This window comes from Streptococcus suis (genome assembly GCF_902702775.1).
Lineage (GTDB): Bacteria > Bacillota > Bacilli > Lactobacillales > Streptococcaceae > Streptococcus > Streptococcus hashimotonensis.
In genome coordinates this window covers 1,038,085-1,095,755 of record NZ_LR738724.1, presented here as the reverse complement: position 1 = coordinate 1,095,755, position 57,671 = coordinate 1,038,085, and the positions used below count along the sequence as shown (strand labels likewise).

Annotated in this window: 56 protein-coding genes (1 of these 56 running past the window's edge); 46 read left to right on the top strand and 10 right to left on the bottom strand. The window is 40.6% G+C overall.

All coding sequences use genetic code 11. The features are described from left to right. Window positions 1-164: 164 nt before the first annotated feature. From guaC to lepA, 23 genes are all read left to right on the top strand, one after another. A complete protein-coding gene (gene guaC / locus GPW69_RS05450; RefSeq protein ID WP_074391150.1) occupies window positions 165-1,148 on the top strand; it encodes a GMP reductase in 984 nt (327 codons plus the stop codon). Between the two features lie 69 nt (window positions 1,149-1,217). Then, window positions 1,218-2,567 (top strand): MATE family efflux transporter, encoded by a 1,350-nt coding sequence (locus GPW69_RS05445; RefSeq protein WP_074391149.1) that lies wholly within the window; start codon window positions 1,218-1,220, stop codon window positions 2,565-2,567. A gap of 97 nt (window positions 2,568-2,664) precedes the next feature. Beyond that, entirely contained in the window at window positions 2,665-3,183 is a 519-nt protein-coding gene (gene rimM, locus GPW69_RS05440; RefSeq protein ID WP_015646874.1) for a ribosome maturation factor RimM, read from the top strand. Further along, on the top strand, window positions 3,173-3,898 hold the full coding sequence (trmD, locus tag GPW69_RS05435) for a tRNA (guanosine(37)-N1)-methyltransferase TrmD (protein ID WP_074391148.1): 726 nt from the start codon (window positions 3,173-3,175) through the stop codon (window positions 3,896-3,898). The genes rimM and trmD overlap by 11 nt, the downstream gene beginning before the upstream one ends. Before the next feature lie 30 nt (window positions 3,899-3,928). Further along, window positions 3,929-4,984 (top strand): pyridoxal phosphate-dependent aminotransferase, encoded by a 1,056-nt coding sequence (locus GPW69_RS05430; RefSeq protein WP_171841455.1) that lies wholly within the window; start codon window positions 3,929-3,931, stop codon window positions 4,982-4,984. Window positions 4,985-5,086: 102 nt separating this feature from the next. Then, on the top strand, window positions 5,087-5,836 hold the full coding sequence (locus GPW69_RS05425) for a DeoR/GlpR family DNA-binding transcription regulator (protein WP_014637965.1): 750 nt from the start codon (window positions 5,087-5,089) through the stop codon (window positions 5,834-5,836). Continuing rightward, window positions 5,833-6,744, top strand: a complete 912-nt coding sequence (gene pfkB, locus GPW69_RS05420) for a 1-phosphofructokinase (RefSeq protein ID WP_074391146.1) — start codon at window positions 5,833-5,835, stop codon at window positions 6,742-6,744. Before GPW69_RS05425 ends, pfkB begins: the two co-directional genes overlap by 4 nt. Then, entirely contained in the window at window positions 6,741-8,696 is a 1,956-nt protein-coding gene (locus GPW69_RS05415) for a PTS fructose transporter subunit IIABC (protein WP_074391145.1), read from the top strand. Before pfkB ends, GPW69_RS05415 begins: the two co-directional genes overlap by 4 nt. Before the next feature lie 95 nt (window positions 8,697-8,791). Continuing rightward, entirely contained in the window at window positions 8,792-9,166 is a 375-nt protein-coding gene (locus tag GPW69_RS05410; RefSeq protein ID WP_074391144.1) for a DUF1149 family protein, read from the top strand. Window position 9,167: 1 nt separating this feature from the next. Further along, window positions 9,168-10,019, top strand: a complete 852-nt coding sequence (locus GPW69_RS05405; RefSeq protein ID WP_014637961.1) for a DegV family protein — start codon at window positions 9,168-9,170, stop codon at window positions 10,017-10,019. A gap of 8 nt (window positions 10,020-10,027) precedes the next feature. Next, entirely contained in the window at window positions 10,028-10,795 is a 768-nt protein-coding gene (gene dapB / locus GPW69_RS05400) for a 4-hydroxy-tetrahydrodipicolinate reductase (RefSeq protein WP_015646867.1), read from the top strand. Continuing rightward, window positions 10,792-12,003 (top strand): CCA tRNA nucleotidyltransferase, encoded by a 1,212-nt coding sequence (locus GPW69_RS05395; protein ID WP_074391143.1) that lies wholly within the window; start codon window positions 10,792-10,794, stop codon window positions 12,001-12,003. The genes dapB and GPW69_RS05395 overlap by 4 nt, the downstream gene beginning before the upstream one ends. Further along, window positions 11,996-13,864, top strand: coding sequence for an ABC-F family ATP-binding cassette domain-containing protein (locus GPW69_RS05390; protein ID WP_074391142.1), 1,869 nt, complete (start codon window positions 11,996-11,998; stop codon window positions 13,862-13,864). The genes GPW69_RS05395 and GPW69_RS05390 overlap by 8 nt, the downstream gene beginning before the upstream one ends. Next, a complete protein-coding gene (locus GPW69_RS05385; RefSeq protein WP_044674984.1) occupies window positions 13,865-14,200 on the top strand; it encodes a hypothetical protein in 336 nt (111 codons plus the stop codon). It abuts the gene before it with no gap. Between the two features lie 95 nt (window positions 14,201-14,295). Next, entirely contained in the window at window positions 14,296-15,255 is a 960-nt protein-coding gene (locus GPW69_RS05380) for an ROK family glucokinase (protein ID WP_044674985.1), read from the top strand. 125 nt (window positions 15,256-15,380) lie between these two features. Continuing rightward, the gene (locus GPW69_RS05375) at window positions 15,381-15,659 is read left to right on the top strand and encodes a hypothetical protein (protein WP_002934968.1); all 279 of its coding nucleotides are present in this window, start codon (window positions 15,381-15,383) and stop codon (window positions 15,657-15,659) included. Window positions 15,660-15,670: 11 nt separating this feature from the next. Next, window positions 15,671-15,973, top strand: coding sequence for a hypothetical protein (locus GPW69_RS05370; protein ID WP_029752306.1), 303 nt, complete (start codon window positions 15,671-15,673; stop codon window positions 15,971-15,973). 51 nt (window positions 15,974-16,024) lie between these two features. Continuing rightward, window positions 16,025-16,864, top strand: coding sequence for a thymidylate synthase (locus GPW69_RS05365; protein ID WP_029177460.1), 840 nt, complete (start codon window positions 16,025-16,027; stop codon window positions 16,862-16,864). Between the two features lie 336 nt (window positions 16,865-17,200). Next, window positions 17,201-17,713, top strand: coding sequence for a dihydrofolate reductase (locus GPW69_RS05360; RefSeq protein WP_024405715.1), 513 nt, complete (start codon window positions 17,201-17,203; stop codon window positions 17,711-17,713). Window positions 17,714-17,910: 197 nt separating this feature from the next. Next, the gene (gene clpX, locus GPW69_RS05350) at window positions 17,911-19,137 is read left to right on the top strand and encodes an ATP-dependent Clp protease ATP-binding subunit ClpX (RefSeq protein ID WP_002934974.1); all 1,227 of its coding nucleotides are present in this window, start codon (window positions 17,911-17,913) and stop codon (window positions 19,135-19,137) included. Between the two features lie 53 nt (window positions 19,138-19,190). Then, entirely contained in the window at window positions 19,191-19,778 is a 588-nt protein-coding gene (gene yihA / locus GPW69_RS05345) for a ribosome biogenesis GTP-binding protein YihA/YsxC (RefSeq protein ID WP_014638915.1), read from the top strand. Between the two features lie 22 nt (window positions 19,779-19,800). Then, the gene (gene ndk / locus GPW69_RS05340; RefSeq protein WP_074391141.1) at window positions 19,801-20,214 is read left to right on the top strand and encodes a nucleoside-diphosphate kinase; all 414 of its coding nucleotides are present in this window, start codon (window positions 19,801-19,803) and stop codon (window positions 20,212-20,214) included. A 95-nt stretch (window positions 20,215-20,309) separates the two neighbouring features. After that, window positions 20,310-22,142 carry a translation elongation factor 4 gene (gene lepA / locus GPW69_RS05335; RefSeq protein WP_029187235.1) on the top strand — a complete coding sequence of 611 codons (1,833 nt, stop codon included), beginning with the start codon at window positions 20,310-20,312 and terminating at the stop codon, window positions 22,140-22,142. 49 nt (window positions 22,143-22,191) lie between these two features. Here the strand turns inward: lepA and GPW69_RS05330 are convergent, their stop codons facing one another. Next, window positions 22,192-22,374 (bottom strand): 4-oxalocrotonate tautomerase, encoded by a 183-nt coding sequence (locus GPW69_RS05330; RefSeq protein WP_002934978.1) that lies wholly within the window; start codon window positions 22,372-22,374, stop codon window positions 22,192-22,194. A 134-nt stretch (window positions 22,375-22,508) separates the two neighbouring features. On the opposite strand from GPW69_RS05330, the gene GPW69_RS05325 reads away from it, so the two are divergent. The 13 genes from GPW69_RS05325 (at window position 22,509) to GPW69_RS05255 (ending at window position 38,212) form a co-directional block, all read left to right on the top strand. After that, a complete protein-coding gene (locus GPW69_RS05325; protein ID WP_074391140.1) occupies window positions 22,509-23,822 on the top strand; it encodes an excalibur calcium-binding domain-containing protein in 1,314 nt (437 codons plus the stop codon). 382 nt (window positions 23,823-24,204) lie between these two features. Further along, window positions 24,205-24,786, top strand: coding sequence for a thymidine kinase (locus tag GPW69_RS05315; protein ID WP_012028098.1), 582 nt, complete (start codon window positions 24,205-24,207; stop codon window positions 24,784-24,786). Window positions 24,787-25,065: 279 nt separating this feature from the next. Beyond that, entirely contained in the window at window positions 25,066-26,145 is a 1,080-nt protein-coding gene (prfA, locus tag GPW69_RS05310) for a peptide chain release factor 1 (RefSeq protein WP_015646857.1), read from the top strand. Then, complete coding sequence (gene prmC / locus GPW69_RS05305; protein WP_024385204.1) at window positions 26,145-26,978, top strand: peptide chain release factor N(5)-glutamine methyltransferase; 834 nt, start codon at window positions 26,145-26,147, stop codon at window positions 26,976-26,978. The genes prfA and prmC overlap by 1 nt, the downstream gene beginning before the upstream one ends. Next, window positions 26,971-27,573, top strand: coding sequence for an L-threonylcarbamoyladenylate synthase (locus GPW69_RS05300; protein WP_012775091.1), 603 nt, complete (start codon window positions 26,971-26,973; stop codon window positions 27,571-27,573). Before prmC ends, GPW69_RS05300 begins: the two co-directional genes overlap by 8 nt. Then, on the top strand, window positions 27,570-28,001 hold the full coding sequence (locus GPW69_RS05295; protein WP_024385205.1) for a GNAT family N-acetyltransferase: 432 nt from the start codon (window positions 27,570-27,572) through the stop codon (window positions 27,999-28,001). Before GPW69_RS05300 ends, GPW69_RS05295 begins: the two co-directional genes overlap by 4 nt. 23 nt (window positions 28,002-28,024) lie before the next feature. Further along, window positions 28,025-29,284, top strand: coding sequence for a serine hydroxymethyltransferase (gene glyA / locus GPW69_RS05290; RefSeq protein WP_074391138.1), 1,260 nt, complete (start codon window positions 28,025-28,027; stop codon window positions 29,282-29,284). Further along, window positions 29,284-30,258, top strand: a complete 975-nt coding sequence (locus tag GPW69_RS05285; protein ID WP_024385206.1) for a nucleoid-associated protein — start codon at window positions 29,284-29,286, stop codon at window positions 30,256-30,258. Before glyA ends, GPW69_RS05285 begins: the two co-directional genes overlap by 1 nt. Further along, window positions 30,259-30,858: a lysozyme family protein gene (locus tag GPW69_RS05280; RefSeq protein WP_024411310.1), complete on the top strand. Its 600-nt coding sequence runs from the start codon at window positions 30,259-30,261 to the stop codon at window positions 30,856-30,858. It abuts the gene before it with no gap. 336 nt (window positions 30,859-31,194) lie between these two features. Next, the gene (locus GPW69_RS10725; protein ID WP_232051787.1) at window positions 31,195-36,189 is read left to right on the top strand and encodes a starch-binding protein; all 4,995 of its coding nucleotides are present in this window, start codon (window positions 31,195-31,197) and stop codon (window positions 36,187-36,189) included. A gap of 117 nt (window positions 36,190-36,306) precedes the next feature. Next, window positions 36,307-37,065, top strand: coding sequence for an SDR family NAD(P)-dependent oxidoreductase (locus GPW69_RS05265; protein ID WP_074391136.1), 759 nt, complete (start codon window positions 36,307-36,309; stop codon window positions 37,063-37,065). A gap of 16 nt (window positions 37,066-37,081) precedes the next feature. Further along, window positions 37,082-37,837 carry a DUF6287 domain-containing protein gene (locus tag GPW69_RS05260; RefSeq protein ID WP_074391135.1) on the top strand — a complete coding sequence of 252 codons (756 nt, stop codon included), beginning with the start codon at window positions 37,082-37,084 and terminating at the stop codon, window positions 37,835-37,837. A 21-nt stretch (window positions 37,838-37,858) separates the two neighbouring features. Beyond that, window positions 37,859-38,212, top strand: coding sequence for an HIRAN domain-containing protein (locus tag GPW69_RS05255; RefSeq protein WP_024408909.1), 354 nt, complete (start codon window positions 37,859-37,861; stop codon window positions 38,210-38,212). 20 nt (window positions 38,213-38,232) lie between these two features. Here the strand turns inward: GPW69_RS05255 and GPW69_RS05250 are convergent, their stop codons facing one another. Both GPW69_RS05250 and GPW69_RS05245 read right to left on the bottom strand, forming a co-directional pair. Next, window positions 38,233-39,180 (bottom strand): hypothetical protein, encoded by a 948-nt coding sequence (locus tag GPW69_RS05250; protein WP_171841454.1) that lies wholly within the window; start codon window positions 39,178-39,180, stop codon window positions 38,233-38,235. 27 nt (window positions 39,181-39,207) lie between these two features. Then, window positions 39,208-39,996 carry a hypothetical protein gene (locus tag GPW69_RS05245; RefSeq protein ID WP_074391134.1) on the bottom strand — a complete coding sequence of 263 codons (789 nt, stop codon included), beginning with the start codon at window positions 39,994-39,996 and terminating at the stop codon, window positions 39,208-39,210. Between the two features lie 195 nt (window positions 39,997-40,191). Here GPW69_RS05245 and GPW69_RS05240 point away from each other — a divergent pair, with 195 nt between their 5' ends. Next, window positions 40,192-41,889, top strand: a complete 1,698-nt coding sequence (locus tag GPW69_RS05240) for an AAA family ATPase (protein WP_074391133.1) — start codon at window positions 40,192-40,194, stop codon at window positions 41,887-41,889. Continuing rightward, window positions 41,886-42,935: a 5-methylcytosine-specific restriction endonuclease system specificity protein McrC gene (gene mcrC, locus GPW69_RS05235; RefSeq protein WP_024400572.1), complete on the top strand. Its 1,050-nt coding sequence runs from the start codon at window positions 41,886-41,888 to the stop codon at window positions 42,933-42,935. The genes GPW69_RS05240 and mcrC overlap by 4 nt, the downstream gene beginning before the upstream one ends. A gap of 225 nt (window positions 42,936-43,160) precedes the next feature. On the opposite strand, the gene guaA is transcribed toward mcrC, so the two are convergent. Further along, window positions 43,161-44,711, bottom strand: a complete 1,551-nt coding sequence (gene guaA / locus GPW69_RS05230) for a glutamine-hydrolyzing GMP synthase (protein ID WP_024395857.1) — start codon at window positions 44,709-44,711, stop codon at window positions 43,161-43,163. Window positions 44,712-44,986: 275 nt separating this feature from the next. Between guaA and GPW69_RS05225 the strand changes: the two genes are divergently transcribed. The 8 genes from GPW69_RS05225 to xerS all read left to right on the top strand — a co-directional run bounded on the left by GPW69_RS05225 (window position 44,987) and on the right by xerS (window position 53,268). Further along, a complete protein-coding gene (locus tag GPW69_RS05225; protein ID WP_024410069.1) occupies window positions 44,987-45,685 on the top strand; it encodes a GntR family transcriptional regulator in 699 nt (232 codons plus the stop codon). Between the two features lie 101 nt (window positions 45,686-45,786). Next, a complete protein-coding gene (locus GPW69_RS05220) occupies window positions 45,787-46,119 on the top strand; it encodes a putative DNA-binding protein (protein ID WP_002935001.1) in 333 nt (110 codons plus the stop codon). Window positions 46,120-46,131: 12 nt separating this feature from the next. Then, the gene (gene ffh, locus GPW69_RS05215; RefSeq protein ID WP_024388685.1) at window positions 46,132-47,706 is read left to right on the top strand and encodes a signal recognition particle protein; all 1,575 of its coding nucleotides are present in this window, start codon (window positions 46,132-46,134) and stop codon (window positions 47,704-47,706) included. A gap of 192 nt (window positions 47,707-47,898) precedes the next feature. Next, a complete protein-coding gene (locus tag GPW69_RS05210) occupies window positions 47,899-48,567 on the top strand; it encodes a SatD family protein (protein WP_074391132.1) in 669 nt (222 codons plus the stop codon). A 4-nt stretch (window positions 48,568-48,571) separates the two neighbouring features. Further along, window positions 48,572-49,312, top strand: coding sequence for a DUF3307 domain-containing protein (locus tag GPW69_RS05205; RefSeq protein WP_074391131.1), 741 nt, complete (start codon window positions 48,572-48,574; stop codon window positions 49,310-49,312). A gap of 537 nt (window positions 49,313-49,849) precedes the next feature. Continuing rightward, entirely contained in the window at window positions 49,850-50,635 is a 786-nt protein-coding gene (locus tag GPW69_RS05200; protein WP_074391130.1) for a trypsin-like peptidase domain-containing protein, read from the top strand. A gap of 445 nt (window positions 50,636-51,080) precedes the next feature. Further along, window positions 51,081-51,512: a hypothetical protein gene (locus tag GPW69_RS05195; protein WP_141668691.1), complete on the top strand. Its 432-nt coding sequence runs from the start codon at window positions 51,081-51,083 to the stop codon at window positions 51,510-51,512. 685 nt (window positions 51,513-52,197) lie between these two features. Then, the gene (gene xerS / locus GPW69_RS05190) at window positions 52,198-53,268 is read left to right on the top strand and encodes a tyrosine recombinase XerS (RefSeq protein WP_074391129.1); all 1,071 of its coding nucleotides are present in this window, start codon (window positions 52,198-52,200) and stop codon (window positions 53,266-53,268) included. A 63-nt stretch (window positions 53,269-53,331) separates the two neighbouring features. On the opposite strand, the gene GPW69_RS05185 is transcribed toward xerS, so the two are convergent. The 6 genes from GPW69_RS05185 to GPW69_RS05160 form a co-directional block, all read right to left on the bottom strand. After that, window positions 53,332-54,840, bottom strand: a complete 1,509-nt coding sequence (locus GPW69_RS05185) for a phosphohexomutase domain-containing protein (protein ID WP_074391128.1) — start codon at window positions 54,838-54,840, stop codon at window positions 53,332-53,334. A 74-nt stretch (window positions 54,841-54,914) separates the two neighbouring features. Further along, on the bottom strand, window positions 54,915-55,856 hold the full coding sequence (locus tag GPW69_RS05180) for a sensor histidine kinase (protein WP_074391127.1): 942 nt from the start codon (window positions 55,854-55,856) through the stop codon (window positions 54,915-54,917). Then, window positions 55,853-56,518 carry a DNA-binding response regulator gene (locus GPW69_RS05175; protein WP_074391126.1) on the bottom strand — a complete coding sequence of 222 codons (666 nt, stop codon included), beginning with the start codon at window positions 56,516-56,518 and terminating at the stop codon, window positions 55,853-55,855. The genes GPW69_RS05180 and GPW69_RS05175 overlap by 4 nt, the downstream gene beginning before the upstream one ends. Window positions 56,519-56,559: 41 nt before the next feature. Next, the gene (locus tag GPW69_RS05170; protein WP_074391125.1) at window positions 56,560-56,826 is read right to left on the bottom strand and encodes a type II toxin-antitoxin system RelE family toxin; all 267 of its coding nucleotides are present in this window, start codon (window positions 56,824-56,826) and stop codon (window positions 56,560-56,562) included. Further along, entirely contained in the window at window positions 56,816-57,055 is a 240-nt protein-coding gene (relB, locus tag GPW69_RS05165; protein WP_015646833.1) for a type II toxin-antitoxin system RelB family antitoxin, read from the bottom strand. Before relB ends, GPW69_RS05170 begins: the two co-directional genes overlap by 11 nt. 90 nt (window positions 57,056-57,145) lie before the next feature. Next, window positions 57,146-57,671, bottom strand: the end of a protein-coding gene (locus tag GPW69_RS05160) for an FtsX-like permease family protein (protein WP_074391124.1). It continues 1,445 nt past the right edge of the window; the window shows 526 of its 1,971 coding nt (coding positions 1,446-1,971); the start codon falls outside the window, past its right edge — the gene reads right to left on this strand; its stop codon occupies window positions 57,146-57,148.

The following is a 57,671-nucleotide window of genomic DNA, read 5'->3' as shown; positions in this document are numbered from 1 at the left end:
TTTATAAACGAGTTCCAAAAGTGATATATCCGAATATTGTCTAGATAGGTTTCTTTTTTATTGACAAAACACAAACAATAAGCTATACTATATCTTGTAATAAGGAAAAAATACGAAAAACAAACTGTTTTTCTGTTCCAATGTTAAGAAAAAGAGGTAGAAGCATGTTCAACGAAACTCCAGTTTTTGACTACGAAGATATTCAGCTCATTCCAAATAAATGTATCATCAATAGCCGTTCCGAGGCAGATACAACAGTGACTCTTGGGAAATATAGCTTTAAATTACCAGTTGTTCCAGCTAATATGCAGACTATTATTGATGAAGATGTGGCAGAAATGCTTGCCAAAGAAGGGTATTTCTATATCATGCATCGTTTCGATGAAGCTGGTCGTATTCCATTTATCAAACGCATGCACGAGCAAGGTTTGATTGCTTCCATCTCTGTTGGCGTAAAAGAATATGAATATGAGTTTGTGACTAGCTTAAAAGCTGATGCCCCTGAGTTTATCACCATTGATATTGCTCATGGTCATGCAGAAAGTGTTATCAAGATGATCCAACATATCAAGAAAGAATTACCTGAGACTTTTGTCATTGCCGGTAATGTCGGTACTCCAGAAGCAGTTCGTGAACTAGAAAATGCTGGTGCGGATGCGACAAAAGTTGGTATTGGTCCTGGTAAGGTCTGCATCACCAAGGTTAAGACTGGTTTTGGTACAGGCGGTTGGCAGTTGGCAGCCCTTCGTTGGTGCGCAAAAGCTGCTCGTAAGCCAATTATTGCGGATGGCGGTATTCGTACCCACGGAGATATTGCCAAATCAATCCGTTTCGGTGCTAGCATGGTTATGATTGGCTCGCTCTTTGCAGGTCATATCGAGAGTCCAGGTAAAACGGTGGAAGTTGATGGTAAACAGTTCAAGGAATACTACGGTTCCGCATCTGAATACCAAAAAGGTGCATACAAAAACGTTGAAGGAAAGAAAATTCTCTTGCCAGCCAAGGGACATTTGAAAGATACTCTGATTGAAATGGAGCAAGATTTGCAGTCATCTATTTCTTATGCAGGTGGACGTGACATTACCAGCTTGAAGCATGTGGACTATGTTATCGTGAAAAACTCTATCTGGAATGGTGACTCTATCTAGTCAAAGAGGACTTGCAATGCAGGTCCTTTTCTTGTTACAATATTTATATAAAATTGAAAGAGAATAAGCATGTACCAAACAAGAAATAACAAAGAGAAGCTCTGGCTCTTTATCAAAATATTTTTGCCCATTTTAATTTATCAATTTGCTAATTACTCCGCATCCTTTATCGATACCATGATGACAGGCCAGTACAGCACTATGGATTTGGCAGGTGTTTCCATGGCAACCAGTCTTTGGAATCCGCTTTTTTCATTTCTAACAGGGATTGTATCTGCATTGGTCCCAATCATCGCTCAACATTTAGGAAAAGGTGAAAGAGATAAGATTCGTGAGGAGTTTCATCAGTTTGTCTATCTAGCTATCGGATTAACCATTTTACTCTTGTGCTCGGTCCTATTTATTGCTGTTCCCACCTTGGCTCAGTTTGGACTTGATGAATCTGTTTTTCAAGTTGGCAAGCAGTACCTCTATTTTATTTCCATTGGCATCCTGCCTCTCTTACTCTTTAGCGTCTGTCGCTCTTTTTTCGACGCCCTCGGCTTGACTCAGCTATCCATGTATCTCATGTTGCTCCTTGTCCCATTTAACAGTCTATTTAACTATCTCTTAATTTATGGGAAAATGGGCCTACCGGCCCTAGGCGGAGCAGGAGCTGGATTGGGTACTGCTTTAGCTTACTGGGCGGTATTGCTAGTAATCGTCATTGTCATGTGCAAAAATAAGACCATTGCATCTTATCAGCTTTGGCGGTGGAGTCCGATTGATGGGGCTTTACTGAAAGAAGGATTGAAAATCGGACTTCCCATCGGTTTACAAGTCTTTGCAGAAGTAGCAATTTTTGCAGTAGTAGGGCTCTACATGGCAAAATTTTCAGCCCAGATTATAGCAGCCCACCAGTCAGCTATGAACTTTGCGACATTATTATATGCCTTTCCTGCCTCAGTTTCTTCAGCCCTAGCTATTGTCATTGCTTATGAAGTAGGGGCCAAACGACCACAAGATGTGAAAGCCTACAGCCGTTTAGGACGCCTGGTGGCACTTGGTTTTGCAGGCTTAACACTCACTTTCCTATATTTTTTCCGCTCTAAAGTTGCCTACCTTTATGGTAATGATGCAGAATTTATCCGTCTGACTTCGCATTTTCTTAGCTTTGCCCTCATGTTCCAGTTAGCAGATGCCTTTACAGCACCTATTCAGGGGATTTTACGTGGTTACAAGGATACCACCATTCCCTTTGTACTTGGTTTGGTTGCCTATTGGTCCATGACCTTCCCCGTCGCATTCTTGCTTGAAAGATTTTTCCAAATGGGTCCAGAAGCCTATTGGATTGGTCTTATTTCAGGGATTTTTGTCTGCGGAATAGCTCTTAATTTGCGCTTGATCAAAATAGCTCAATCTCATTTGTCCGTGAAATAAATTAACTATGAAAGTCGGAGGCATCCGGCTTTTTCTCTCTTGTGAAAATATCTTGCTCATGTTAAAATAAAAGGATAGAAAATCAAATGGAGAAATTATGAATTATTTTAACGTAGGAAAGATTGTTAACACGCAAGGCCTACAAGGGGAAATGCGTGTTTTGTCTGTGACCGATTTTGCTGAAGAACGTTTTAAAAAAGGGGCAAAGCTTGCACTTTTTGATGACAAGGATCAGTTTGTCATGGAAGTGGAAATTGCTAGTCACCGTAAGGCTAAGAACTTTGATATTATCAAGTTTAAGGGTATGTATCATATCAACGATATTGAAAAGTACAAGGGCTTTAGCTTGAAAATTGCCGAGGAAAACTTGACCGACCTTGAAGACGGTGAGTTTTATTACCATGAAATTATCGGCTTGGATGTCTATGAGAATGATATTCTGATCGGACAAATCAAGGAAATCTTGCAGCCAGGTGCCAATGATGTCTGGGTGGTAAAACGAAAAGGTAAGAAAGACTTGCTCTTGCCATATATTCCACCTGTTGTCTTGAACATTGATATTCCAAATAACCGTGTCGATGTGGAATTGCTCGAGGGCCTAGACGATGAGAATTGATATTTTGACCCTCTTCCCTGAGATGTTTGCACCTCTAGAACACTCTATCGTGGGCAAGGCGCGTGAAAAAGGGCTCTTGGAAATCAACTGCCACAATTTCCGAGAGAAAGCTGAAAAGGCACGCCATGTGGACGATGAACCCTATGGCGGAGGACAAGGTATGTTGCTCCGTGCCCAGCCAATTTTTGATACTATGGATAGCATTGAACAAACCAAGCCACGTGTTATCTTGTTGGATCCCGCTGGGCGTACTTTCAATCAGGCCTATGCTGAAGAATTGGCACAGGAAGAGCAGTTGATTTTCATCTGTGGTCACTATGAAGGATATGATGAGCGGATTAAGACTTTGGTAACGGATGAAATTTCTCTCGGGGACTATGTTCTGACAGGCGGAGAGTTGGCAGCTATGACCATGATTGATGCTACCGTTCGCCTGATTCCAGAGGTTATTGGTAAGGAAGTCAGTCATACGGATGATAGTTTTTCATCAGGGCTATTGGAATATCCTCAATACACCCGACCATACGAGTATCGTGGAATGGTAGTTCCAGATGTATTAATGAGCGGTCACCATGAAAATATTCGTAAATGGCGTTTGGAAGAAAGTCTACGCAAAACCTATCAACGTCGTCCAGACTTGTTAGAAAACTACAATTTTACAGCTGAAGAGTTAGCTATTTTTGAAAAAATCAAAGCAGAAGACACAGTTGATTAGACTGTGTTTTTCTTGCTAGAAGGAGAAATGATGAAACGCAAGGTATTTGAACATTACCAACCTTATAAAATCAAACAAAAGGCAAGATTTGATTTAGGAAATAACGAAAATCGTATCATTGATTGGTCCTTTTTGCCACAAGAGACCTTGGAAAATTTGGATGTCAGTCAATTAAGTTTTTATGGTGATAACACTTACTCCGAACTGATTGAGAAATATGCGGCCTATCTTGGAGTGAATCCCAAACAAGTAACAGTAGGTGTGGGCTCTGATCACCTTATTCACATGATTGTTTCCACCTTTATGGAAAAGGATGATACTTTTTTGACTGTCAATCTAGACTTCTTCATGTATGAAACCTATAATCACATGCATGCTAGCCGTTTTGAAACCATTGATTTGGAAGCAAAAAACGATACACTTGTCCTGCCAGTAGAGAAATTGTTGGCGCATGCAGAGGAGTTGAAGGCGAAGATAATCATGCTTTCCAACCCTAACAATCCTTCTTCAGTAGCTTATTCGCTAGAAGATTTGGAGAAATTGGCTATTTCTTTTAAAGGGCTGCTCGTTGTAGATGAGGCTTATATTGAATTTGCAAATGTCGAAAGCTTCATCAGTCGTCTGCAACAATTTGATAATGTTTTAGTTTTACGGACCTTATCAAAGGCTTTTGGACTTGCAGGTTTACGAGTTGGCTTTGCGGTAGGAAGCGAAGAGTTAATTTATGAATTGGACAAGGTCATTCCCCCATTCAGCTTGTCAAACTTGACTGCAAAAATGGCAGCCCTTGCATTGAATTATACAGACAAAGTTTTAGAAACAGTGGGAGTAATTCAGAATTTGCGAGAAGAAATGATTTTATTCTTGCAAGGATTAGATAACTGTCAAGTTCTACCTAGTCAGGCTAGTTTTGTAACGTTTAAAGCACCGTGGGCAGAAGAACTTTATCAGCAAGCCTTGGCACAGGATTGGAATTTCAAATATTATCCAACAGGTAAATTAGAAGGGCATATTCGCCTATCTATTGGCCGTCCAGAAGAAATGGACATGATGAAAAAAATGATTGAGAAACTAGTGGAAGCGTAGATTCTGCTAGTTTTTTTGTTTTTTTGAAAGAAAATGATAGAAAATGATTGACAATGGCAGAAAATCGTGTATAATGATTTTTGTAAACGATTGCAGGAGGTGTTGAACATACTCAAATCAGAACGAAAACAGATTATATTGGAGCGAATACACTCTCAACAGTTTGTTCGGCTAGAGGAATTAATCGAAGTTCTTGATACATCTGAGTCTACTGTACGTAGGGATTTGGACGAGTTGGAAAACGAAGGTAAGCTTCGTCGTGTACACGGCGGTGCTGAAGCGCCAGGAAATTTGCAGCTCGAAGAGTCTATTCTAGAAAAATCTGTCAAAAACGTTCAAGAAAAACGAGAGATTGCGGAAAGAGCAGCTCGACAGATTGTTAACGGAGACGTAATTTTTTTAGATGCAGGTACAACAACCGGTGTACTGATTGATTATCTTCAGCAGGAAAATCTGACAGTCGTTACCAATTCTATTCACCACGCAGTGAGGCTAGTTGAACGCAAGATAAAAACAATCATTATAGGTGGTTTTGTTAAGCAATCAACAGATGCTTCCGTTGGAGCAGTAGCATTGGAACAAATTCGACAGCTCAATTTTGATAAGGCATTTCTGGGGATGAATGGTATTGATAAAAACTATTTTACAACGCCAGATATTGAAGAAGCGACCATCAAACGCACTATCATAGACAATGCCAAAGAAAGCTATGTTTTGGCAGATGCTTCTAAAATTGGTCAATTCTCCTTTGTTAAAGTTGCGGCAATCGAAAAATCCAACATTATCTGCCAATCTTCAGAAAGCAGTTTGTTGGACATCATAAAAGAGAAAACGAGGGTAATCGAGGTATGATTTATACAGTTACGCTCAATCCAGCGATTGACTATATCGTTCGTTTAGAACATGTCGAGACGGGCAGTGTCAATCGTATGGAGAGCGACGATAAGTATGCCGGCGGTAAGGGAATTAACGTTAGCCGTGTTTTGAAGCGCTTGGGCTATCCGAATACAGCAACGGGTTTCCTTGGGGGATTCACAGGTCAGTTCATCAAAGATGGATTGATTGCCGAAGGAATTGATACTGATTTTGTTCAGGTTGACCAAGATACACGGATTAACGTGAAAATCAAGGCCAATCAAGAGACAGAAATCAACGGATTGGGACCGATTGTGACAGATACACAATTGGCTGAATTAGAAATGGTTTTAGCAGGTTTGACCAAGGAAGACACAGTTGTTTTTGCAGGGTCTGCACCAGCTAGTCTTGGTAATGAAGTCTATAACAGACTGATTCCGGTGGCGAAAAAAGCAGGAGCGCAAGTTGTCTGTGATTTTGAAGGCCAAACACTTCTAGACTCATTAGCACACCAGCCACTCTTGGTTAAGCCAAACAATCATGAACTTGAAGCAATCTTCAACGTCGAGTTGAATGGCATTGCAGACATCGAGACCTATGCTAAGAAAATCTTAGATATGGGAGCTCAGAATGTTATCATTTCTATGGCAGGGGATGGGGCTTTGTTGGTCACTCCAGCAGCTACTTACTTTGCCAAACCAATCAAGGGAACAGTGAAAAATTCTGTCGGAGCTGGAGATTCCATGGTGGCAGGATTTACTGGCGAATACGTTCGCTCACAAGACCCAATCGAAGCCCTAAAATGGGGAGTTGCTTGCGGTACGGCAACAGCCTTTTCAGACGATTTGGCAAGTATCGAATTTATTAAGGAAACTTATGAAAAAGTTGAGGTAGAAACACTATGAAAATTCAAGATGTTTTGAGAAAAGATGTCATGTTGCTTGATTTGCAAGCGACAAGCAAGGAAGCAGTTATCGATGAAATGATTGCTAGTTTGGTTGATAAAGGTTATGTAACGGATTTTGAGGTATTCAAAACAGGTATCATGAACCGTGAAGCACAAACGACAACAGGTCTTGGGGATGGTATCGCAATGCCACATGCTAAGAATGCTGCTGTAAAAGAAGCGACTGTTCTCTTTGCAAAATCAAACAAGGGCGTTGACTACGCAAGTCTTGATGGTCAACCAACCGACTTGTTCTTCATGATTGCAGCTCCAGAAGGTGCTAACGATACCCACTTGTCAGCCCTTGCTGAATTGTCCAAATACTTGATGAAAGCTGGTTTTGCTGATAGACTTCGTGCGGCAACAAATCCTGAAGAAGTCATTGCAGTCTTCGATACCGCTGAAGCCGCAGATAAGGCAGTTGAAGAAGTGGTTGCATCACCAAGTGGTGACCGTCCATTTATCGTTGCTGTTACAGCATGTACAACAGGTATTGCTCACACTTACATGGCAGAAGAAGCACTTAAGAAACAAGCTGCTGAGATGGGGGTTGACATCAAGGTAGAAACCAACGGTGCTTCAGGTGTCGGAAACAAACTGACTGCTGAAGACATCAAGAATGCAGCAGGTGTTATCATCGCAGCAGATAAGGCTGTCGATATGCCTCGTTTCAATGGTAAACCATTGGTATCTCGTCCAGTTGCAGCTGGAATCAAACAACCAGAAGAATTAATTAACCTTATCTTGGAGGGTAAAGCATCAGCCTACACAGCGTCAGAAGGAGTAGCTACTGTGGAATCTTCAGAAAAACTCAGTCTTGGTAAAGCGTTCTATAAACACTTGATGAGCGGTGTTTCTCAAATGTTGCCATTCGTTATCGGTGGCGGTATCTTGATTGCTCTTGCCTTCCTATTCGATGGAGCTCTAGGTGTGCCACAAGACAGTCTTGGTAGTCTGGGTTCATACCATGAAATCGCAGCTATGTTCATGAAGATAGGTGGAGCAGCCTTTGGCTTCATGTTGCCACTTCTTGCAGGTTACATTGCTTACTCAATTGCTGAAAAACCAGGTTTGGTTGCAGGTTTCGTAGCTGGTGCAATCGCTAGTAGCGGTCTTGCGTTCGGTAAAATTCCTTACGCAGCTGGTGGTGAAGAAACGCTTGCTCTTGCAGGTGTATCATCTGGTTTCTTGGGTGCCCTTGTTGGTGGTTTCCTTGCTGGTGGTGTAGTGCTCGTTCTTCGCAACGCTTTGCGCAACCTTCCAAAATCACTTCAAGGTTTGAATGCTATCTTGCTCTTGCCACTTTTGGGAACAGCAATCACTGGTTTCTTGATGTTCTTCGTTAACATCCCAATGGCAGCTATCAACACAGGTATGAACAACTTCCTTGCAGGTCTTGAAGGTAGCTCTGCTATTCTCCTCGGCCTTGTCCTCGGTGGTATGATGGCAGTCGATATGGGTGGTCCAGTCAACAAGGCAGCTTATGTCTTCGGTACAGGTACACTTGCAGCAACTGTTGCAGATGGTGGTTCTGTTGCCATGGCAGCGGTAATGGCAGGTGGTATGGTTCCACCGTTGGCAGTATTCGTTGCAACCCTTCTTTTCAAAGACAAATTCACACAAGAAGAGCGTAACTCAGGTTTGACAAACATCGTTATGGGTCTTTCATTCATCACTGAAGGTGCGATTCCGTTTGGTGCTGCTGACCCAGCTCGTGCAATCCCAAGCTTTATCGCTGGTTCTGCCCTTGCAGGTGCCTTGGTTGGTTTGTCAGGCATTCAATTGATGGCTCCTCACGGTGGTATCTTCGTTATCGCTTTGACATCTAATCCATTGCTTTACATCGCCTATGTTTTGATCGGTGCGGTTGTATCAGGTATCCTTTACGGAGCACTTCGTAAAGCTAAATAATTTTGATTGAAACCTTGCTTCTGGCAAGGTTTTTTAGCTATTTCACGAGGATTATGGTATAATGTGAGTATTATTGTTATTAGAGGAGTCTTGAAATGGAAATCATTCGCGATAAAGAATTTGTCAATCAGTATCATTTTGATGCCCGCAATCACGCGTGGGAGAAAGAGAACGGAATTCCGGAAACAAAATTGAAAGTTGACTTTCAATTGATTGAGCAAAATCGTGCGGAAAATCGAACATCCATGATTACCATTTTGCGCTTTATGATTGTACTAGATCATTTTGTAATTTCAGGTGCCATGAGTCAGGCCGTTCACTTACCAAATCGATTGGTAGAAGAGCCAACTGAATTTACTGATGAAGAAAAACGTGTTTTGGTAGAGCCTCTTTTGGACATTTTAAAACGAATGACTTATGAGGTTACTGAAATCGCCTTTGATACACCGGGAGTGAATTTGGAGTTTTAATATGAAATTAGCAGTTATAACTGACTCATCGGCCGTTTTGAATGTTCAAAGTATTGAGCGGGATGACCTGTTTGTCCTAAGCATTCCAGTCAGCATCGATGGGGAAAATTATATCGAAGGGCAAAATTTGACGGTTGAAGAGTTTTATCAAAAAATGGCTTCATCGAAAGAATTACCTAAAACAAGTCAACCGAGTTTGATGGAACTAGAAGAAATTCTGGCTAAATTAACAGAAAAAGGTTATACACACGCACTTGGCTTATTCTTGTCATCAGGTATTTCAGGTTTTTATCAAAATATTCAATATTTGGCTGATGAATTTGAAGGATTAACCGTTGCCTTTCCAGATACCAAAATCACATCGGCTCCTTTGGGCATGATGGTGGAGAATGTCCTTAAATGGGCTGATGCAGGACTTAGTTTTGAAGAGATTACTGGGAAATTGGACCAAGAGATTGGCAAAACAACTGCCTTTATTATGGTTGATGACCTCAATCATTTGGTAAAAGGTGGTCGCTTGTCCAATGGTGCAGCCTTGCTTGGCAATCTTTTGAGCATCAAACCGATTCTGTATTTTACAGGTGAGGGTAAGATTGAAGTGTATGAAAAAGTTCGGACTGAGAAGAAAGCCATTAAGCGACTCTTGGAAATCCTCCAAGAACAAACCAAAGAAGGACAATATCAGATTGCTATTATTCACGCCAATGCACCTCAGAAGGCTGAAAACTTTAAACAGCAGTTGGAAGAAGCAGGTGTCGGTAGCGATTTACCAATCGTGTCATTTGGTTCAGTCATCGGTACGCACTTGGGAGAAGGAGCTGTAGCCTTTGGTATTTCTCCCATTATTGAATAGGAGTTTGCATGACAATTAAGGTAATTATCGCAGGATTTAAAGGAAAAATGGGTTCAACGGCTGTTGAGATGGTCAAAGGTGATGCAGAACTCAGTCTGGCTGCCTTGGTGGATCCATTTGCGACAGAAACAGAAGTGGACGGAGTTCCTGTTTTCAAGACCAAAGAAGAAGTTGCCAGCCTAGAAGCTGATGTCTGGGTGGATTTTACAACGCCAAAATTTGCCTATGAAAACACCCGCTTTGCCTTGGAAAATGGATTCGCACCTGTGGTTGGAACGACTGGATTTACTCCAGAAGAAATTGAAGAATTAACTGCCTTGTCTGCTGAGAAGGGTTTGGGTGGCTTGATTGCTCCTAACTTTGCTATTGGCGCCATCTTGCTCATGCAGTTCGCAGCACAGGCAGCCAAGTATTTCCCAAATCTTGAAATCATCGAACTACACCATGATAAGAAGAAGGATGCGCCGAGCGGAACAGCTGTCAAAACGGCCGAACTCATTTCCCAAGTCCGTCAGTCACAGACTCAAGGTGCAGCAGATGAAGAAGAACTGATTGCTGGTGCTCGTGGGGCAGAATTTGACGGCTTCCGTATCCATTCAGTACGCTTGCCAGGCCTTGTTGCCCATCAGGAAGTGATTTTTGGGGCACAGGGAGAAGGCTTGACCATCCGTCATGACTCTTACGATCGCATTTCCTTTATGGGCGGTGTCAACCTCGGCATTAAAGAGGTAGTCAAACGCTCACAACTCGTTTATGGTTTGGAACACTTATTATGAAATTAAACAATCTGCCTTCTGAGTTTCAGGAGGCTTTGCCGATTTTAGAGAAAATTAAAGCAGCTGGTTACGAGGCTTATTTCGTTGGCGGTTCCGTTCGTGATGCCATTCTCGGTAGGCCTATTCATGATGTCGATATTGCGACATCAAGCTACCCTCAGGAAACGAAACAAATCTTTTCACGGACTATTGATGTCGGAATTGAACACGGTACGGTGTTAGTGTTAGAGGGGAAAAAGGAATATGAAATTACCACCTTTCGGACAGAGGAGGAGTATGTCGACTTCCGTAGACCGAGCCAGGTTTCTTTTGTGCGTTCCTTAGAAGAAGATCTCAAACGTCGCGACTTCACGGTCAATGCCTTTGCCCTTGATGAAGAGGCTCAAATCGTTGACCTCTTTGATGGGATGACCGACTTAGAAAACCGCACCCTACGGGCTGTAGGCATCCCGGCTGAGCGTTTCAACGAAGACGCCCTCCGTATCATGCGTGGATTTCGCTTTGCGGCGACCTTGGACTTTGAGATTGAGCCGACGACCTTTACAGCTATGGTTGAAACCGCACCGCTCTTGGAAAAAATCTCTGTAGAACGCAGTTTTATCGAGTTTGATAAACTTTTGATGGCGGATTTTTGGCGAAAAGGCTTGCGCGCTATGATTAATTCCAAGGCTTATGATTTCTTGCCTGATTTAGCTGGAAAAAGTGATGAATTAGAGACCATGCTAACAAGCCTAACAGCAGAATTTCGCTTTTCGACTTCTGAACAAGCTTGGGCCATGCTCTTTGTCTGCCTAGGTATTGATAACATCAAGTCCTTCCTGAAAAAATGGAAAACCAGCAATGATTTCCAACGCAGCGTGGTCAAGTTGGTAGAGATTTATCAGCTTCTCCAAGCAGGACCTGTTACCAAGCAAATCTGTTTCAAGTATGGCAAAGAATTCTTGTACTTGGTAGAGGAACTCCGTCAAGCACAAGGTCTTGTTACAGATTTTGCAGCAATTGACAAGATTGACCAAGCCTTGACTATCCATGACAAGCATGAAATTGTTGTCAATGGTGGTCATCTGATGAAGGCATTTGACCTCAAACCTGGTCCAGTACTAGGAGAACTACTCAAAGAGGTGGAATTCCAGATTGTGGAAGGACAGCTGGAAAACGAAGAGCAAGCGATTATGACATTTGTGAAAGGAATTTTAGAGAATGAGTGATTTTATCGTTGAACACCTGACTAAATCTGTCGGAGATAAAACGGTCTTTGCTGATCTGTCTTTCATCATTCATCAGGGCGACCGAATCGGGATTATCGGGGTCAATGGTACAGGAAAGACGACTTTGTTGGATGTTCTGTCAGGTCGCATCGGTTTTGACGGAGACGTGTCGCCTTTTCGCACTAAAAATGCCTATAAAATTGCCTATCTGACCCAGGAACCTGATTTTGATGAAAGTAAGACGGTTTTAGACACCGTTCTTTCTTCTGACCTTCGTGAAACCCAGCTGATTCGTGAATACGAGCTGCTCTTATCTCATTACGATGAAGCCAGTCAAGCAAGACTGGAGAAAGTCATGGCAGAGATGGATTCTATCAATGCTTGGGAGATTGAAAGCCAGGTTAAAACAGTTCTTTCAAAACTAGGTCTAACAGACCTCAACAAAACTGTTGCTGAGTTATCAGGTGGTCTACGTAGACGAGTGCAATTGGCCCAAGTCCTCCTTGGCAATGCTGACTTGCTCTTGCTGGATGAACCGACCAACCACCTGGACATTGATACCATTGAGTGGTTGACGACTTTTTTGAAAAATACTAAAAAGTCTGTTCTCTTTATTACCCACGATCGCTATTTCTTGGACAATGTAGCCACACGGATTTTTGAATTGGACCGCGCCAGCTTGACCGAATATCAGGGAAATTACCAGGATTATGTTCGCTTAAAAGCGGAGCAGGACGAGCGAGATGCCGCCCTTCGCCATAAGAAAGAGCAGCTCTACAAACAAGAGCTGGCTTGGATGCGCAGACAACCTCAAGCTCGTGCTACCAAGCAGCAGGCCCGTATCAATCGTTTCCATGACCTCAAAGGCGATTTAGCCAACAAGATAGACGATAGCGAACTGGAAATCAATTTTGAAACCTCTCGTATCGGTAAAAAAGTCATTAACTTTGAAAATGTCAGTTTTTCCTATCCTGACAAGCCAATTTTAACGGACTTTAACCTGCTCATTCAAAACAAGGACCGCATCGGTATTGTTGGTGATAATGGTAAGGGAAAATCTACCTTACTCAATCTAATCGCAGGTGATTTGCAGGCAGACAGCGGTAAGGTAGATATTGGTGAAACCATCCGTATCGGTTATTTTTCTCAAACCATCAAGGGCTTGGATGAAAGCAAGCGGGTCATCAATTTCTTGCAGGAAGTGGCAGAAGAAGCTCAGACGACATCTGGTATGGTTTCTATCGCAGAACTCTTGGAGCAATTCCTCTTCCCACGTAATACCCACGGTACCCTGATTGAGAAATTATCAGGTGGGGAGAAGAAGCGGCTTTATTTGCTTAAGATTCTTTTGCAACGGCCCAATGTTCTCTTACTAGATGAGCCGACCAACGACTTGGACATAGCGACTCTGACAGTCTTGGAACATTTCTTGCAGGGCTTTACTGGTCCAGTCATTACCGTTAGTCACGACCGTTATTTCCTAGACAAGGTAGCCAATAAAATCTTGGCTTTCGAAGATAGCGGTATTGAAACCTTCTTTGGCAACTACACAGACTATCTGGATGAGAAGGCCTTTCTGGCTTCCAGCTCTGCCATTTCCTTGGAAAAACCAAAGGAGAAAACCGAGAAGGTCAAAGAGAACAAGAAGCGGATGTCCTATTTTGAGAAGCAGGAATGGGCAACCATCGAAGAGGATATTGCTGGCTTGGAGGAGCGGATTGCGGAAATCGAGGCGGAAATGCTAACCTGTGGCAGTGATTTTACAAAATTGTCCGATTTGCAGAAGGAATTGGATGAGAAAAACGACCTGCTCTTGGAAAAATATGAGCGGTATGAGTATCTGAGCGAACTGGAGGGCTAGATGAAAGTTCTTGTCATGTCATATATGGTCATCTATCTCGTGGTGACCTTGGGAGCGGCGTTGTTTAGCTATTTAAAGACCAAAAAAATGAATACATTGCGCTTGGTGTTAACGGTCTTATCCATGCTCTTGCTGGCTGTCACGCTTTATTTTTATAGTCAGTCTTATCACGACTTGCAGATGGTGGGGTTTGCTCTAGGATTTACCTTTATTTCTACTCTTTTTCTCTATAATGGAACGAAAGAAGGTAGTAATTTTACAACAGTTATGCTCTTTTCCGTTGGAAGGTTTATCTTACATATTCAATTTTTAATTTTGCTCTATCTCTTTCGATAGAGCAGTTTATTTTTATCCGTACAAATTTTTGAAAAGGCTTTACGCAAACCTTTGCATTGTGTTATAATAAAGAAAATACATTTGAGGTGATGATTATGTCTAAAAAAATTATCGGTATTGACTTGGGTGGTACATCTGTTAAATTGGCCATTTTGACGACTGATGGTGAGATTCAAGAAAAATGGTCTATCAAGACAAATATTTTGGATGAAGGAAGTCACATTGTTCCTGATATTATTGACAGTATTCAACATCGATTTGAAACTCATGGTTTGACAAAGGATGATTTCTTGGGTGTTGGTATGGGGTCTCCAGGTGTCGTTGATAGCGAAGCTGGTACTGTTATCGGTGCCTATAACCTCAACTGGAAAACCTTGCAATTGGTTAAAGAGCAGTTTGAATCTGCCCTTGGTTTGCCATTCTTTATCGACAATGATGCAAACGTAGCGGCCCTTGGTGAGCAATGGGTTGGTGCTGGAAACAACAATCCAAACGTTGTCTTTATGACGCTTGGTACAGGTGTCGGCGGTGGTGTCATCGCTGCTGGAAACTTGATTCGTGGGGTCAAAGGTGCTGGTGGTGAATTGGGCCATATCACAGTTGACTTTGATGAGCCATTTGCATGTACTTGTGGTAAGAAAGGTTGTCTAGAAACAGTTGCTTCAGCAACAGGTATTGTCAATCTCAGCCGTCGCTATGCTGATCAATACGCTGGCGATGCAAAACTGAAACAAATGATTGACGATGGGCAAGATGTAACGGCTAAGGATGTCTTTGATTTGGCAAAAGAAGGCGATGATTTGGCTTTGATTGTCTACCGTCACTTCTCAGAATACCTAGGTGTTGCTTGTGCAAACATTGCTGCAGTCCTCAATCCTGCCTACATCGTTCTGGGTGGCGGTGTATCAGCTGCAGGAGAGTTTTTATTGGATGGTGTTCGCAAGGTCTTTGCTGAAAATAGCTTCCCACAAATCAAGGAAAGCACACAAATTGTCTTGGCAACACGTGGTAATGATGCAGGTGTATTGGGCGCAGCATCACTCGTCTTGAAATAATCGTTAAAAGCAGAGTTCCCTCTGCTTTTTTAAAATACGCCGTCACAATTTCTTTATATACATATATTGAAAAATGTAGTGTTTAAGCGTACAATGAAAGTGTAAAGAGAAAGGAGTGTCACCTTATGAAACAGGTAAACATGTCTAAAATAATCAACTATCTGACCATTCTTGGTTTATTGATTTTGTTATCTGCCTTTTTCCTTGATAACTGGATTCGTGACTGGTTTTTCCCGTCTAGCTGGGGAAACGTAGCAACCATGTTGATTCTCCCTCTACTGGGGACTCTAATTCTTATACTATCTATCTATTATAAAAAATTGTGGACTGGTTTGATTAGTATCTTCTTAATGATCTCATTTCCTCTGATATTCGGTATTGGCTACTTTATATTTGGCCCCTAGAAGGAGCAGTTATGAACCTGGCTTTACTAAAAAGATTAAATCTAGTTTTGTATGGTATCGAAATTTTTCTCATCGTCATGCTATTTTTACCAATAGGCCAATGGTTTGATATTGTAAATGTGAATTTTAAACTAACATTTTTCATCATTCCCTTTTTCGGTCTCGCTAGTTTACCAACGGCTATTTACACTAAAAATGTTCGTCAGATATTGTTAAGTGTTCTCTTGGTTGCCTTGTATTTTATATTGTTCAGCCTAGTAACTGCCCTTTCTGGTCTGTTTCAGCTCAACCTCTACCCCTTGCTATATAAATGAGAACTCCAGTGCAAACTGGAGTTTTTTATCAGAACATGCTATACTAAACTCATGACTAAAGCAGATATTATTTTTAAAGAAAACATTCGTAAGATTATGGAAGAGGGCGTTTTTTCAGAAAATGCTCGTCCACGTTACAAGGATGGAAATGTAGCTAATTCCAAGTACGTTACAGGCGCCTTTGCTGAATATGATTTGTCTAAGGGCGCGTTTCCTATTACAACACTTAGACCTATTCCAATTAAGTCGGCCATCAAGGAAATTCTCTGGATTTACCAAGACCAGACCAATGATTTGTCGGTTTTACAGGAAAAATACGGTGTCCAGTATTGGAATGATTGGGAAGTTGAGGGAACTGGCACAATCGGTGAACGTTACGGTGCTATTGTGAAAAAACATGACATCATTTCCAAGATTCTCAAACAATTGGAGGAAAATCCATGGAATCGCCGCAATGTGATTTCTTTGTGGGATTATGAAGCGTTTGACCAATCTGCAGGTCTCTTACCGTGTGCCTTTCAGACTATGTTTGACGTTCGACGAGTGGATGGGGAGATTTACCTGGATGCAACTCTAACTCAGCGGTCAAATGATATGCTAGTAGCCCATCATATCAACGCTATGCAGTATGTAGCCCTTCAGATGATGATTGCTAAACATTTTGGCTGGAAGGTTGGGAAGTTTTTCTATTTCATCAACAATCTTCACATCTATGACAATCAGTTTGAACAAGCTGAAGAATTGCTCCGTCGTACACCATCTGAAGTAGAGCCTCGTTTGGTCTTGAACGTCCCAGACGGAACAAACTTTTTTGATATTAAAGCAGAAGATTTTGAGTTGGTGGACTATGAGCCGGTTAAGCCGCAGTTAAAATTCGATCTAGCAATTTAACTGGATTAGCAGTGAAGAACTTCGTTCTTTTACCTCGCTTCTTTATTTTTAGGCTCGGGCTGAAACAGTTCCCCGACCTGTTTCACTTCCAACCTTCAACAGTCTATACTCAGACTTTCGAAGCCAGTTAAACCGCAACTCAAATTTGACTTGGCGATTTAAGATGAGGGGGCTTTCCAGCATCAGCGAGATTCACATTCTACGAATCTCGGAATCTTCCCTATCTCTGAGGAGTCGGTGATAGTTTCAGCATGATAAAAATTTGCACTAGACCTACTTGGTAAGTGCATTTTTCATGTTTTTTTGATAGAATGATAGGACGGAAAGTGAGAGAAAATGACTAAAAAGATTGTTGCCATTTGGGCTCAAGATGAAAATGGATTGATTGGAAAAGGCGATAGACTTCCTTGGTCATTGCCAGCTGACTTAGCTCATTTCAAAGAAACGACAACAGGTCACACGATGGTGATGGGACGTATAACCTTCGACGGCATGGGTAAACGTGCTCTTCCCAATCGTCACACCATCGTTTTGACAACGGATAAAACCTATCAACTAGAGAGTGAACGTGTTACCATTTTACACAGTGTGGAAGATGTCCTAGATTGGTATAACAAACAGGAGCAGACACTATTTGTGATTGGTGGGGGACAAATTTTTACTGCCTTTGCACCTTACATTGAAACATTAATAGTGACAGATATTCACGGTCAATTTAATGGCGATGTGTATTTTCCGAAAGCATTTCCTATGGAGAAATTTCAGCTACAAAGCGCCAATTTACGTCCAAAAGACGAGAAAAACCCGTATGATTTTACAATAAAAACCTATGAAAGAAGAGATGGTTAGGCATGGAGAGAAGTTTATTCGGTTTATTTACAGCATTTCTCTGTGGGATTTGTGTTCTTTGTGCGATTCAAGCCTTTCGGAAGAAACGTTTTGGTTTAGCAATTTTATTTTTACTGAATGCTTTTACCAATCTGGTCAATAGTATTCATGCTATTTATGGATTTTTATTTAGATAAGAGATATGAAAGAGGAAACACATGGCTGTTAAGCATACACATGAGCTAATCTATTGCTCATTTTGCGGAAAAAATCAAGAAGAAGTTAAAAAAATTATCGCTGGAAACAATGTCTTCATTTGTAATGAATGCGTGGAACTAGCACAGGAAATCATTCGTGAGGAACTGGCAGAAGAAGTTTTGACAGACTTAGCCGATACGCCAAAGCCACAAGAATTACTCAATATCCTGAACAACTATGTCATCGGACAGGATCGTGCAAAACGTGCTTTAGCAGTAGCCGTTTACAACCACTACAAACGTATCAATTTCCAGGATAGCCGTGATGAGAACGATGTTGATTTGCAAAAGTCAAATATCCTTATGATTGGTCCGACTGGTTCAGGAAAAACCTTCCTAGCACAGACCTTGGCTAAAAGTTTGAATGTCCCGTTTGCTATTGCTGATGCGACCGCTCTTACTGAGGCGGGTTATGTTGGTGAAGACGTAGAAAATATCCTCCTCAAACTTTTGCAGGCTGCAGACTTTAACATCGACCGTGCAGAAAGAGGAATTATCTATGTGGATGAAATTGATAAAATTGCCAAAAAAGGTGAAAATGTGTCCATTACCCGCGATGTATCTGGTGAAGGTGTCCAGCAAGCTCTCCTAAAAATTATCGAGGGAACTGTGGCCAGCGTACCACCACAAGGCGGACGCAAACATCCAAACCAAGAAATGATTCACGTGGACACCAAAAATATCCTGTTTATCGTTGGCGGTGCATTTGATGGTATCGAAGAAATCGTCAAACAGCGTCTCGGTGAAAAAATCATCGGTTTTGGTCATAATAATCGTGCTATTGATGAAAAAGAATCATACATGCAACATATCATTGCAGACGATATTCAAAAATTCGGTATCATTCCAGAGTTGATTGGTCGCTTGCCTGTATTCGCAGCTTTGGACCAATTGACAACAGAGGATTTGGTACGTATTTTGACGGAACCGAAGAATGCTCTTGTAAAACAATATCAGACACTCTTGTCTTATGATGACGTGGAGCTTGACTTTGATGAGGACGCCTTGTTAGCAATTGCAGAAAAAGCAATTGAACGTAAGACTGGCGCTCGTGGACTTCGTTCCATCATTGAAGAAACGATGTTGGATGTCATGTTTGAGGTGCCAGGCCAAGATAACGTTAAACGTGTTCGTGTAACAAAAGCAGCAGTAGACGGTAAGGAAAAACCTTTACTAGAAACTGCTTAAAAATAAAGGGTAGAAACTGATTGATTTCTACCCTTATTTATGAAAGGTATAAAATGGAAATCAACACACATAATGCTGAGATTTTGCTCAGTGCTGTTTCAAAAGCCCAGTATCCTGGCGATGACATTCCAGAAATTGCCCTTGCCGGGCGATCTAACGTTGGAAAGTCCTCATTTATTAATACTCTTCTAGGAAGAAAAAATCTTGCACGTACGTCAGGAAAACCAGGAAAGACTCAACAACTCAATTTTTATAATATAGATGATAAAATTCGATTTGTAGATGTTCCAGGTTATGGCTATGCTAAAGTATCCAAAACTGAGCGTGCTAAGTGGGGCAAAATGATTGAAGAGTATTTGACAACACGAGAGAATCTACGTGTTGTTGTAAGTTTAGTAGACATGCGTCATGAGCCATCAGCAGATGATGTTCAAATGTATGATTTCTTGAAATATTATGAAATTCCTGTTATTATTGTGGCAACGAAGGCTGATAAAATCCCACGAGGAAAGTGGAATAAGCACGAATCGATGATTAAAAAGAAATTGGATTTTGATAAAAATGATCAATTCGTTATCTTTTCTTCTGAGACTCGTCACGGATACGATCAGGCATGGGATGCTATCTTAAGTAACATCTAATAAACAGTTCAGGAGAAAAATCATGGAACGTACTTTCATCATCATCAAACCAGATGCTCTTAAGCGTGGACTTGCGGGACAAATTCTTTCACGTATCGAACGCAGGGGATTTCAAATCCAAGATTTAAAAATGGTTACAGCGACAGAAGAGCTAATCAGTCAACATTATGATCATTTGACAGATAAACCTTTCTTCCCGCAATTAGTACAATATATGACGAGCGGGCCGATGATAGCTGGCATTATAGAAGGGCCAGAAGTTATCAAATCTTGGCGAGATATGATGGGAGCTACCAATCCAGTAAACGCCCGACCTGGGACTATTCGTGGAGAATTTGCGACAGCGCCCGTTGAGGGAATTGTGGCAAATGTCGTTCATGGCTCAGATAGTGCAGAAGCAGCCGAACGCGAGATCGGTCTTTGGCTGGGAAAATAGCAGAGCAGACACCTAGTTTTCTAGGTGTTTTTCTTATGGAAAATTATCACTAAATCTGATATAATGAGGAGTAATACCCTTGTAGAGGAAGAAACATGAATTTAGAAGATTTGAAAAAACGACAGGAGAAAATTCGTAATTTCTCCATTATTGCCCACATCGACCATGGTAAATCAACCTTGGCTGACCGTATTCTTGAGAAGACAGAAACAGTTTCCAGCCGTGAAATGCAGGCCCAGTTGCTTGATAGTATGGATTTGGAGCGTGAGCGTGGTATCACTATTAAACTGAATGCTATCGAACTCAACTATACAGCTAAAGATGGAGAGACTTATATTTTCCACTTGATTGACACACCAGGACACGTGGACTTTACCTATGAAGTATCACGTTCTCTTGCGGCCTGTGAGGGTGCGATTCTGGTGGTGGATGCTGCTCAAGGGATTGAAGCACAGACCTTGGCTAACGTTTATCTAGCCTTGGACAATGATTTGGAAATCTTGCCAATCATTAACAAGATTGACCTGCCAGCAGCAGACCCAGAGCGTGTTCGTCAGGAAATCGAAGATGTGATTGGTTTGGATGCTTCAGAAGCAGTACCGACATCAGCCAAGGCTGGTATTGGTATCGAGGAAATCTTGGAACAGATCGTGGAGAAGGTTCCAGCACCGACTGGTGATGTCGAAGCTCCTTTGCAAGCATTGATTTTTGACTCTGTCTATGACCCTTATCGTGGGGTTATCCTCCAAGTTCGTATCGTCAATGGTGTCGTGAAGCCAGGTGATACCATCCAGATGATGAGCAACGGCAAGACTTTTGATGTAACAGAAGTCGGAATTTTCACACCAAAAGCCATTGGTCGTGATTTCCTAGCAGTTGGAGATGTTGGCTATATCGCAGCCTCTATCAAGACGGTTGCCGACACCCGTGTCGGTGATACGGTAACTTTGGCAGAAAATCCTGCTAGCGAGCCACTAGCGGGCTACAAGCAGATGAACCCAATGGTCTTTGCAGGTATCTATCCAATCGATTCCAACAAGTACAATGACCTCCGTGAAGCCTTGGAAAAGCTCCAGCTCAACGATGCCAGCTTGCAGTTCGAACCTGAAACATCACAGGCCCTCGGCTTTGGTTTCCGTTGTGGCTTCTTGGGCCTCTTGCACATGGATGTTATTCAAGAACGGATTGAGCGTGAGTTTAACATTGACCTCATCATGACAGCACCATCGGTGGTTTACCATGTCAACATGACGGACGGTGAAATGATTGATGTAGCCAACCCATCCGAATTCCCAGACCCAACAAAGATTGCCACTATCGAAGAGCCTTACGTTAAGGCACAAATCATGGTACCACAGGAATACGTCGGTGCAGTCATGGAATTGGCCCAACGCAAACGCGGTGACTTTGTGACTATGGATTACATCGATGATAATCGTGTCAATGTCATCTACCAAATTCCACTGGCGGAGATTGTTTTTGACTTCTTTGATAAGCTTAAGTCATCCACTCGTGGTTATGCCAGCTTCGACTATGAGATTTCTGAATACCGTTCATCCAAGTTGGTGAAAATGGATATTCTCCTCAATGGTGACAAGGTCGATGCCCTCAGCTTTATCGTCCACAAGGAATTTGCCTACGAACGTGGGAAAATTATCGTGGACAAACTCAAGAAAATCATTCCGCGTCAACAGTTTGAAGTACCAATACAAGCAGCTATCGGTCAGAAAATTGTTGCCCGTAGCGACATCAAGGCTCTTCGGAAGAACGTTTTGGCCAAGTGTTATGGTGGTGACGTTTCCCGTAAACGCAAACTCCTAGAAAAACAAAAAGCTGGTAAAAAACGGATGAAGGCCATCGGATCTGTCGAAGTTCCACAAGAAGCCTTCCTCAGCGTTCTCAGCATGGATGAAGACGATAAGAAATAAACTTGATACAAAGAAACACTCCTGCATTTTCTTGCAAGAGTGTTTTCTCTTATTTTCGTTTCATTTCACCTTGTGGGTAGTAAGTCCCTTCAGGCATATCATTGATGAAGACATGAATGGCTTCTTTGGGCGCATTAGTATTACGAGATACAACTTCGGTAACTTCACGTGCTAAGGCAATCTTTTGTTCTTCTGTGCGTCCTTCAAACAAATCAATACGTACAAATGGCATATATTTCCTCCTCTATTTTTCGTTTATTGTACCATAGTTTTTATGATTCTCCAAGGATATTTTCATAAGATATTGCAAAATATATTTATATTTTGTTATAATAATATCGCAATAAACAATAAGGAGAATGATTTATGTTTAAGAAAAAAGTAACTCAGATAGTTAGCGAAACGTCAATTAAAAAATCTAGAAAGTTTCTTAATCGGAAAACAGCAGGAATAACTGGCGGCGTCCTACTTACAACATTTATCGGTTCACAATTAATGACTGCTGAACTTCCAAAAAAAGATGACCTTTATGGACAACAGTATGTAACAGTCGTAAAACATCTTCAGGAAGCAGGTTTTAAAAATATTCAGGGGGTGGAAATCACTGATTTAGAATTTGGAAAAATAGGTGAAAGCAATCTTGTCGAACTCGTCTCTGTTGACGGAGAAGATTGGAAGGAAGGACGTGCTTTAAAAAACATCCCAATTACAATCTCCTACCATGTTCCCAAAAAAGATGCCGTTGAATTCAACCTACCAGCTTCTAAAAATTTAGCAGATGTCGAGAAAGAGCTGAAAGATTCAGGTTTTATGCAAATCGAACTAACTCCTGTTCTGCTAGTAGAAGAAGGCAATGCGGACAAAAAAGATAAAATTGATCGCCTTCAAATCGGAAATCACACCTATCAATCCAATCATTTTTACTCTACTAGTCTCCCTGTTACATTAACCTATTTTGACGTTAGCAAAGATAACATCAAACTACCAGAAAATCTAGCAGAGGATAAAACAAAACCAGAGCTCGAAAAACAGCTAAAAACAGCAGGATTTACAGACATCAAGTGGACTGCTGTTGCGGACAAGGATAAAGCAAAGCACGAAAAAATTCAAAAAATTAGTCTAGGTGGCGCAGAGCTTCAGTTGCCCACCAAACAGGAGATTATCAGCAAAAAATCAACCCCCATTGTAATCACCTACTACGATTTCTCTAGCTTCGCTGAACTGCCATCATCCATTTCAACAAAAACAGCTGCAGATACTAAAAAATTGTTTACTGACGGTGGTTTTTCTCAAGTATCTGAAGTAGCAACAGAGACCAATGAAATTGCTAAAAATGGACAAATCATTGCGGTCGAGATTGATGGAAAATCTTTTAACGAGATGAATGATAAGGTCATCAAAAAAGATAGCAAAGTCATTATCAAATATTGGAATGCTGAAAAAGCTATTGCTGAGAAAGCACGTAAAGAGGAGGAGGAACGTCTCGCCGCCGAAGCGCAAAAAGTTGCAGAAGCAGAAGCACAAAGCCAAGTTCAGCAATTTGCTGCTACACCATCTCAAAACACATATTATCCAAATTGTAAGGCAGTTAGACAAGCAGGAGCTGCACCAATCTATCGTGGTGAACCAGGTTACGGTAGTCATTTAGACCGTGATGGAGATGGAGTTGGGTGTGAGTAAGAAAAACATTGACAGCGTTTACATCGTTTGCTATACTATCCTTAAAGGAGGGATTACTCATGGCCTATAAATACCGTATGATTTTATCGTTCCTACTCGCTGGATTATGTTTGTATCTAGTAGCAACTGTTTTTGCCAAGAGTATCTGGGAAGGACCTTTGTTTCTTGCATTTTCTTTTTACAGCCTAATATATGGTTGCGTTATGCTCTACAAGTGGAAACCAACGGCAGCTAAAATCATTTTTGAGTGTGTCGGAAATTTCTTATCATTCCCCTGGTCTTAATATCAAACAAGCTCAAAACGGGCTTGTTTTTCTATTTCCATAAGGACTATTTTATGATAAAATGGAAGGAGTGAAAATTTAAGATTGGAAAGAGAAAAGTGGCTCAATTATATTATAAATATGGGACAATGAACTCAGGAAAAACCATTGAGATTTTGAAGGTTGCCCACAACTATGAAGAACAAGGAAAACCTGTTGTTATCATGACATCTGCACTTGATACTCGTGATGCCTTTGGTGTTGTATCCAGTCGTATAGGCATGAGAAGAGATGCAGTGGCGATTGACGATGATATGGATATCTTTGGTTTTATTGAAAAAATGGAACCGCGTCCTTACTGTGTTCTCATTGATGAAGCACAATTTCTTCGACGTCATCATGTCTACGCACTTGCTCGCGTAGTCGATGAATTAGATGTACCCGTTATGGCTTTCGGTCTTAAAAATGATTTCCGAAATGAACTGTTTGAAGGTTCCCAACATTTGCTCTTATTGGCTGATAAATTAGATGAAATCAAAACAATCTGTCAATATTGTTCTAAAAAAGCGACAATGGTTTTGAGAACGCAGGATGGAAAACCTACTTATGAAGGAGAACAAATCCAAATTGGTGGCAATGAAACCTACATTCCTGTCTGTCGCAAACATTATTTTTCACCAGAAATTAAAGATTTACCCTAATTTTTGAAAATGAAATGAGAAGCGGCTGTAAACTGAGCATCTGTATAGAACTGAATTTGCCTATGACTCTGTGCCAATTTTCATGACCTACATATTACAGAAAGGAAATGAACACGCCCTACAAGCTAACTGGAAGTGTGTTCGGTCAAATATCTAGAAAGGAATTGAATACGGGCTACGAACTGTGCAAAAAAGATAGTTTTTCCTAGGACGCTTTCGTCCTTCGTCAAAACTCCTATTTTTGCTTTGTTCGTTTAACGCCCTTAATATCTTATAATTATGAACATCTACGATCAATTACAGGCGGTGGAGGACCGCTATGAGGAACTTGGTGAATTGTTGTCTGACCCTGATGTGGTCAGCGATACCAAGCGTTTTATGGAGTTGTCTAAGGAAGAGGCTGCAACTCGTGATACAGTAACAGCCTACCGCGAATATAAGACTGTACTTCAAAACATTGTCGATGCAGAAGAGATGATTAAAGAATCTTCTGGTGATGCTGATTTGGAGGAAATGGCTAAGGAAGAACTCAAACAAGCTAAAGCTGACAAAGAGGCTTACGAAGAAAAGCTGAAAATCCTTCTTTTACCAAAAGACCCTAACGATGACAAAAACATCATCTTGGAAATCCGTGGTGCTGCAGGTGGTGATGAAGCTGCCCTATTTGCTGGAGACCTTTTGACCATGTATCAAAAGTATGCAGAAGGTCAAGGCTGGCGTTTTGAAGTCATGGAGGCTTCTTACAATGGTGTCGGCGGTATCAAGGAAGTGGTTGCCATGGTCTCTGGTCAATCCGTTTATTCAAAACTCAAGTATGAATCAGGAGCTCACCGTGTCCAACGTGTCCCTGTGACAGAAAGCCAAGGTCGTGTCCACACCTCAACAGCAACCGTTCTCATCATGCCAGAAGTTGAAGAAGTGGAATACGACATCGATCCAAAAGATCTTCGTGTCGATATTTACCACGCATCTGGTGCTGGTGGACAGAACGTCAACAAGGTTGCAACTGCCGTGCGTATCGTTCACTTGCCAACCAACATCAAGGTAGAGATGCAGGAAGAACGGACCCAGCAGAAAAACCGTGAAAAGGCCATGAAGATCATCCGTGCCCGTGTTGCGGACCACTTTGCACAGATTGCCCAAGATGAGCAGGATGCAGAGCGTAAATCAACCATTGGTACTGGTGACCGTTCAGAGCGTATCCGTACTTACAACTTCCCACAAAACCGTGTGACAGACCACCGTATCGGCTTGACCTTGCAAAAGCTGGATACTATCTTGTCAGGTAAGATGGACGAAGTCGTAGATGCTCTTGTACTTTACGATCAAACGCAAAAACTAGAAGAGCTAAACAAATAATGAATTACGCTCAATTATTTGCAGCATACGAAGAACAATTAGTCGCAATCGGTGAAGAGGCAGAATCCCTGTCCTTCACCTTTCGTGGCTTAAAGGGACTGAACTTTACGGAATTTCTCCTCCTGCTCCGTCAGGAAGTTACACCGACTGACAAAGAAGAGATTAATGCGATTTTTCAGCAACTTTCCCAACATCGACCTGCTCAGTACATTATCGGCAGGGCAGATTTTCATGGCTTGGAGTTTGCAGTGGATGAGCGAGTCTTGATTCCAAGACCTGAAACGGAAGAATTAGTTGATTTGATTTTGCAGGAAAATAGCGGAGCAGGTTTGCGCATCTTAGACATCGGTACAGGAAGCGGTGCCATAGCTATTTCCCTTGCAAAAGCTAGACCTGATTGGGAGGTGGTTGCGGTTGATATTTCAAAGGATGCCCTAGCAGTGGCTCAGGAAAATGCAAGAACCAACCAAGTCTCTGTTCACTTTCTAGAATCGGATGTCTTGCAAGCAGTGACAGGGCATTTTGACATCATTGTTTCCAATCCGCCCTACATCTCACCAGATGACACAGATGAAGTTGGACTCAATGTATTGACTTCTGAGCCACATCTGGCCTTATTTGCGGAAGAAGATGGACTGGCTATTTATAGACAAATTGCGGAGCAAGCAGGGACATTTTTGAAGGAGAATGGAAAACTCTACTTTGAAATTGGCTACAAGCAAGGGCAAGACCTAACCGACTTACTTGCTCTGCATTTTCCAAAAAAGCGAATTCGAGTCCTCAAAGACCAATTTGGTCAAGATAGAAAGGTCGTAGCGGATGACAATGGATAAACTCCGAACAATTCTTGAAAATGGTGGTGCTGTTATCCTTCCAACTGAAACAGTCTATGGGCTTTTTGCCCAAGCCTTGAATGAAGATGCAGTCAATCGTGTCTATCAGTTGAAACAGCGTCCGAGGGATAAGGCAATGAACTTAAATGTCTCAAATCTGAACGATATCTATTTTTTCAGTCAAAATACACCATTTTTTCTGGAGAAACTGTATAATAGATTTATGCCAGGACCACTAACGATTATCCTGAAAGCAAACGATAACGTTCCTTTTTGGGTTAATTCTGGACTGGATACTGTTGGATTTCGTCTTCCCAATCACGAACAAACCTTACGATTGATTTCGGAGACTGGACCACTTATTGGACCATCCGCCAATATTTCAGGAAATGAAAGTGGCAAGAAGTTTTCGGACATTCAGGCACAATTTTCAGTTGATTTGCCTGGCATTGAGGATGACCAAGCTCTAACAGGTATTGATTCAACGATTTTGGACCTTTCTGGACAGAAAGCGCGGATTTTACGCCAAGGTGCTATCAGCCGCGAAGAGATTCAGAAAGCCATTCCCGAAATAGAATTTGAGGTAGTTTTATGATTCGTCCCATTGAGAAAGGTGACTTGGTAGTCATCCGAGAAATCAATGCTCAATCCTTAGGGTATGATTGTTCATTAGAACAAACTGAGCGACAGTTTTTTAGATGCACGAGCACATTGGGGCATATCTTATTGGTCTATATAGATGACATAAGTGGCACAGTGCAAGGCTACATTCACGCACAAGTCTATGAAAGTCTCTATTCGGATACAGGCCTCAATATTCTCGGACTAGCTGTTTTGCCTAGTCATCAAGGACAAGGGATTGGAGCAAGTCTGCTGAAAGCCGTTGAGCAAATTGCACAGAAAGAGGGCTACCATTTTATTCGCCTCAATTCTGCTGAAAGTCGTCTCCAAGCCCATCTTTTCTACGAAAAGAATGGCTATCACTCCGATAAAATGCAGAAACGTTTTATCAAGCACATTTAGCCCAATACAAAGGAGTACCGCACATGATTTTTGACAAAGTTAACTACAAAGAATTTGATAAAGAAGTTTGGGAAGCTATCCAAGCTGAAGAAAAACGCCAACAAAATAATATCGAATTGATTGCGTCTGAAAACGTTGTTTCTAAAGCTGTTATGGCAGCTCAAGGTTCTATTTTGACCAATAAATACGCAGAAGGTTACCCAGGTCGTCGTTACTATGGCGGTACGGAATGCGTTGACGTAGTTGAAAGTTTAGCTATTGAACGTGCTAAAGAAATATTCGGTGCAAAATTTGCTAACGTTCAGCCACACTCAGGAAGCCAGGCCAATTGTGCTGCCTACATGGCCTTGATTGAGCCAGGAGACACTGTTATGGGGATGGACTTAGCTGCAGGTGGTCACTTGACTCACGGTGCATCCGTTAGCTTCTCGGGTCAAACTTATAACTTTGTCGCTTACAATGTTGACGAAGAAACTGGCTTGCTTGATTACGATGCAATTTTAAAACAAGCAAAAGAAGTGCAACCAAAATTGATTGTAGCAGGTGCTTCAGCTTATGCCCGTACCATTGATTTCGCAAAATTCCGTGAAATTGCAGATGCAGTTGGTGCAAAATTGATGGTGGACATGGCCCATATTGCTGGTCTTGTAGCTGCTGGTCTCCATCCAAACCCAGTTCCTCACGCTCATATCACAACAACAACAACTCACAAAACACTTCGTGGGCCACGTGGTGGTTTGATTTTGACCAATGATGAAGAGCTCATCAAGAAAATCAACTCAGCCATTTTCCCAGGTATCCAAGGCGGTCCATTAGAGCATGTTATTGCTGCAAAAGCCGTATCTTTCAAAGAAGTTTTGGACCCAGCTTTCAAAGACTATGCTCAAAAAGTGATTGAAAATAGCAAGGCCATGGCTGAAGTCTTCCTTGCTAACCCTAACTTTAAAGTCATCACAGGTGGAACAGACAACCATCTCTTCCTCGTTGACGTGACCAAAGTTGTTGAAAATGGTAAAGTTGCTCAGCATCTCTTGGATGAAGTAAATATTACTCTCAATAAAAACTCAATTCCTTACGAAAAACTCTCACCATTCAAAACAAGCGGTATCCGTATTGGCTCTGCGGCCATTACCGCTCGCGGTTTTGGAGTAGAGGAAGCTCGCAAGGTTGCACAACTAACTATCAAAGCACTTGAAAATGCAGAAAATGAAACCGCTCTTGAGGAAGTCCGTCAAGAAGTGCGTGCTTTGACAGATCTATTCCCACTTTACGAAGGTTTATAATGGATATATTTGTAAAAAAAGCCATCATACATCAATTTAGTCCTGATGATACAGAGCTGGTCCTTGCCGACCAGCTTTTGACTGTTAGCCCAAAAATAGAAGAATATTTGCGTAAAAAGATTGAACGTGTCTTTTCTGATGAAGCAAAAACAGGACAATTTAACCCCGACAATCCTTTTCTTGACTATTTAGATGGTGACCTACTGACAAACTCTGTCAAGATTGCTAATCTATGGAAAGAAGAATTTTCAATTTCTGAGAATTTAAAAACCAATGACCTCATTTTCATAGAGTTTGAACGAAATGGTGTTGAACATTTTGCCTTTTTGAGAATCTCACTGCGTGAAAACCTCGCCCACGTTGGTCTGGAAAGCGGAAGTCCTTTAAAAATCACCCAGAATAATTTACCTGGAGCGGGTTCAGCACCTGATGAAGCCTTGATTGTCAATCTTCAAACGCAGAAGTATCATTTGATTGAGAAAAGAATCAAACATAACGGAGCCTTCCTCAATTATTTCTCAGATAATCTTCTGCAAGTTACACCAGCTATTTCTGCAAAAAAATCAATCAAAGCAGTAGAGCAAACTGCACAGAAGATTGCTGACAATTTCCATCAAGGTGATTTTCAATTTCAATCGAAAGTCAAGTCAGCTATTTTCAACAATTTGGAAGAAGATAACGAGCTTTCACCTGAAAAATTGGCTGATCAGTTATTCGATAACAACCTGACCGCTCGTTTAAATTTCGTCGATCAACTGAAAGAGGTCATACCTGATAAGATTTCCTTCGATGAAATCGATAGTAGCCGTCAACTTAAGAAATTTGAAAATCAGAAGCTATCTTTATCAAACGGAATTGAGTTGATTGTGCCAAATGCAATCTATGAGGATGCAGAATCGGTTGAGTTTATTCAAAATGACAACGGAACCTATTCTATTCTTATCAAAAATATTGAAGACATAAAGAGCAAGTAAATGAAAAAACTGATACGTACGCTGATACTTCTTTTACTGATTTTTATCGGTTACAAATTCTATCAAACCTACAGTGCAGTCAAGCAAGTGATGACCTACCAAACTATGGTACAAGAAGTATTGGCAGAAAACGACACACCAGCTAATGAAGAACTAGTCCTAGCAATGATTTACACAGAAACCAAGGGACAAGAAGCAGATGTCATGCAATCAAGTGAGTCCGCTACTGGCTATGCTAACACCATCACGGATAGCAGAGAGAGTATCCGGCAAGGAATTATCTACCTGACAGAAAACCTACGGTTGGCTGAGGAAAAAGGAGTAGAGGTTTGGACAGCAGTTCAGGCGTATAACTTCGGTCCAGCCTATATTGACTATATTGCTGAGCATGGTGGAGAACATACACTCTCTTTAGCGAAAGAATACTCCAGAACAGTAGTAGCACCAAGCTTAGGGAATACTACAGAAGAAACGTATACCTATTTTCATCCTTTGGCTTTGCTAAATGGTGGGAAGTTATATGTAAATGGTGGAAATATCTACTATGCTAGACAGGTTCGTTTTAATATGCACCTGATGCGCCTCATTAATTTATTTTAATACCTATCAAACTCATCGGAAATCTGATGAGTTTTTTTGTTCCTCCTTCAATAAAAATAGATAGCGGTATCAAAATCACTTCAAATTCCAGTTAAAATCTCGAGAAAGCGTGTCACTACTGGCTTTTTTAGATTTTTTACATATTTGAATTTTGCATACAAATATGCTACCATCTTTTTGCAACCGTTTGCATTCCATACATAATGACTAGATTTCAGAAGAAAGGAGAGAGAAAGTTCCTCTACCGTTAATGATGATTTATAGAATCGTTAGCCGTAGGTTATATAAAAAATGAAATGCAGGCGTTTTCTTTTAACAATTTTTTAGGAGGTTTATATGACTTATCAAAGTCAATGCAAGAGAAGGCTGTCTAAGTTAGTAAAAAAAGGGGTTAGCTTCACTCTGATATTATCCATGTTCTCTGGGATTGAACAGGCGCTTACTGTAACAAGAGTAAACGGAGAAACAGTTGTTACAAGTTCCAACCAACAAGTTGCAATGAAAGATGGAACTATCTTACATGCTTGGTGTTGGTCTTTTAATGCTATCAAAGAAAATATGGCAGCAATAAAAGAGGCAGGATACACAAGTGTTCAAACATCACCGATTAATGCTGTAGTGGTTGGAAATGGTGGCGATAAGAAATTTACAGAGCAATGGTATTATCATTATCAACCAACCGCCTATACGATTGGTAACTATCAGCTTGGGACTGAAGCTGAATTTATCGAGATGAATCGTGTCGCAGAGCAGTATGGTATAAAAATTATAGTTGATGCAGTACTGAATCATACTACTTCTGATTATAATGCGATCTCTTCAGAAGTTAAATCCATTACAAAATGGACTCATGGAAATACTAAAATTGAAAACTGGGGAAGTCGTTGGGATGTAACTCAAAACTCTCTGCTTCAGCTCTGGGAATGGAATACACAAAATCCAGAAGTACAACAGTATTTGTTGAAATTCTTAAAAAATGCAGTTGCTGATGGGGCTGATGGTTTCCGTTATGATGCTGCAAAACATATCGAATTACCAGGAGAATATCCAAACGAATTTGGTAGTAATTTCTGGAATGTTATATTAAATAATGGTACTGAGTTCCAATATGGTGAAGTGTTACAAGACAATATTTCACGCGATGCAGATTATGCGAACTTGATGAGCATTACTGCATCCCAATATGGACACTCTATCCGAGACATGCTCCGCAATCGAAATGTCCATGCTGGAAATCTTGGCAACTACCAAGCAGGAGTAGATCCATCTAAACTCGTACTTTGGGTCGAATCTCACGATACATATGCAAACGGAAAAACGGATAGTGAATCCGAATCAGCTTGGATGAGCGATGAAGATTTGAAACTTGGCTGGGCAATGATTACTGCACGCGCCAAAGGTACACCTCTATTCTTCTCACGTCCAGTTGGTGGCGGTAATGGTGTCCGTTTCCCTGAAAAAACTAAAATCGGTGATGCGGGTAGCAATCTTTATAAAGACCCTACGATTGTAGCAGTAAACAAATTCCATAATGCTATGGTTGGTCAATCAGAATATATTCGTAACCCGAATGGTGATACAACCGTTGCCATGATTGAACGAGGCACTCAAGGCGCAGTAATTGCAAACCTTTCCGACAGTGAGAAAAGCTTAAATACTGAGACTAAATTGGCGAATGGAACCTATAAAGACCAAATTTCTGGTAAAACCTACACTGTTTCGAACAGACGGTTAAGCGGTTCTATTGCGAGACGATCAGTATTAGTATTAACAAATGGTGAAAGTTTTGATAATCTAGCATCCTTGTCAGTTCAAGGATATCAAGAAGGCAGCCATACTTTCTTGACAGATACATTAAATCTTACATTACAAACTTCTAATACGAGTGAGGCTACCTATTCTGTCAATAATGGCGCTCCAATTAAATTTGAAAATGGAAAGGTCATTACAATCGGAAGTCAAGTGCAATTTGGTGAAACAGTAACGATTACCTTATCTGCAAAAAATGCTAAAGGACAGAAAGTTCAATCCGTTTATCGCTTTACAAAAGAAGATCCGAATGCCAATACAACAATATACTTTGACAACCCCGAAAACTGGAGTCAAGTATATGCCTATATGTATAGCGGAACGGATACTGTCTTGCTCGATAAATGGCCTGGAACGGCATTGAATAAAGATAGCTCAACAGGCTATTACAGCATAGCTATTCCAAATTCATTTATCAGTAAAGGTGCCAAGGTATTGTTTACCAACAATCAGGGTGCCCAGTATCCACAAAGCGTAGGCTTTGAAGTAAAATCAAACGGTCTATATTCTCGTGATGGCTTTGTAAAAGTTGTTGAGAAACAAATTACTGAACCAGAAACACCTGCTACAACAGAACCAACAATCCTCTCAAGCCTAGCAAGTGGCAGTTCCTTTACAACTGAAACTGCTAAAACAAGATTGAGTTTAAAAAATGCAGTAAAAGGTGAGTATTCAATCGACGGTGGTGAGATAAAAACATTTACGGATAGTACGGAAGTGGTACTAGGTGAAGGTCTTGTTGGTAATAAAACCATTACTGTGAAGACAAAGGCCTACGCATCGGATGGTAGTAGCACAGAACAAACCTTTGCATTTGAAAAGAAATTTATTGTAAAATCTTCATCAATCCCATCCACTCCAAGTCAATCTTCAAGTCTGCCAACGCCATACTATACCACAAATGGTACTGGATACGGAAAAGAAAAAACAATTGTTATTGACGGTGATGCCAGTGATTGGACAGAAGATATGAAAATTGCCCAAAGCGCTGCTTGGGATGTGGCCAATCATTGGAAAGGGGGACATGAGAATAGTGTTCTTGACACCACTGGTCTGTATGCAGCTTGGGACAATGAAAACCTCTATCTGGGCTGGCAAATGGTCAATACTACTGATACCTGGGCACGTTCTGGAGATGGTCCTCTAAGCGATGGAGGACGTGTGTTAGATGTTCCGCTTATCCTAGCTTTGTCAATTGATCCAGCTTCAACATCCATGTCCAATAAAAATACGAGTGGAGGATCTATCTGGGGACAACGAATGGGAATTGAGTTTGATACCCATGTTGATAAACTCCTTTATATGAGTGGCAAACCAGGATTAGGTACGCCTGCAATGTTTAGTGCTGTAGATGAGGATGGAAATACAGACTACACAGATGGTTGCGTTGGCTTCAAAGATGCTGGAATTCAGTACAAACTAGCGACTACAAATATCGATTCAACTATCTGGGGATTGAATCAATCCGACTCACCCGCAGACATTTTATCATCAAATTCTGACTGGATAAATTACAAAACCTATGTAGGTTCAGCAGGTAAACACGATACCAGCTTCGATTCATTCTATGAAATGAAAATTCCTCTATCTCAACTTGGAATTGATAAGAATTACTTAACCAACAATGGTGTAGGTGCAATGCTTTTAGCTACTCGTGGAGAATCAGCAATGGATTCAGTTCCATTTGACCCGTCCATGATTGACAATGCAACTGAGAGTTATTCAGCCGACCCAAGTACATCTGCTGAAAAAGAAGACATTGACCGTATCACAGTACCTTTTGCCAAAATTGGAACTGCAACTAATGCTACGGGTAACCAAACGCCACTTCAAGTCAACTTCGGTGCTGATATTTCAGGAAACCAGGTTGCTGGTCAGGAAAGAACCTTAACAGCAACAGCACATGGTGGTTCATCAGGTTATACTTATCAATTCTATGTCAATGACCAACTTATATCGACAGAAAAAGGTAAGAGCACAATTTCAGTGAAATGGACACCTTCTGAAGCAGGTACCTATACCATTAAGTGCACTGTAGCAGATACTAACGGCAATACTGTCACAAGTAAAAAAGATTACAGTGTAAGTGAACCTCAAACACCTATTATAAAACCTGCAGTGCTTGGAATAAAAGACCAATCAGCAAGTGAGATTACTATTGCAGATGCTATTGAACTGACCTTACAAGCCAATCAAGTGACAGATGCAACCTATCAAATCAACGAAAGGGATGCAGTTTCCTTTAACGATGGCGATACATTGACACTTGGTCAGGAGTTGGAAAATGGCGAATCGTTAACCTTGACGCTATCCGCAAAAGATTCAGTTGGTGAATCCGTGACGAAAATATTTACTATCACGAAGAAAGTAGCAGAAGTACCTAGTGAACCAACAGAAGAACCAGCTACTCAAACAACCATTCGCTTTGAAAATCCAGATAAATGGACGGATGTTTTTGTTTATATGTATAATGCCAAAGGCGAGAAATTGTTGGGAGCATGGCCAGGAACAAAGATGGAGAAAGCAGATACAGGTCTTTTTGCCATCACTCTTCCTACATCATATGAGACTGAAGGCGTAAAAGTACTCTTTTCTAACAATAAGGGGGCACAATATCCACAATCCGTTGGTTTCGAGTTTAAATCAGGCGGAACATACTCTAAAGACGGTCTAGTTCCTGAACAACCTGCTAGTGAGTTCAAAGAAGAAAGTGAAGAACTTCCAATTCCATTTGAAACACAGTATGTAGACAATCCTGAACTTGAAAAAGGACAGAAAGTAACTCGCCTTGAAGGTCAAGACGGAGTGAAGACAATAACTTACCGTTCAGAGTACATTGGTGGTCAACTTATTGCTAAGACAAAAATCAGTGAAACTGTTAGCAAAGAGCCAGTAACACAAGTGGTTGAAGTCGGTACAAAAGTCCCAGACATTGAGCAACAAATTGCCAACCGTGTTTATTTCAACAACTCACAAGGCTGGTCTAAGGTCTATGCCTATGTTTATGACAATAAAGGCGTACCTCTTGTTGGTAATTGGCCAGGGCAGGAAATGAGTCAAGATGAGTATGGCTATTATATTGAACTTAACGAGGAATTTGATGGAGGAAAAGTTATTTTTAACAATCCTGATACGAAAGTTCAATACCCAGCACAAAATAAACCTGGTTATGATTTGGAACTCGGCCAAGTCTATGAAATAGATGGTAGTCATAGAGCAGTTTTGCCAGATCCAGTTGCTGAAGGTCATACTCGCATTACATTTGATAATCCAGGTGGCTGGGATGCGGCAAATGTCTATGCCTATTATGGCAATCCAATCCAAATGCCATTGGGTGCTTGGCCAGGACAGGCTATGCTGAAAGATAGCAAAGGCCATTTCTATATCGACTTACCAGAAGAGTATGCTAACTCTAATGTAAAATTATTATTTAATAAACCAAATACTCAAATTCAATTCCCAATTTCAGTAGGTTTTGACTTTGAGGTAGGTGGCCATTATACTAAAGATGGTCTAAAATAAATGAGTCCCCTTCCTAAAAAATAAGGTCCTCCAAAACGGAGGATCTTATTTTTCACTTCTACAGTTTAACAAACTAGGTAAAATTGTAGTATAATAAAGAGAATAGGAGACAGAGTGATGAAACGAAATGTATTGATTACAGGTGCAAGTAGTGGCATTGGCAAAGCAATCGCTTATGTGTTTGCTGCTAATGGTGATAGTATCATCATTACAGGACGAAGATTGGACAAACTAGAAGAAATTAAGCAAGATATTGAAAAGCAATACCATGTTCAGGTATCAGTTCATTCATTTGATGTTACGAATATGGAACAAACGATTGTAAATTGTCAAAAAATCTTAGAAGAAGTTGGACAAATTCATATTTTGGTAAACAATGCTGGCCTGGCATTGGGATTGGACAAATTCCAAGACTATGATTTGACTGACATGATGACAATGATTGATACCAATATTAAAGGATTACTAACTGTAACACGTCAGTTATTGCCACAAATGGTTGAAAATAATGAGGGTCATATTATCAATATTGGATCAACAGCCGGTATTTACGCCTATGCAGGAGCTGCTGTCTATGCTGCAACCAAATCAGCTGTCAAGGTGCTTTCAGACGGGATCCGTATTGACACGATTGATAAAAATATCAAGGTAACTACCTTACAACCCGGTATCGTTGAGACTGATTTTAGCCAAGTCCGTTTTCATGGAGATAAAGAGAGAGCAGCGACAGTCTATCAAGGAATTGATGCTCTTCAAGCAACTGATATTGCCAACTGTACTCTATTTGTTGCAAATCAACCCGCACACGTGCAGATTTCTGATATGACCATTATGGCAACCAAGCAGGCAACTGGCTTTACTATTCATAGAGATTAGAGGGGAGATAGCTAGAATGAAAAGAAAATATTTAGCACTCGCTCTTGGCTTGCTCACTATCATGTCACTTTCTGCCTGTCAAACTGAAAAGAAGGGCGGTTCCGCAAGTACCTCAACTGCTGATACCCAGGTTTCTAATGCCAATACAAGCACTTCATCAACAATCCAACGTGAGATTTCTCTTAGTTCTATGGATATAGATGCTCTAATGCAAGGCAATTACGATAGTATACTAGGCACCTGGCAAAATAGTCAAGGAAATTCACTGGTCTTCAATAGCAAAGGATTAGTAGCAGATAGCCAGTCCTTACTTGGCCGCGGAAAAATAACTGACGGAATTTTTGAAACAGGCTATGTAGACGCAACGATTGGCGATGTAACACTATTAATGATTCCCAAAGGAACACAAGTAAATACAACTGAGACAGACACTACTGACTCTACGCGCGATAGAATGATTGTAATAAGCCAAGAAACAGCAGCAGACGCAGACGTGGTAGATGTTTATTATCGCTTGACTAATTCAGCCACTAGCGGTATAGACCCATTAAAAAATACTGAAACAGGCGTCCAGTTGGATAGTGGACCAAAAACGATTGATTATGCCAACTCAATTTTAGGCGAAAACAATTGGCGCGTCATTGAAGGTAACTACACGCGCACCGAATCTATTCCTTATAATATTTTGGAAGGCGATGATAATGCCCGTTACACTATTTACCAAAACGGTGTCATTATCAATGCAGATTATCAAATTGTTTATCAACCATAATGATTCTCTAGGAGGTTAGACATGACATTCACATCATTTGAACCAACACGCAATGTGCAAGATTTTCATTTGGCAGCCTTTGCCTACTATGATGGACTAGATGTAATCGACCAACTCAAACCAGGAACACCTGTTCAGCTAGTCGGAGAGCCGTCAAACCCACATGACTCAGAAGCTGTAGCAATCTTTTATCAGGGCACAAAGTTAGGATATATCCCATCAGATAAAAACTCACTAATCAGTCGGTTAATCTATTTTGGACACAGCGATATTCTAGAGGCACGTATTCAGATGTCCAATACAGAAAATCATCCTGATCGCCAGTTTCGAGTCGTTGTAAAACTAAAAGATAATCGTAAAAATGATAGTCGGTAATTTACCAACCTAATCATTTTCTACTTAACACGGAGCTGTGCTCTCCGTTTTTGTTCTTCAATAATACTTAAAAAGGCTGCAAACTCCCTATCCAGGCGATGTTGGTAGGCCTTATTTTTTATTGTGAGGTCTTCAAGGAACACTGGATAGGTTCCTTTTTTATACAATTCTCCTTGAAAGAAGAAGCGGTCCGATAATTTATCAACTGAAACAAGCGAAGAACGCCAGCGGCTTTTACGAGAATGAGAAGGTTTCCAAGATATTTTTAATTGCTTCTCATAAAAGTACCAGCCCATAATATAGATTTTAGTTATTTGATTTCGTTTTCTGTCTTGGTAGAAACAAGGAACTGCATAAACATTTCCATGCTTTGTTTGCAAAAAAGGATGAAAATCTTTTATCTTTTCGTATTCTTTCTTTGGAATAAGGGTTAATTGATTATCCTTAATAACCTTTTTCTCATCAATAGTATACGAATAACGGTAGGGGTCATAAATGGTTGATTGCCCACGCGCTCTATAACGCTCTGCCATTTCCTTAAAAATAGGTAGACGTCCATAACCATCCATCAGACTAGATAGACTAAGTCCTCGTCGATTATTATTTTTCTTCACACCAAAAATCTGGCAGGTAGGCCAATAATTGATAGGAATGGCTCCTAATCCAACCAGAAGACCGGCGCTGTCAAAATGACTGGCAAAGCGTACCTCACGAGTGTGACCAGTCTCATTTTTCAAATCAACAAATACAGGTTGCTTGTCCTGTTCAAAAACAATTATATAATTTCCAGAAGACTCCGTATTTTCTCTAATTGGAACGGTGTAGAAGTGGTGAAAATTTGGTAATTCTAGTAACTTTCCAAGTGTTGATGTTTTCATAACACAAGTATAACAAAAAATATTTTTCAAATCCACAAAAACGTTTAATTTGTTAAACAAAAATAAAAAAAAGCTGGGAAAGACATCCATGACGACTTTCCCACTCCCACCGTTTATTCAAGGATAGGTGATAATTGTCTTATCTACCGAATCTTCCAAAGCCTGGCGCGATTCTTCTGATAAACGCAAATCTGCAAGGGTTTGTTCTGAAAAATAGTAGGGATTTAAACTATCTACAAATGCAGAAATTGAAATGACAGCTTTCTCCAATATCAGAGATTTTTCAGTGTAAACAAAGGGAATAGCAGACCATTCATCACTCTCAAACATTTCTAAAATATCTTTTTGAACTTGAATTTCAGCCTCATTTTTAGCTGAAACTAGGATTGTTTTTAGTGTAGTACGAAAACTTTCCTTGTCTTGTACCAAGTCTTCCAAGGTCAGCAAGCTTTCATCTGCCTTCTCATAAAAAATATCTAATTCCGTCTCTGACGAAGTAGTCACATGGAGCCAGTCAGCCTTGATACTGGTTTTCATTACTGCATAGGCAGAAGTATTTTCAAAGGGACTGCTGCGCGTTTGAGGATAGAGAACAATCCACTCTTTCTGGAATAGATTGTCAGGTTTAGCTATTTTCAATTCCTCCTCAGAAGCTGTACCAATCCGCTGGCTGATAGCAGTAGTGGCATCTCGTTGATAGAATCCAATGATACGTGGATTTTGCGGACCACCAATGGCATCAATTTTTGTTCCTAGATCATTAATAATACGTATGTTCAAGGAATGACACTGCTCATTTAATAATCTATTTTGCTCTTTTCCAAGCCAGTAGATTCCGATACAAGATAGACCAGTAGCAATAAGCAAGACAAGTAACAGCACTTTCGAGTATTTCAGCACAGCCATCACACCTTTCTAAAACGTTTTCATTCACATATTATCATATAAAAATATCAAAAGCAACTATTTTGAGGTACCGCATTAAACGGTTACACAAGTATATAAATTCTAAGTTTACGACAGGAATGTTTAATGATAAAATATAGGTAAATTCGAACTCATAATTTAATAGGTGTGGATACAACACCGTTGGAGGATACTATGGATGAACAAAATCAATTCAATTGGGTAAACTTTTATAAGGAATTTGCTTGGAAATTAGTAGACTATAAAGATAACAGAGCAGAACTGGTTGAGAAAGTAAAAGCTATCTATACCAAAACAAAGATACATATGCCCACGTTAGAAAAGGACAATCGACTGATAGATATTGATCCTTTTACGATATTTGGACTCTTCAATAAGAAAATAACAGAAGAGAATCGCATCAAAATTCTGACAGCTATAGCAGAATTATTCCACCTCCAAGCGGAAATCCCATCCTCTTTTGAAAGCATACCAGTACTGAATAATCAGAATGCGACTTTCTATTACTTCATCGGAGATCGTGATGAGAAAGATATTGATGACTTATGGGAACTTTTCATTGCTGCTTTGACCTATAGCAAGGAGACTACGGCTGAGAAGAAAGAAAAATTTTCACACTATTTTGATTTGGCTATAAACAAGAAAGGAAATGGCAACAGCAAGATTACGATGGCCTTGTATTGGATTGCTCCCGACTTTTTCTTGAGCTTAGATAGTCAAAATGAAGCGTATGTGTATGAGTCTGGGGAGATTCCAACTGACATTGTCCAAAAATTGCCAAAGATGAAGTCAAAAATTTCTGCCGACGAGTATTCTTATATTTCAGATTCCATACTTCAATATTTAAACAGTGCAGAGAGCAAACTGAAAGATTTTAAAGAATTATCATCCATGGCTTGGAAATACTCTAAACAGATCAATCAAGAAGAGAAGGAAAGAAGTGCTAGAGCAATTTCTCCACTGACTGATGAAGCTGATACTGGAAACGATATAGGTGGAGAAGAGGTAGTAGAAGATAGCTATACGAAAAATCACTTCCTATCAGAAGTCTATATGACAGAAGAAGAGTATGATCAATTAACCTCCATACTCCAAATGAAAAAGAATATCATCTTACAAGGAGCACCAGGAGTTGGAAAGACGTTTGTTGCAGAACGCCTAGCATTTTCATTAATGGGTAAGCCAGATTTAGAAAGGGTCATGACAATTCAGTTTCACCAAAGCTATTCCTACGAGGACTTCATCATGGGCTTTAGACCTTCGACAAGTGGCTTTGAGCTGAGAAGAGGGGCATTCTATACTTTCTGCAAAAAAGCAGAATCTGACAAGGGGCATGATTATTTCTTTATTATTGCTGAAATAAACAGGGGAAATTTGAGCAAAATTTTTGGTGAACTGTTTATGCTGATAGAAAATGACAAACGAGGCAAGTCTTTACAGCTCCTCTACTCGAATGAGCAATTCTCAATTCCAGAAAATCTATATATCATCGGCATGATGAATACCGCAGATAGGAGTTTAGCCCTACTTGATTATGCACTGAGACGTCGCTTTGCCTTCTTTGACATTAAGCCAGGTTTTTCAACTGCGGGATTCAAAGATTATCAAACAAATCTGAAAAACGAAAAATTCGATAGACTCATTTCCTGTGTAGAAAAGCTAAATCAGGCCATTTCAACAGAGGAAGTACTAGGAGATAGCTTCTGTATTGGGCATAGTTACTTCTGCGGTTTATCGGCAGAAGTACTGGACCAAGGTTTGCTAGAAGCCATTGTTGAATATGAACTGATTCCCCTCTTGAAAGAATATTGGTTTGATGAACCGACAAAAATTCATGATTGGAGTAGTAAGTTAAGGAGTACCATCCAGTGATACCTGTCCAAAATATCTACTATATGCTATCTTACGCATTCAAAATCCTTCATAAGCAGGAATATAAACGGATCGCTACTGAAGAATTTAAAAATGCTGCAGATCTACTGGCGGAAATAATGATCATTAGCCTCTCGATACAGGTGAAAAGAGGACTTGGTCGAGAGTATCGTTCTCAAACCGAGTCACTCTCGGCACTTAAAGGTAAAATACATATCGCTGAATCTTTAACACCTCCGAATTGGCGTAGAAAGCAACTTGTTTGCCAATACGATGATTTTTCTCTTGACAGTACAATGAATCGCATTATCAAAGCAAGCATTGAGATACTGCTAAAAGCTGATATAAGCAGGGACAGGAAAAAGAAATTGAGAAAACTCTTAGTTTTCTTTGGAGAAGTCTCAAAAATTAATCTACACTCAATCAATTGGAATTTACAATATAATCGAAACAATCAATCGTATCAATTACTAATGTCAATCTGCTATTTGGTAGTGAATGGATTAATTCATACAGAGAGGGAGGGGAATAAGAAATTGATGAATTTTCTTGATGAGCGAAGGGAATCCTTGCTATATGAGAAGTTCATTCTTGGATATTATAAAAAGCATTATCCCCAAATACAGGTTACCGCCTCTCAGATACCTTGGGCACTAGATGATGGTTTTGGAGAAATGCTCCCCATCATGCAGAGTGATATTTACCTCAAATATAAAGATACTATATTGATTATTGATGCTAAATATTATTCTAGTAACACACAGATTCGCTTTGATAAGCGCACACTCCATTCAAATAATCTATACCAAATTTTTACCTATGTGAAAAATCAGGCTTATCGCCTGTCAGATTCAAACGATACAGTAGCAGGAATGCTTCTATACGCTAAAACCGATATAGATATTCAACCTAATCAGGTCTACCAAATGCATGGAAACCAGATTAGTGTCAAAAATTTGGACTTAAACCTGCAGTTTGCAAGTATTGCTGAACAACTGGATGACATCATTACATCGCATTTTGTATCCCCTCCAAAGCGGTACTAGTTAGAGCTTTAAGCTAGAAAACAAAAAAACAATCAAAGTAGTAGCACTAAACTACTCTTTGATTGTTTTTTTATAAGACTCTTTCCTATTTTGGAGCGTCTGGTTAATTGATTTCCCAGATCAGCGACGCTTTTTTGTTTTTAGGCGTCGGGTAAAACAGTCTATCGCCAGACAACGATGCTCTTTCGTTTTTAGGCATCGGGTAAATTAGTCCACTGGACTAATTTACTCCCACTCAACTGTTGCTGGTGGTTTACTTGTTATATCATAGACGATGCGGTTGACGTGGTCGACTTCGTTTACGATACGGACAGATATTTTTTGAAGAACATCCCATGGTAGTTTGGCAAAGTCAGCTGTCATTCCATCGACAGAAGTGATAGCACGGATAGCGATAGTGTAGTCGTAGGTACGACCATCTCCCATGACACCTACGGAGCGAACGCCAGTATTAACCGTGAAATATTGCCACACATCGCGGTCAAGACCCGCTTTTGCAATTTCCTCACGCAAGATAGCGTCAGATTCGCGAACAGTTTGAAGTTTTTCCTCAGTGATTTCACCCATGACACGAATGGCAAGGCCTGGTCCTGGGAATGGTTGGCGCCATACAACTTCATCCGGCATACCAAGAGCAGTACCGAGAGCACGAACTTCATCCTTAAAGAGAGTATTGAGCGGTTCAATCAACTTGAACTGCATATCTTCTGGCAGACCACCAACGTTGTGGTGAGATTTGATTGTCTCAGCAGTATCCGTTCCTGACTCGATAATATCGGTATAAAGTGTTCCTTGCGCTAGGAATTCAACATCAGTCAACTTGCTCGCTTCATCGTCAAATACGTAAACAAATTCATTACCGATGATTTTACGTTTCTTCTCAGGGTCAGATACGCCAGCAAGTAGGTCTAAGAAACGTTTAGCAGCATCGACGCGAATAATATTGAGGCCAAATTTACCGCCCAACATTTCCATAACCTGATCGCCTTCATTCTTACGAAGAAGACCGTGATCAACGAAGATACAGGTCAATTGGTCACCGATAGCACGTTGAAGAAGCACACCAACAACAGATGAATCCACACCGCCTGATAAACCGAGCAAGACTTTCTTGTTCCCAACAGTCTGGCGGATTTTTTCAATTTCTGTTTCGATGAAGTTTTCCATTGTCCAGTCGCCTTTGGCTCCACAGATACCAAACGCAAAGTTTTTCAAAATATCGTTTCCATATACGGAATGACGAACTTCTGGGTGGAACTGGATACCGTAGATACGGCGTTCCGTGTTTTCAATGGCAGCGTAAGGGCAGTCAGCAGAAAGACCAACCAGGTGGAAATCAGCAGGAATTTCAGTTACTGCATCACCGTGGCTCATGAGTACAAGCTGTTCTTCTGGTGTTCCAGCAAAAAGCGCTGATTCAGTCTTCAGTTGAAGATTTGATTGACCATATTCACGATTTCCAGCCTCACCAGCAGGAACAACCTTACCTCCCAATTTATGGGTAATTAACTGCATACCATAACAAATCCCTAAGATAGGAATACCCAATTCAAAGATTTCTGGATCAATATCAAAGGCATTTTCTGCGTAGACAGAGTTCGGTCCACCTGAAAGAACGATACCAATTGGATTGATAGCACGGACTTCCTCAGCTGTAATTTTATGGTTTTTCAATTCTGAAAAGACACCAAATTCACGAATTCGACGTGAAATAAGTTGGTTGTACTGGCTACCATAATCCAATACAATAATTTTTTGGACATCTTGTTTTGTCATGTTTTTCCCTTTCGTTTTGAAAAAAATTCAAATACTAGTAGTTATTTTAACATAAAAGCGAACATTTTCCAAATTTTATTTGTTAAATATCTGTTTTGCAAACTATGAGTGATAATAAAAATGTTAGTGTTCGTATTTTTATTGTTTTTACTCACTTTATTTTAGGCAATCTGACTTCATTGTTTGCCTAGGAGAATTTTACCAATAGAGTGTAGCCTGAATTAGCCAAACGCCTTTATTTTTGGTAAACTAGAAAGAAGAGAAAGGCTAGATAAATGAAAGCAGCATATATCACAATTCACGATAAAATTAAGGAACAAATCGATAACGGAATCTGGAAAATTGGTCAACGTTTACCAAGTGAACGCGATTTAGCAGATGAATTTGGTGTTTCTCGTATGACGCTCCGTCAAGGAATCACACTTTTAGTGGAAGAAGGGGTGCTACAACGCAAGATTGGTTCCGGTACTTATGTCGCCAGTACACGGGTTCAAGAAAAAATGCGAGGAACGACTTCCTTTACTGAATTAGTACAACTCCAAGGAAAGACGCCAAGCAGCAAATTATTATCCTATACACGAACCAAACCTAATGAAAAAGAAGTTGAACAATTAGGTTTATCCCGTGGCGAGTATGTTATTCGAATGGAGCGGGTCCGCTATGCAGATAATGTTCCAGTCGTGTATGAGGTTGCCAGCATTCCTGAACGCTTGATAAAAAATGTCCCCAAAGAAGATGTTACCAACCATTTCTTTAAAACACTTATAGACAATGGTTATCGAATTGGAACGAGCAAACAAACCATTTTTGCTCGTTTAGCCAATGACAAAGTGGCTCAATATTTACAAATTTCTAAAAACCAGGCTATTCTCGCACTAAAACAGGTATCTTATCTCGAAGATGGTCAAGCATTTGAATTTGTAAATAGTCAGTACGTTGGAGAACGTTTCGAATTCTATTTAGAAAATAGTTAGCATAAAAATAATTATGTAAAACATTTTGAAATCCGTAATCTTTCTAGTGATGACGGATTTTCTTATTTATAAAATATGGAATTTTTGATATAATAAAGTTTATGGAAATTGAAAAAACCAACCGAATGAATGCCTTATTTGAATTCTACGCAGCCTTGCTAACAGACAAGCAAATGAACTACATTGAGCTCTATTATGCCGATGATTACAGTTTGGCTGAGATTGCTGAAGAATTTCAAGTCAGCCGTCAGGCGGTCTATGATAACATTAAACGAACAGAAAAATTACTGGAAGACTACGAGATGAAGCTACATATGTATTCCGACTATGTGGTGCGTAGCCAGATTTTCGATGAAATACTGAATAAGTATCCAGAAGATGCTTATTTGAAGGAAAAAATCGCTATTCTAACCAGTATTGATAATAGAGAATAAGAGGAGAAGTATATGGCTTTTGAAAGCTTAACAGAACGTTTGCAGAATGTTTTTAAAAATCTGCGTCGTAAGGGAAAAATTTCTGAGAGTGATATTCAGGAAGCAACCAAGGAAATTCGTCTGGCCTTGCTAGAGGCTGACGTAGCCCTTCCAGTTGTCAAAGACTTTATCAAGAAAGTACGTGAACGTGCTATCGGTCATGAAGTTATTGACACTCTGAACCCTGCTCAACAAATCATCAAAATCGTTGATGAAGAATTGACGGCTGTATTGGGTTCTGAAACTTCAGAAATTATCAAATCACCAAAAATTCCAACTATCATTATGATGGCTGGTTTGCAGGGTGCTGGTAAAACGACCTTCACTGGTAAGTTGGCCAACAAACTCAAGCAGGAAGAGAATGCCCGTCCACTCTTGATTGCTGCGGATATTTACCGTCCAGCTGCTATTGACCAGTTGAAGACACTTGGTCAACAGATTGATGTCCCTGTTTTTGAATTGGGCAACCAGGTTCCAGCACTTGAAATCGTTCGTCAAGGTTTGGAGCAAGCTAAAGCCAATCACAATGACTATGTCTTGATTGATACGGCCGGTCGTTTGCAGATTGACCAAGCCCTTATGGCCGAATTGAGAGAAATCAAAGAGTTTGCTCAGCCAAATGAAATTCTCTTGGTTGTTGATGCCATGATTGGTCAGGAAGCTGCCAACGTTGCGCGTGAGTTCAATGATCAATTGGCTATTACTGGTGTGATTTTGACCAAGATTGACGGCGATACACGTGGTGGTGCAGCCTTGTCTGTCCGTCACATCACGGGACAGCCAATCAAATTCACCGGTACTGGTGAAAAAATCACCGACATCGAAACCTTCCACCCAGACCGTATGTCCTCACGTATTCTGGGCATGGGTGACATGCTGACCTTGATTGAAAAAGCCAGCAAAGAATATGATGAGAAGAAATCATTAGAACTCGCTGAAAAAATGCGTGAGAATACCTTTGATTTCAACGATTTCATCGATCAATTGGACCAAGTTCAGAATATGGGACCAATGGAAGACCTGCTGAAGATGATTCCAGGTATGGCTGGTAACCCGGCTCTTGCCAACTTAAAAGTTGACGAGCGTGAAATTGCACGAAAACGAGCTATCGTATCTTCTATGACACCAGCCGAACGTGAAAATCCTGAATTGTTGACACCTAGCCGTCGTCGTCGTATTGCTAACGGTTCTGGAAATAGCTTTGTCGAAGTCAATAAATTTATCAAGGATTTCAACCAAGCGAAAACCATGATGCAGGGTGTTATGTCAGGCGACATGAACAAAATGATGAAACAAATGGGAATCAACCCAAATAATCTACCTAAAAACATGCCAAACATGAACGGCATGGATATGTCTGCTCTTGAAGATATGATGGGCGGTGCAGGCATGCCTGATATGAGCCAACTGATGGGAGGGGCTGGTATGCCAGACATGTCCCAAATGTTTGGAGGCGGTTTGAAAGGTAGAATCGGCGAGTTTGCTATGAAACAAGCCATGAAACGCCAAGCCAATAAGATAAAAAAAGCTAAAAAGAAGAGAAAATAATCTCTTCTTTTTTACTTTTTATTCGAAGAAGTAAGATACAGCAATATAAAATAGAAGTAGCAAAGCAGAAAAAATGATTTTTGAACCCAAACGATTTCCGTTATAATGGAAATAATCGAAAATGTCCTTTTTAGTGGACAATCTTTATATTGTCCGTTATAATGGAAATATAATAAAAACAGAGGACAAGTTATGAATTATATCGCAATAATAGGAGATATTGTCAATTCAAAACAGACTTCCAACCGCTCTAGTATCCAAGAGCGGCTAAAACAACAGCTGAATAGAATCAATCATTCCTTCACTCAGGACTTCGCATCGCCATTTACCATTACAAAGGGAGATGAATTTCAAGCCTTATGCAAGCCTAACCCTTATATTTTTTTGATGATTGACCAAATCCAACTAGCCTTTCGTGATGAGGTGGAGATTCGATTTGGAATTGGTTTGGGTGAGATTCTAACAGCTATCGATCCCAAGCTAAGTATTGGAGCAGATGGTCCAGCTTATTGGGAAGCACGCAAGGCTATTGACTTCATCCACGACAACCATGACTATGGTACCAGCAAAATTGCCTTTTCATCTGAATACAAGCAAATCGATCGTGTGATCAACCCCTTGCTAACTTCTAGCGATTTCATCAAAGCTGCCTGGAATCGTTCGCAAACGGATCTGTTTGAAACCTTAATCTCCCAAAAAATCTATCAAGAAGATTTCACACAAAAGCCAATTGCTGAGAAAATGAAACTCAGTCAAAGCGCCTTTACCAAACGTTTGAAATCCAGTGGAATCAAACTCTACCTGCGTAATCGCCAAACTGCCATGAATTTGATTCTCCAGCTCAGTCAGAAAGAAGGATAAAGCCATGTCATTTTCAGTTATTTCTAGCCATCTTATTCAACATCCAGTTTTAACCGCCTTGCTAATTGCCCACTTTTTAAGTGATTTCACCTTCCAAAGTCAAGCACTGGCAGATGCTAAAAAGCTTCATTTGAAAGCTCTTTTCATGCACCTTTTCATTGTTGCTATCCCCCTTCTTATTCTAGCCTTACTCACCCCCGTTCAAAACGGAGATTTATTTTTTCAAGTTTGGCTGAGCCATCTTGCGATTGACTATGTCAAATATTTTCTCAACAAACACCATTGGATAAAGGACTCCTGGGAAGCTGGAGCATTCTTAACTGATCAATTGCTACATATCATCTCAATCATCATTCTTTATCACACTATCGGTGTTAATGTCGCTTCACACTCACTCTGGATTGAACCAAATTATCTCCTCCTGCAAATCCTTTTTATCCTTCTGATCAGCAAGCCCGTCAATATTCTTTTCAAACTCTACTTTAGCAAATATCAGGTAGCGGAAGGAGAAGAAGAGCAGACTGTGACAGGTGCAGGAGCCTTGATTGGTCAATTGGAGCGCCTCATAATGGGAATTTTTCTGCTTCTAGGGCAATACACAGCTATCGGACTGGTATTTACAGCAAAGTCCATCGCACGCTATGATAAAATATCCAAAAGCCAAGCCTTTGCTGAATACTATTTAATTGGTTCGCTATTTAGTATCATTAGCGTCCTAGTATTATATGTTTTATTGATTTTATAAAAGGAACAAGTTTACATAATTTATTTTGTGTAAACTTTTTTTGTAAAAATAGACTTTATTTTATTCTTTTCAATACATGGGTTTATGGTTCAGCTCCCATATAATTACTTCAATAAATCACGATTCAAATATGCATTTCTAGTAATCAAATCAAGTGAATAATGAGTTTTCAAAAGTACGTTTTTCAGTACATTCTATTGTAAAGATTTTATGGGATATTTTTAGAATTCTTATTAGCCAATATTTTTTATTTTTGAGGCTCTACAAAATTGAATATCGACATGATAATACATTTAAAGTGGCTATGATATTATTTTGAATAATATTTTTATTTTGTAATTTCAGCAAATGTAGTCTTATTGGAAAGAGAGAATTTTTATGGATTTTTATACAATAAACTAGTTACAAGCATTTTCTTTGTGTGTTCGTCCCATGATTTTTATAGCTTGCTTGACAACGACCTTTTTAATTGATAGACTAAACTTGAAAGCGATTACTTTAATTAAAGATGTTAGAGTTTAAAAATACTGTAATAGGTTGGTTGAGCTTATTATTACGGAAGTATTGAGTGGCTATTTAACTGGAGATAGTACACAAGATATTGCTGTTATTAAACTTCAATCATCGCTTGGTAATCAGACAGGATATCTAGGATTAGCAGTTCAGCAAGCTAATGTTGGACAGTATATTAAGACCATTGGTTATCCAGGTGATAGAATGGGAATGTATTTATCTGAAGGAAAAATCATAAGTTCATCTGGTTCAACTATCACTTATAATTTAGACACATCTGGTGGACAGAGTGGTAGTCCAATTCTAAACGAAGCTAATCAAATTATTGCAATACATTATGCAGGGAACCAGACTGAACAGCATAATATAGCAAGACTTATTACACCAGATGTTCAACAACTTATAGAAACAGTCAATTCAACTTCAGGCGCGGTCTATCGGGTATACAACCCTGATTCTGGATGGCATCATTATACAAGTAGTCTTGGTGAGAAAAATCATTTAGTAAGTTTGGGATGGAAAGATGAAGGAATTGCTTGGGAAGCAGGGAATAATGTTCCTGTTCACCGTCTCTATAATCCAAATAATGGTCATCATTTTTACACGACAAACACCGCTGAAAAAGATTCTCTTGTGGCGATAGGGTGGAAATACGAGAACATTGCTTTCTACTCAGGTGATAACCTAGAAGTTTTTCGACTCTATAATCCAAATACAGGTGAACACTTTTATACAGTCAATTATTTAGAAAGAAATCACCTTATTGCTGTTGGTTGGGGGTATGAAGGTGTTGCATTTAAAACTAAATAGGTTGGAGGAAGTATTATGAAAAAAATTTTTTTAGGTTTGGTAACAGCAGCTTTATGTTTATTGGCGATCCGTTCGGTTTCTATTAGTGCTGAAGAGACGGTTAGTAGTGTTTATGCGGTAAATCAATCTTGATAGTGCATTAGAATTTGTCGCAACTTTTACGGGATATGAATATGTAGGATTACCTCTAGAGTTGACTGTAGGTCAAGTTGGACAGGTAAAACGTCCAATGGAGCATTATTTAGCAAAAACACAGTACTCTTTTACATTAGAGAGTTCCGATCCGAGTGTATTGAATTTTAATGAGAATGGCGAATGGATAGCGCTTAAGTCAGGAAAAGCTATAATAAAATTTGGCGTTTCTGATCCTAGCAAGAATCCTAAATTTAGTAATGAATTGAAACAATTAGGACTAAGTACCAATTGGAGAATTCAAGAGATTTATATGGAACCCGTTACAGTAACAGTATCTAACACTACGAATGCTATGTATCGTCTTTATAATCCTAATTCTGGCGAACATTTTTATACCGCTGCTCTCGGAGAGAAGAATTATCTATCAGCAGTTGGATGGCATTTTGAAGGAATTGGATGGAATGCCCCTGTAGTTGGTGAGCCGGTATATCGTCTTTATAATCCAAATAACGGAGATCATCATTATACGACTTCAAAAGGGGAACATGATATTCTAGTAACGCTTGGGTGGCGTTCAGAAAATATTGGCTGGCAGTCTGGCGGTACAATTCCAGTTTATCGCCTCTATAATCCTAATGCACTTGGAGCAGGAAGTCATCATTATACGACTTCAAAAGGGGAAGCTGACTATTTGGATAGTATTGGATGGAATTATGAAGGAATAGGCTGGTATGCAGAATAGCCTTTACTACAATACAAAAAACATTAGTAATGACACACTTCCGTTACTAATGTTTTTTGTATTGTAATTCATTATTTGGAGAATCTTATCCGAAAAATGAGAAATAAAAACATTTATAAAAAGCACAAATAACATTGCACAATTATATTATAAGGATGAGAATTTTCAAGTCATCGCAATCATAACCAACAAAACTCTTAACGCTGAGAGTTTCATTCTTCGAAATCGTTCCCAAGATATTCAAACTGGGCTGTTGACAGCTGAAAACAAAGAGATTGAGGAGTATAGTCAACTAAAATATCTAGGATGAATTACGAACAGAATGGGCTTATTTAAATAATCTATAACTATATAAAATCATTAAAATACTAAAAAAACTTGGTGGGTATGTCAAACGAATCCAGAGCATCGATATACTATGGATGTATACGGTAGAATTATACAAATAAAACGTGAAAAGAAAAAACTAAAAATTTATGAACAATCGACTTAACATAGTCTAACCCCATGATAATACCGAGATAGAAACATAAAGCACGTTTTTTGCTGATTTCCAGTTATTCTAGAAATTTTTTGGTTATAGCTACAATATCCCTATGTACATCTTTCCGAAAAACTATAATTTTCTTGAAACTTATACAAGTTTATGCTATACTACTCATATAGATAAAATCAGGAGAAAATGATGAGACGCGAGTTATTATTGGAAAAAATTGATCAGCTGAAAGAAATCATGCCTTGGTATGTCTTGGAATATTATCAGTCCAAGTTGTCTGTGCCTTACAGTTTTACTACCTTATATGAATACTTGAAAGAATACCGTCGTTTTTTTGAGTGGTTACAGGATTCAGATTTAGTCGCTGTTGAACGGATTGCTGACATTCCGCTGGATGTTCTGGAACATCTGACCAAGAAAGATATGGAGGCCTTTATTCTATATCTGCGGGAGCGTCCCTTGCTGAACGCCAATACCACGCAGAATGGTGTGTCGCAGACCACCATTAACCGTACTCTCTCGGCCCTTTCTAGTCTCTTCAAGTATTTAACCGAAGAAGTGGAAAATGAGCAGGGCGAGCCCTACTTCTACCGCAATGTCATGAAGAAGGTGTCCACCAAGAAGAAGAAGGAAACCTTGGCGGCTCGGGCGGAGAACATCAAGCAAAAGCTCTTTTTGGGCGATGAAACGATGGAGTTCTTGGACTATGTTGATAAAGAATACCAGGGAAAGTTATCCAAACGTGCCCTCTCATCCTTCCAGAAAAATAAGGAGCGGGATTTGGCGATTCTGGCACTTCTCTTGGCTTCTGGCGTCCGTCTGTCAGAGGCGGTGAATTTGGACCTTCGAGATGTAAACCTCAATATGATGATCATCGAGGTGACGCGTAAGGGTGGTAAACGGGACTCGGTCAATGTGGCTGGTTTTGCTAAGCCCTATCTGGAAGCCTATATGAGCATCCGTCAGCAACGCTACAAGGCGGAAAAAACGGATACAGCCTTCTTCCTATCTGAATACCGTGGTCTGCCCAATCGTATCGACGCTTCTTCTATCGAAAAAATGGTTGCCAAATATTCTGCGGACTTCAAGATACGTGTGACACCCCACAAACTCCGTCACACGCTGGCAACACGGCTCTACGACGCCACCAAGTCGCAAGTTCTGGTCAGTCATCAGCTAGGACACGCCAATACCCAGGTCACCGACCTCTACACTCATATCGTCAACGATGAGCAGAAAAATGCTCTTGATCAGTTGTGATGTTGCGTAAATTTAATTATGTAAACCAACAAAGGAGTAAGCTCAAACTTACTCCTTTTTCCATTAAATCAATTCTTTCAATTTTTTCTGATTGACTGCTGGGTACTGGTCCAAAAAGGCTGAGAGGGTGCGTAAAACGGCAGGAATATAGCCTATCTGGTCATTCTCCACCTGCAAGACCAAGAGTGGCTCGTGGAGGCTCATTCGGAGCAAGAGCCAGCCATCACCATAAGGCCCGGTCAGGTCAAACCGCACTCCTTCTTCGTTCTCTGGGTTAAAAGCAAAGCCTTCGAGACTGGTTTGGCGGAGGTCAGCAATGACCTGTTCACCCAGTGCTCGATAGTCTGCCGCTTCTAGTTTGAAACGCACTTCTTGGGTTTCAAGCGGTTGTTTAAGCTGGGCAATCAAGTCGTCCAAGGACTTGCCTTCCGCTTGCAGTTTTGGTAAGAGCATGAGAATCTTAGCCGCCACATAGGTTCCGTCATCCAGAAAGTAATTTTCCTTAAAGGCAGCGTGTCCAGAGGTTTCGATAGCCAACTGGCAATCAACTCCCTCTTGGTTTGCTAAAATAGCACGGTTAATCACGTTGCGATAGCCTGAAATATAGCGAATTTGTTTGCCGCCCAGGCTTTCTATAAAGACTTTAAGGTGTTCAGTTGTTGGGGAATTGGTCACAATGCTGGTTCCTGGATGTTCAGCTAGGACAATCTGGCTGAGAACGGCAATCAGGTTGTTGCGATTGAGAATTTCTCCTGACTTGGTGACCAGGGCGGCACGGTCAACGTCGGTATCAAAGATAATGCCTAGATCTGCCCCTTGCTTCAAGACGGCCTGGCGAATGCTTTCCATCGCTTCCTTGTTATCTGGGTTTGGAACATGGTTTGGAAAGTTTCCGTCGGGATCTAGGAATTGTGAGCCTGTGGTATCTGCTCCCAATTCTGCTAAAACTTTCTCAGCAAAAAATCCGCCTGCACCATTTCCAGCATCGACGATAATATTAAGACCTATCAGTGGTTTTTCTTGCCCACCACAGGCGGTACGAATTTTACCAACCAAGTCTTGGGCATAAGGCGTAATCAGGTCTGCACTGGTAACACTTCCAAGGGAAGAAGCTGGCAAGTCTTCACTATGCGAGAGGATGAAGTCAATATCTTCGTGCTCCGCTCCGCCATTTTCCGAAAAAATCTTAATGCCGTTGAAGTAATAAGGCAGGTGGCTGGCGGTAATCATGACACCAGCGTGGCACTTGAACTGCGGATACTGGGTGCTCATGAAGAGGGCTGGCGTGGTGGCCATGCCAAAGTCAATCAGCTGAACCCCCAGACGAACGGCTTCTTCTGTAAAGGCTGAAACCAAATCTGGACCGCTGAGGCGGCTATCTCGACCGATACCGATGGTCAACTGCCCTTTTTGATAGGCCTGCGCCAGTTCTGGCTTCTGAGTTAGCCAATGAATCAGTCCGCGAACCACTTCCTTGGTGGCTTGTGGTGTGAGATTGACAGCATATTCGTCTGTAGCGATAGCAATCCCGCGGATATCCGATCCGTTTTGTAGTACGTGATGGTGGGACATAGTAACCTCCTAATTCAAACTAAATTTAGTATATCATATTTTCAAAGCGGTTTCAAAATGAAAAAGCACAGCTTTTACTGTACTTTAGTGATGCTTACAGTTGTACCAACTTCCAGTTGACTTTCCACGGAAATAGCTAGTTCCAACTGATTCAAGACCCGCTTGGTCAGATACAAGCCAAAACCTGTCGCTTTTTGGTGTTCACGGCCATTAAAACCTGTAAAACCTTCGTCAAACAGGCGTGGAATGTCTTCTGCCAGAATCCCAATTCCCGTATCGGAAATGGAAATTCCCTCATTCAATTCAATGGCCACCCTACCACCAGTCTTATTGTACTTGAGGGCGTTGTCGATGATCTGTGACAGGGCAAAACTGAGCCACTTTCTGTCGGTCTTCAGTAACCAATTTCCATCGATGGTCACTGAAATGTCTTTTTGCAAGAACTGATTGCGGTATTTTTTGACCAAATCTACCACTACTTCTCTTACTTCCACCTGTTCAAAGCGAAAATCGCTGGCATGGTTGGTCAGTTTGAGGTAATTGAGGAGATTTGCCATATAATTGTCCAAGCGTAAGAGCTGGTGATTGACATCCTGCTGGTTGAGATTATCGGTCTGGCTCATCAAAGACAGGGCAGCCAGAGGCACTTTCATCTGGTGGGACCACATTTTTACCATGGCTTGCAGGTCCTCTTCCCGCGACTTATAATCCAAGAGCTGCTCCCGCGTCGCCTCCTTCTCCGCTTCAATCAAGTTGAGATAGGCAAGGTCCACAGGCTTATTAAGCAGGGGCAGAGCTTCTTCATGAACATAGTCTTCCAAGGCTCTCATGCGGTTGCGAAACTTCCAGTAAAGTCCCACAGTCAGAAGGATTAAGAGGGTTAGGGACAATAGCAGAGCGTTTTGCAGGAATTCGGTGGGTAGTTGGTAAAGATAGAATAGCAAGATAAAACTGCCAGACAAGACCAGATAGGCGAAATAAAAACTACGGTATTCTCGGATAAATTTTGCCATCATTTGACCAGGTACCCCACGCCACGAACAGTATGGATACGGTCAAATCCCACTTCGCTCACCTTCTTACGCAATCTAGTCATGTTGACATTGAGGGTATTCTGGTCGATAAATTCTTCATTTTCCCAGAGTTTTTCCAAGAGTTCATCCTTGCTGACAATCTGCCCTTGTCTTTCTAGTAAGGCGGACAAAATCTTGGTTTCCGTAGGAGACAATTGAACCTGTTCCAATTCGTTTGAAAATCGCCCGTCTAAACTAAGTTGGAACTGGTCAATTGACAAATCAGTTGATTTGCTGAATTGATTAACCCGACGCAGGAAGGCTCCGATTTTGGCATCCAAAATTCCCAGTGAAAAAGGCTTGGAAACAAAATCATCACCACCCATGTTCATGGCCATGACCGCATTCATCTCATCATCGCTAGAAGAGATAAAGATAATGGGCATGGTCATGGTTTTACGGATTTCTGTCGTCCAATAAAAGCCGTTGTAATAAGGCAGGCTAATGTCCATCAGCACCAAGTCTGGTTTGATTTCAGCAACTTCCTGACTGACAGCCCTGAAATTCTGCACACTTTCCACTTGATAAGATTTTCCCAAGTGTTGCTTCAAGAGCTGGACAATCATCTCATCATCTTCAACAATATAAATCTTCTCTTTTTTCATCTTCTTCATTCTGCAAAAGCCAGGACACAGGTCTTGGCTTTTTATTTATATACTTCTTTTCGATGCCCGACTTCAAGGGCAGTTATAATCAATTTATCATCTTCAATGCTGACGATGACCCTATAATTGCCGATACGGTACCGCCATTGGCCAGAACGATTGGCAGTTAAGGCTTGTCCGTATTGTCTGGGGTTGTCGCACCCATCAATATGCTTGTAAAGATACCGCAAAATCAAACTTGCAGCAGTTTTATCCATCTTTCGAATTTGTTTTTGAGCCTTAACAGACAAAATAACCTTATAACTCAATGCCCAACTCCTCAGCCATTTGTTCTAATGTTATCGGCTCAATTCCATTCGCCAAGTCTTCTTGGTATTCTGCCCAGGCTATATCTGCCACACGCGCATCATACTCATCTTCAAGGGCTTCAAGGGTTTTAGTCCGAATGAGTTCTGACAAACTCACGCCTTCAAACTTTGCCATAGCCTGCATAAAAAGCTTGTCCTGCTCAGAAACTTTCAATGTAATAGCTGCCATTTTCTCACCTCTTCTAGTATTCCATTGGTATTACCATTGTAACACCATTTCCTAAGAAAAGCAAGAAATCCCGCATAAGCGAGACTTCTGTTATCGTTCAATAATGCGATAATAGGTTCGGCTGGTCCATTTGTAAATGACAAAGTAAATCAGGGCAACTGCAAGCAATGTAATACCACTAACCGTGTAAATCATGCTGGAAGAAACCACACCAAACATCATCAGCATTTGTTTGAGCATAACAAGGGCGACGACAAAGTGAAGGGTCGCCATAGCCAGTGGCATAAAGAAGACCAAAAGCGTTTGAGAGTTGATGGTTTTCTTGACAGCCTGCTGGCTCATCCCAACTTCCTGTAAAATCTTGTAGGATTTCTTGTCCTCATGCCCTTCTGAATACTGTTTGTAGTAGATAATCAAGGCTGCACCCAGCAAGAAACTAATGCCCAACAAGAAGCCTGTAAAGAGGAAACCACCTGTGAAGCCCATGATCATATTGGTAAAGTCTGTTTTCTGCATGACGTATCCTAAAGATTCTCCATTAGCATCACTGATATTATAGGCATCGCCTGCCTGCTCACCAAGAGTGGCCACTTCCTCCTTGGTCATGTCGGTAAAG

What these genes read in the sequence shown, in the direction of transcription:
- GPW69_RS05380 (WP_044674985.1), top strand. Translation starts at nt 14,296, where the DNA reads ATGTCTAAAAAAATTATCGGTATTGACTTGGGTGGTACATCTGTTAAA.
- GPW69_RS05300 (WP_012775091.1), top strand. Translation starts at nt 26,971, where the DNA reads ATGGATAAACTCCGAACAATTCTTGAAAATGGTGGTGCTGTTATCCTT.
- GPW69_RS05180 (WP_074391127.1), bottom strand. Translation starts at nt 55,856, where the DNA reads ATGATGGCAAAATTTATCCGAGAATACCGTAGTTTTTATTTCGCCTAT.
- GPW69_RS05225 (WP_024410069.1), top strand. Translation starts at nt 44,987, where the DNA reads ATGAAAGCAGCATATATCACAATTCACGATAAAATTAAGGAACAAATC.
- GPW69_RS05375 (WP_002934968.1), top strand. Translation starts at nt 15,381, where the DNA reads ATGAAACAGGTAAACATGTCTAAAATAATCAACTATCTGACCATTCTT.
- guaC (WP_074391150.1), top strand. Translation starts at nt 165, where the DNA reads ATGTTCAACGAAACTCCAGTTTTTGACTACGAAGATATTCAGCTCATT.
- prmC (WP_024385204.1), top strand. Translation starts at nt 26,145, where the DNA reads ATGAATTACGCTCAATTATTTGCAGCATACGAAGAACAATTAGTCGCA.
- GPW69_RS05430 (WP_171841455.1), top strand. Translation starts at nt 3,929, where the DNA reads ATGAAACGCAAGGTATTTGAACATTACCAACCTTATAAAATCAAACAA.
- GPW69_RS05295 (WP_024385205.1), top strand. Translation starts at nt 27,570, where the DNA reads ATGATTCGTCCCATTGAGAAAGGTGACTTGGTAGTCATCCGAGAAATC.
- guaA (WP_024395857.1), bottom strand. Translation starts at nt 44,711, where the DNA reads ATGACAAAACAAGATGTCCAAAAAATTATTGTATTGGATTATGGTAGC.
- GPW69_RS05285 (WP_024385206.1), top strand. Translation starts at nt 29,284, where the DNA reads ATGGATATATTTGTAAAAAAAGCCATCATACATCAATTTAGTCCTGAT.
- GPW69_RS05415 (WP_074391145.1), top strand. Translation starts at nt 6,741, where the DNA reads ATGAAAATTCAAGATGTTTTGAGAAAAGATGTCATGTTGCTTGATTTG.
- GPW69_RS05220 (WP_002935001.1), top strand. Translation starts at nt 45,787, where the DNA reads ATGGAAATTGAAAAAACCAACCGAATGAATGCCTTATTTGAATTCTAC.
- pfkB (WP_074391146.1), top strand. Translation starts at nt 5,833, where the DNA reads ATGATTTATACAGTTACGCTCAATCCAGCGATTGACTATATCGTTCGT.
- clpX (WP_002934974.1), top strand. Translation starts at nt 17,911, where the DNA reads ATGGCTGTTAAGCATACACATGAGCTAATCTATTGCTCATTTTGCGGA.
- GPW69_RS05445 (WP_074391149.1), top strand. Translation starts at nt 1,218, where the DNA reads ATGTACCAAACAAGAAATAACAAAGAGAAGCTCTGGCTCTTTATCAAA.
- GPW69_RS05205 (WP_074391131.1), top strand. Translation starts at nt 48,572, where the DNA reads ATGTCATTTTCAGTTATTTCTAGCCATCTTATTCAACATCCAGTTTTA.
- lepA (WP_029187235.1), top strand. Translation starts at nt 20,310, where the DNA reads ATGAATTTAGAAGATTTGAAAAAACGACAGGAGAAAATTCGTAATTTC.
- GPW69_RS05265 (WP_074391136.1), top strand. Translation starts at nt 36,307, where the DNA reads ATGAAACGAAATGTATTGATTACAGGTGCAAGTAGTGGCATTGGCAAA.
- GPW69_RS05195 (WP_141668691.1), top strand. Translation starts at nt 51,081, where the DNA reads ATGGAACCCGTTACAGTAACAGTATCTAACACTACGAATGCTATGTAT.
- GPW69_RS05385 (WP_044674984.1), top strand. Translation starts at nt 13,865, where the DNA reads ATGAAAGTTCTTGTCATGTCATATATGGTCATCTATCTCGTGGTGACC.
- GPW69_RS05360 (WP_024405715.1), top strand. Translation starts at nt 17,201, where the DNA reads ATGACTAAAAAGATTGTTGCCATTTGGGCTCAAGATGAAAATGGATTG.
- GPW69_RS05405 (WP_014637961.1), top strand. Translation starts at nt 9,168, where the DNA reads ATGAAATTAGCAGTTATAACTGACTCATCGGCCGTTTTGAATGTTCAA.
- glyA (WP_074391138.1), top strand. Translation starts at nt 28,025, where the DNA reads ATGATTTTTGACAAAGTTAACTACAAAGAATTTGATAAAGAAGTTTGG.
- GPW69_RS05240 (WP_074391133.1), top strand. Translation starts at nt 40,192, where the DNA reads ATGGATGAACAAAATCAATTCAATTGGGTAAACTTTTATAAGGAATTT.
- GPW69_RS05410 (WP_074391144.1), top strand. Translation starts at nt 8,792, where the DNA reads ATGGAAATCATTCGCGATAAAGAATTTGTCAATCAGTATCATTTTGAT.
- relB (WP_015646833.1), bottom strand. Translation starts at nt 57,055, where the DNA reads ATGGCAGCTATTACATTGAAAGTTTCTGAGCAGGACAAGCTTTTTATG.
- GPW69_RS05330 (WP_002934978.1), bottom strand. Translation starts at nt 22,374, where the DNA reads ATGCCATTTGTACGTATTGATTTGTTTGAAGGACGCACAGAAGAACAA.
- yihA (WP_014638915.1), top strand. Translation starts at nt 19,191, where the DNA reads ATGGAAATCAACACACATAATGCTGAGATTTTGCTCAGTGCTGTTTCA.
- GPW69_RS05175 (WP_074391126.1), bottom strand. Translation starts at nt 56,518, where the DNA reads ATGAAAAAAGAGAAGATTTATATTGTTGAAGATGATGAGATGATTGTC.
- GPW69_RS05280 (WP_024411310.1), top strand. Translation starts at nt 30,259, where the DNA reads ATGAAAAAACTGATACGTACGCTGATACTTCTTTTACTGATTTTTATC.
- xerS (WP_074391129.1), top strand. Translation starts at nt 52,198, where the DNA reads ATGAGACGCGAGTTATTATTGGAAAAAATTGATCAGCTGAAAGAAATC.
- trmD (WP_074391148.1), top strand. Translation starts at nt 3,173, where the DNA reads ATGAGAATTGATATTTTGACCCTCTTCCCTGAGATGTTTGCACCTCTA.
- GPW69_RS05370 (WP_029752306.1), top strand. Translation starts at nt 15,671, where the DNA reads ATGAACCTGGCTTTACTAAAAAGATTAAATCTAGTTTTGTATGGTATC.
- GPW69_RS05395 (WP_074391143.1), top strand. Translation starts at nt 10,792, where the DNA reads ATGAAATTAAACAATCTGCCTTCTGAGTTTCAGGAGGCTTTGCCGATT.
- GPW69_RS05185 (WP_074391128.1), bottom strand. Translation starts at nt 54,840, where the DNA reads ATGTCCCACCATCACGTACTACAAAACGGATCGGATATCCGCGGGATT.
- GPW69_RS10725 (WP_232051787.1), top strand. Translation starts at nt 31,195, where the DNA reads ATGACTTATCAAAGTCAATGCAAGAGAAGGCTGTCTAAGTTAGTAAAA.
- GPW69_RS05255 (WP_024408909.1), top strand. Translation starts at nt 37,859, where the DNA reads ATGACATTCACATCATTTGAACCAACACGCAATGTGCAAGATTTTCAT.
- rimM (WP_015646874.1), top strand. Translation starts at nt 2,665, where the DNA reads ATGAATTATTTTAACGTAGGAAAGATTGTTAACACGCAAGGCCTACAA.
- ffh (WP_024388685.1), top strand. Translation starts at nt 46,132, where the DNA reads ATGGCTTTTGAAAGCTTAACAGAACGTTTGCAGAATGTTTTTAAAAAT.
- prfA (WP_015646857.1), top strand. Translation starts at nt 25,066, where the DNA reads ATGAACATCTACGATCAATTACAGGCGGTGGAGGACCGCTATGAGGAA.
- GPW69_RS05210 (WP_074391132.1), top strand. Translation starts at nt 47,899, where the DNA reads ATGAATTATATCGCAATAATAGGAGATATTGTCAATTCAAAACAGACT.
- GPW69_RS05365 (WP_029177460.1), top strand. Translation starts at nt 16,025, where the DNA reads ATGACTAAAGCAGATATTATTTTTAAAGAAAACATTCGTAAGATTATG.
- dapB (WP_015646867.1), top strand. Translation starts at nt 10,028, where the DNA reads ATGACAATTAAGGTAATTATCGCAGGATTTAAAGGAAAAATGGGTTCA.
- GPW69_RS05250 (WP_171841454.1), bottom strand. Translation starts at nt 39,180, where the DNA reads ATGGATGTCTTTCCCAGCTTTTTTTTATTTTTGTTTAACAAATTAAAC.
- ndk (WP_074391141.1), top strand. Translation starts at nt 19,801, where the DNA reads ATGGAACGTACTTTCATCATCATCAAACCAGATGCTCTTAAGCGTGGA.
- GPW69_RS05260 (WP_074391135.1), top strand. Translation starts at nt 37,082, where the DNA reads ATGAAAAGAAAATATTTAGCACTCGCTCTTGGCTTGCTCACTATCATG.
- GPW69_RS05390 (WP_074391142.1), top strand. Translation starts at nt 11,996, where the DNA reads ATGAGTGATTTTATCGTTGAACACCTGACTAAATCTGTCGGAGATAAA.
- GPW69_RS05325 (WP_074391140.1), top strand. Translation starts at nt 22,509, where the DNA reads ATGTTTAAGAAAAAAGTAACTCAGATAGTTAGCGAAACGTCAATTAAA.
- GPW69_RS05245 (WP_074391134.1), bottom strand. Translation starts at nt 39,996, where the DNA reads ATGGCTGTGCTGAAATACTCGAAAGTGCTGTTACTTGTCTTGCTTATT.